Below are 56592 nucleotides of genomic sequence, written 5' to 3'. Positions count from 1 at the left end.
TAGCTCAGTCGAGCCACCGTCTGGAACGATTTCAGACGATTCGGCAGGAGAGGTATCGACCCGGTGTTTTGTGAGTGTCTGAGATTGGTCGATACCGTGCGGAGAACCACACTCAGCGCACTCGACCGTGTTAGTCCCTTTATCAGAAACAGTGAGACGGTCACCGTGTTGCCCTTCCAGATCCGAGTGTGGCGACTCATGTCTTTGGCGGCAGCGGTCAGCAATAGCCGCCCATCGAGCCGAATCAGACCGGGAAACGGTTCGGATGTTTCCGGCGGTCATTGCAGCTGCCCAGGCGATGTAGGAGGGAGATCGTTCGAACAGGTCGAGCGGGTCGATGGAAGCGTAATCTGCAACGTAGGCCGCGAGGTTCTCGACTGATTCAGGATCACGTACTGAAACGGGCGTGTCGCAGTCATCACACGCACCTTCGGCGGCGTCCCACGGATTCGGTGCTGTATCCGCGTGTTCGGGACACGGAGTATTCGTGTGTGCATCACGTCCAGCACCCTCAGTGGCGGAAACGTGGGTTTCCATAACAGGAGCGAAATCAGACTGTGAGATTTTGCCGTCGACGACAATGATCGAGTGTTCGTGAGCGTAGCACTGGTTTTGGCCGCTGCCCGGATGTGGCTCTAAAACGCGCCAGAACTGCCATTCATTGTTCTCAAAACCGAGCTTGTCGAGTACGTATCGAAGCTTCTGGTAGACCTCGCGCCATGGCTCACGGACCCTGTTTGCATGATCGACAGGACCGATCCGAGTTCCATCAGGGACAGAGGAAGCCGAGCGAGTCAGGAACGCGACAGAGGGATTATCGAACGTGGCTTCGGTTTCACCACCTGACGGGCGTGAGCCACCGGTGAGTTCGCGGAGCCAACCCTGACACTGGGCATAAAATTCGCGCTGATAATCCGGAGACCACCGATCAGACGCCGAGAAACTAAATTTCGTGTACTCAGGGTCACGGGGCCAACCGTATTGGAGGTTAATTGTAGTCTTGCGGGTCCGTTCGTGGGATTCAAGCAGGTTCTCGACTGCGACAGCCCACGGGACGCCTTCAATTTCAGTAACTCGTTCACCAGAGACGGATTTGCGAGCTACCCAAGAGTCGGCTGCATCAGCGGGTGAAAGGGAAAGTCGGTCAATCTCCTCGCCGTGGGATTCAGAAACATGACCTTCTGGGTCTTGCGTAGCGGGCATGAAAAACGATTCACAGCGTCCACAGTAGTAGAGAATGTCGGAATCCCAGGTCTCGGTAGAAAAATCAGTGTAGTCCTCTCGGATCGGAGTTCCGTCCTCGAATGCAACAGGAACATCTACAAGATCGGGACACTCCTCGATGAACGACCAGAGAACGTCGTCAGTACTTGGTAGGTCGCGTTCGTCGGGTTCGGAAGTTTGGGTTTCAGCGTCTGTCCCGGCGGTTTCACACTTATTCTGATTGGTTTGCCGAGAGCCGCTGGCCGCTGGTTGCCCCTCACTCATCGAACTTGGTAGAAGAATCGACAGCGTTCGACAGCGACCGCACAGCATCCCCACGTTCCGGGCCTTCGGCCGGGCTTTCGCGTTGGGATTGCCCCCGTCGCTCCGCTCGGGGGCGTGCGCTCTCTCGGTCGGTCGGACCCCCATGTGAGGGGGCCGCTCCCTCCGCTCGCTCGCTTGTGGCGGAGTTTAGGACTGCTTCAGGAATGTCGTTGAAGCAGGAATGGCAGAGGTCGAACCGAGCGGCTTCTGTATCGGTGTGATTGATACAGATCGCTCCGCAGTCATCGCAGGCGTAGTGAACGTAGTCCGACCAGGAGGTCACGCCTGACCACCTCCTTCGAGATCGAGGATTACAGCTGAGACTTCATCTCGAGTATGTCGATGAGCCTCGGTTAGCGCGATGGCCGAAGCCGTGGTATCGTCGCTCGTCGAAACAGAGACTAAATCGAAGCAGAGTTCGTCGACGCAAACCCAGTCAGTCATCGGGATCACCATCCTGCACCGAAGCCTCCTGAAACCGAGTCGCGCAAATTAGCTCACGGGGAATCTCGAAATCTTGGTCAGAACTAACGGCTAGCCTGTACTTTCCACGACGAACTTTTTCGACTACACCAGCTGCTTGTAGCGATTTGAGGTGTTTACAAACCGTTTCGCGAGTGATATCCGTATTTTCAGCAATCACTGCCGGCGAGAGGATTAAGCCACTTGCGAGAATGGCGATGATTTTGTGATCAGAACTAGTGACCCAATCAGGCTGATCAGGCCCAAAGCAGTCAGAAATATCAGTCATCGAGAACCACCGTCCTCGATCTGCTCGATTGCTCGACGAACTTCGTCGTCGGTTGCCTCTATGAGACGGGACGCACGAACGAACTCGTTTGGAGGGAACGGCCAGTCCTCAGGAGCGGGGGAACTCAAGAATCAACACCCCGCTCACGTCCCGGAACAATGGAAATCGACAGCAGGCGAAGGGGGCCGTTCAACTGCTGAACGAACTCCAAAATCCGAGTTTCAACTGAGAATTGTAACCGGCCCAGAGACGACCTGAACCGTGTTATATCGGTATTTGAGCGTAGAAGCTCGAAACCGACGATTTCGGGACGGGCACGGTGGGATTCGAACCCACGACCGTCGGATATCTTCCCCCGATGGCAGCGCCAGCGGAGATAGAAGTCCGACGCTCTATCCGGACTGAGCTACGTGCCCTCGCTGTCGTGTACTTCCGGTAGTGACAAAAGAAATGCGGAACGCGATCGCCGGTCAGTCACCGTGGTCGAGGTCTTCTTCGACGTCATCAGCCGTCGTAATGGCGTTGACGTTCCCGGTCTGAATCGCGGTCAGCCCGTCCAGCTCACAGAGGGCGTCGATTTCGTCCTGCGTGGTCGAGACCAGCAGGTCGTCGAACTGGAGGTGGCGCTCGACGGTCGCGCCGGCGGCCGCCACGGCCGCGGCGACACGGTCGGGGTCAGCATCCTCAGCCGTTTCGAGAAGCAACTCGACGGGCTCGCCTTCGATTGGGTCCGCACGCAGGCTCTCGACGGCACGGGAGACGTACATCACTCGGACGAGGGACCGCCGGGGCCTTGATTGTGCTGTTCGGGGTGGTCGAAGCGGGCCTCCGCGACGGCGAAGGCCAGCGTGCTGACCAGACCAAGCAGGGTCCCGCCGGTGAGCATCACCGCAAGGTACTCCAGATCCCGAATCCCGAGGAAGAAGGCGCTGACGGCGTGCAACACGGCGGCAATCGACAGGACGTAGAAGGGGGCGTTGAGATACCGCCAGCGGAAGCTCCCGTCGAGGTACTCGTCGGTCACGCGGCCGAGGCTGGAGGTGATGCCGGCGGCGGCGAACCACTGGATCGCTCCCGAAACCAGCGACGCGATGACTTCCAGAGCGTCGGGGTCGGTCTGGCGTTCGAGTTCCTGAACGCCGCTGACGCCGCCGATAGCGAGCAGCGCGGCCGCGACGACGTAGGTGATGATCGTCACGCGCCCGGCGTACAGTCCGGACGTCGTCCGCTCGACCGCTTCGTCCAGTATCTTCTCAGCGCCGAGGCCCCGGGCGAGGATGTAGAGCCCAAGCAGGCCGGAAATGACACCAAGCGCGGAGCCGGGGTAGCCCAGCGCCTCGATGGCGATTGTCAGCGGGTAGATGAGCAGGAGTATGCCAAGCGGGACCAGAATTGTGCCGCGGGTCTCCGGGTCGTCGAGCACCTGCTTGATGGTGTAGTACATCGATTCGAGGTTCTGGGCCTGGCGGACGACGACGCGGCGGACGCCGTCGATACGGACCCGCGAGCGGATGACAGGGACCACCGATTCGTCCTGTGCGCCGTCGGTGACGATGAGCGCCCGCACGTCCTCGCTGGCCGCCAGCGACGCGAGAACGGTATCGACCTCCTCGCCGACCGCCCGGTTGGCGGCCACGTCGCTCCCGTCGACACCGGTGACGGCCGCGACTTCGACCGGTTCGTCGGTGATGTCGTCGTAGATGTGGACGCCCTCGAAGAGGACGTTCACGTCGGAGTCCTCCGGGTCGTTCGAGGCCAGCGCCACCGCTGCATCTACGACGGCATCGCGCCCGATGACTGGCGTCTCGATGCCGGTCTTACGGCCGAGGTCGTCGTCGAGGTCGATACACAGCACCAGCAGCATCTACCGGCGCTACGCCGTCTGTGTTTAACTTCTTTCGGGACCGCCTCACCCTGATTCAGGCAGCGTCCCCCGGGTCCGCCGCTCGACGAGCAACAGCGCGGCGAGCCCCAGAATGATGAGCGTGTACGCCGCTGCGGCGGTGAGCGCGGCCTGTTCGGAGCTGTACTCACCGGTGCGGAAGATGATAGCCTTCCGGACCATCGCGATGACGCCCGTGTAGATCACCAGACGGACGATGCGGCGCGTCTCGCTTTCCTGCGTGTACGCAACGACGGTCTGGTACACCTCGACGATAATAAAGAGGAGCAGGGCCGTGTCGATGAAGCCGACGACGACCAGCGGATCGGTGATGTCGCCGCGGAGCGCGCTTTGGAATATCTGGAGGGTCAGGTCGAAGACGCCGATGGCAAAGAGCAGGACCAGCACCAGCGCTGCGACGACCTCGACGTATCGGATGAGCGACTCGCTAACCCCAAGCACCCTGTCGTCGAACGACTCCGCTGCCGGCAGTGGCCCGCCCACGGGGTCGGACTCCTCGTCATCCATACGGACGAGAGGGCCCCCAGCCGATTCAACTTTATCCAGTGGAGTCCCCGTCCTCAAGGAGCAACGCAACGAGCGGAGCGAGTGAGTAGCGCAGTAGGATGGGGAGGAAACGATCATCATGTTCAGAGGTTGTCCGAAGCAGCGTGGCACTCGGAGTGGGCGTTCGACCGACTGTGCGAGTACGTCGAGTACAAGGCCGAAGCCGAAAGGTTGTTCGTGGATACGACGAATCCAAAGAACACGAGCAAGCGGTGCGCCGAGTGTGGGTTCATCCACGACGAGAATCGCCCGTCACGCGATACGTTCGAGTGCCAGAAGTGTGGGAATCAGAATCACGCTGACTACAACGCTGCCAAGAACGTGGCAGATGTGTATCTCCGACGCGAGCAACAGTCCTCGCGTGGGAGGGGCGTCAGTCAATACGCCCTGAAGTCCGGGACAGTGACGCCAAGTCGGGGATACACCCCGTACCCTGACGGGTTCGAGGCAGAGTCCACGGACAAACCCCACCCTCAATGAGCGAACCCGTCAAGGTGAGCGAAGTAGGGTAGAGTCGTTGACAGCAGTCCCTATCTAGCGTGGCCCGGGTCCGCCGGCCGCGGCTCGAATGATTCCGGGGGTGTGCCCAGCCTGGCGACGAGCCACAGGACCGGGAGCAACAGTACGCTCCCGACGACGAAGGGCGACCAGTAGCCGACGGCGAAGTACAGTCCCCCCATGACCGGCGGGCCGACGGTCCGGGCGAGACTGCCAGCGCCCTGCGTGATGCCGAAAGCGCTTCCCTGGAGGGCCGCGCTGGCCTGCTGGGAGACCAGCGCTGTCAGCGTCACCGAGAGGATGCCGTTGCCGAGCGGTAACAGCGTCAACACGAGCAAGAGGCCGAGCAGGTCGGCAGTGAGGAACGGGGCAAGTGCGGTCAAGTCAGGGAGAACCGACCCGATGGCCCGCGAAGCCGGGATCGCGCCGACACCGACGACGAGCAGCGCGGTCCCGAACAGCGAGAGCCGGACCGGGCTGTAGCGGGCCGAAAGGCGGCCGACGAGGACCCCCTGCGTGATGACTGCGACGACGCCGATATATGTCAACAGGAGCGCGCTCTGGGCGGCCGTGTAGCCGTAGATATCAGCGACGTAGGGAACGAACATCACCTGCACGCCGGAGAAGGCAAACGAGACGAGGAAGAAGGCCGCGAGCAGCGGCCGGAGACCTGGGGTCGCCACCGCCGCGCGGAGCTGGGTAATCGACGAGGTACGCTCTGTCGCGGTCGCGGCCGCGGATTCGGCGACGGTCCTGGACTCAGGGAGAAAGAACAGTGCGACGAACACACCGGCAAGACTAGCGGCCGCGGCGGCGAAGCTCGGGAGCGAGAACCGAGAGATGGGCACAGCCGCCGGCAAGAGACCGTCGACGGCGGCGACCGTGGCGTCGAAGCTCAACACCGCGCCGATGCCGGGGCCGAAGATGAACCCGAGGCCGAACGCGGCCCCGATGAAACCCAAGGCGGCGGCCCGGCGCTCCGGCGGCGTCACGTCGGCGACGTAGGCCTGCGCCGTCGAGAGGTTGCCGCCCATCGCACCGGCCAGCATCCGGGACAGAAACAGGAGCCACAGCGCGTCGGCCAGCCCGAACACAGTCCAAGCGACGACGGACCCACACAGCGATACCACCAGCACCGGGCGGCGGCCGACGCGGTCCGACAGCGAGCCAAGCAGCGGCGCGAAGACGAACTGCATCGCGGAGTACGAAGCCGCAAGCAGTCCGATGACGAACTCCGTCCCGCCCGGGAACGTGCGCGTGTAGTACGGGAGGATGGGGATGATGATGCCGAAGCCCAGCAGGTCCAGAAAGACGACGAAGAAGACGACCGCGAGGCCGCGACGGCGGCGGGACCCGGTGATTCCGGTCCCGGTGTCTGTCATACAACCCTCTGCGTCGGGAAGCCGGATAAGGGCGCTGGGGAACGTGCGCACCGTTCGGACCACGTCCATGCCGTCCCGTCCCACGCCAGGCCCGATGCGCACGCTTTTTCCCGCTGGGAGCGGTGGCTAGAGACAATGATTTCCGAGGGCTGCGAACAGTGCGCCAAAGGCGGCAAGATGGTGCTGTTCGTCTACGGCTACTGCGACCAGCGAGACTGCTTCTACTGTCCCCTCGGGGAAAACCGCAAGAACGTCACCCAGATGTACGCCAACGAGCGTCCCGTCGAGGACGACTCGGACGTCATCGAGGAGGCCAAGCGCATGAGCGCGCTGGGGACTTCCATCACGGGCGGCGAACCCCAGGAAGTACTTGACCGGACCTGTCACTATCTGGAACTGCTGAAAGACGAATTCGGCGAGGACCACCACACGCACCTCTACACCGGTATCCCCGGCGGCCGCGAGAACATGCGCCGCCTCTCGGAAGCCGGCCTCGACGAGATCCGCTTCCACCCGCCTCTAGAGCAGTGGGGCGACCTCCACGGGACCGAGTGGGAGGACATCCTCTACATCGCCCGCGAGGAGGGGCTGACACCCGCCTTCGAGATTCCCGGTATCCGCGCCGAGGAGGAGTTCCTCGAGTTCCTCGACGAGGGCGCGGCCGACTTCTGTAACATCAACGAGTTCGAGATGTCCGACGGGAACTACCGCCGGATGCAGGAGGAGGGCTTCGAACTGAAAGAGGACCACATGAGCGCCGTCGAGGGGTCCCACGACATCCTGGAGAAGATGGGCGACCACGAGAAGGTGTACTTCTGTACGAGCGTGTTCAAAGACGCCGCCCAGCACCGCTCGCGGCTCAAGCGGATGGCCCGCAACATCCGCCGGCCGTTCGACGACGTGACCGACGACGGGACGCTCGTCTACGGGAAGGCGTGGACCTCCGAGGCTCGGCTTGAAACCCTCGGCGTCCCCGAAGAGTACTACACCGTCAAATCCGAGCACGTCGAACTCGCCTGGTGGCTGCTGGAGGAGATGGTCGAGGAAGGTGACGTCGAGAAGGGCGAAATCGTCGAGCAGTACCCGACCTACGACGGGACGGTCGTCGAGCGGACGCCGCTGTCCAACGGTGCTGACGCTGGACGGGCAACGGCTGACGACTGAGACCAGGGTTCTGTTTTTCTGTCCGGTTTCTGCATCACACAGGCCTGTGCTGTCCAGCCGTGGCTTTATCTATCAGCTAAGAGAAATGCCGGTGACCCTCCATGCGCCTGGCTATCGACAGCGGGAAACTCCTGTACACACTCGGTATTCTGTTCGCCGCGGCGGCGCTCCTGTATTTCGTCCGGGACGTCGTGTTTGATCTCTCGATAACGGTGAAAGCGGCGCTGCTGTTGCTGGGCTTTGTTGCGCTGTTCGTTGCGGGCGTGGCCCTCGAACGGGACGTGCTTGACGTCGTAGCCTTCGCTCTCAGTGGCGTGACCTACGTCGTGTTCGCCGGCTACGTCGTTGTTCGGTATTCGCCGGGTGAAACTGGCACGTTCCTGTTGCTCGCCGCGTCGGCGGGACTGTTCGTCGGGCTCGGCTACGCGCTCCGGGCAGGGATTCCGACACCGTCGCGCCGAACGGCGACGGTCGCGCTCGGCGGCCTGCTCGTCGTGAGCGGGGTGCTCGTGGGAGCCGACGCGCTCAGTGGCGGGGTGACCTACGATGTGCAGACAAACGAGTCCGTCACCGTGTCGGTCCCGGAGCCGGAGACCCCGGACAGGTACCCGTACATCGAGGCGGAAATCGGAGCCGTTACCGCATCGAACCCGTCACCGTTCCTGCGAGCGCTAGACCTCCCCTCGCTTTCGGGCTGTCTGGTCGGGCCGACAGACCACCCGCAGGACAGCGTGTACGTAGACACCGATATCCAGTGGGACGAGGACACCATCGGCGCTTCGACGACGAAGTCCTACGCCGTCACCGCCGAGTTGCCGATTGACCCGAACCGGACGGAGCCAAAAACGTACGCCATCGAGCGGGACATCGACTGTAGCGCCGAGCGGCCCGAGCCGACGATAGCGATTCAGGTCGGCGAAAGCGACAGATTAGACTGACTACTCCAGTTCTGTGAGACACTCCTGACAGTAGGAGGCGTCTTGCATGTTCGGCGTACCGCAGGTGCCACAGGTCACGACCGACATATTGGTCTCCGACAGCGGTGACGCCTCGTCGTCGGTGAGCGTGTCGACTGGCCAGTCGGCTCTGGTAGGCGACTGGTCCCGCATCTCGGCGCGCTGGTGGACCTGCTGGATGAGCTCGTCGTCACGCATCGCTTCGAGGCCGCGCCACAGCCCCAGAAACAGCAGCGTCGGCGCGACGATAACGAACAGGCCAGCGATGACGCGCAACGCCAGTTCCACCTGGCCGAGCGACATACGGTAACAATGGGCTGGAACGTCGAGTATCCTTCGCCGCATCCGTCGGCTTGCGGGCCGTCAGGCCGCGTCGACGCCTTCTTGTCCCGTCTCGCTGAAGACAGGCTGTGAGTGACCCTATCGTGGCAATCGGTGGCGGGCTCGCCGTGGTCTTGCTCCTCGGGTTGAGCGCGTTCTTTTCGAGCTCGGAAATCGCGGTGTTCTCGCTACAGAAGGACTGGATAGCACAACAGGCGGCGACGGGCGACCGACAGGCCAAGGTGCTGGAGGAACTGTACGACAACCCACACCGCCTGTTGGTGACGCTGCTAGTCGGCAACAACATCGTCAACATCGCGATTTCGAGCATCATCACCGTCCTCGTCGCGAGCTATCTCTCCCCGGGGCCGGCGGTCGTTGCAACCACGGTCGTCACCAGCTTCCTCATCCTGATCTTCGGCGAGATCGTGCCGAAGGCGTTCGGCCTCGGCAACGCACAGAAATGGGCACTGACTGTCGCATCGCCGGTCCGGATCGTCGAGCGCGTGCTCTCCCCGCTTATCACGTTGTTCGATGGCATTACCAGTCGCATAAACGCCCTCATTCCCGTCGAAACCGACATCGAGAAGCCGTACCTGGACTGACCGTCAGTACTGGTACAGAGAGACGACGAACGGCAGTTTGTTGTACATCCAGATCGCCAGCGGGAGACCGATGATCGTCACCGATAGCGCGTACGCGACGCCGGTCCAGACGCCGCTGGCCCACCAGCCGACGAAGACGAACCAGACCGCGCGGACGAGCAGCGAGTGTTGCGAGCCACCTTCGGTCTCTGTGACGAGTCGGTCGCGTCGCTTGAGCGTCAGCACGAGCGGTACCCTGTTTATCATCTTGATGCCCAGCGGGATGCCGATGATCGTGACGTTCAGTAGCCACGCGACCGAGAGCCAGATGCCAGTGACCCACCAGCCGACGAGCAGAAACCACACCGCCCGAACGAGGAGGGACCGCTGTTCACTCATACCTGGAACCTACCCCGGCCGGCATCATAAGCTTCCTGTCCGGTGTGTGAGGACAGAAACCGAGCCAGCCACACAGTGTGGGTCCGGCGTTACGCTTCGAACCCGTCTTCGAAGACGAACGTCCCGTTCCGCTGCACGACTTGCACCGACCTTTTTCGGCGTCGGGTCGCCGCTGGCGACCGCTCCTTGAAAAACGTCGTCCTCGTGAGCGGAGCGAACGAGGGCTCGGGAGAGCGTGCTCTCCCGGCGATGAAAAAAGCCGCTCACTCCGTTCGCGGTCAGTACTCAGACCTCGAACCCGTCTTCGAAGACGAACGTCCCGTTCCGCTGCACGACTTCGCCGTCGACTTCGATGAACGAGTCCTCGCTCATGTCGACGATCATGTCGACGTGGACGGCCGATTCGTTTTGCTCGTTGTCCTCGCCAACCGTCTCGTCGTAGGCTCGCCCTACCGCCATATGAACGGTGTCACCCATCTTTTCATCGAACAGCATATTGTAGGAGAACTGGTCGATATCCCGGTTCATTCCGATACCCAGTTCGCCGAGTCGGCTCGCACCGTCATCAGTCGACAACACCTCTGTCAGGAGGTCCTCGTTCTTGGCGGCGCTGTGCTCGACGACTTCGCCGTCCTCGAAGCGGAGGAAGACGTCGGTCACTTCCCTGCCCTGATGGTACAGCGGCTTGTCGAACAGCACCTCGCCCTCGACGCTGTCGGAGACTGGCGCAGTGAACACCTCACCGCCGGGCAGGTTCTTCTCGCCGTAATCGTTGAGCGTCTCGTTGCCGGCGATAGACATCGTCACGTCGGTCGTCTCTCCCGAGACAATGCGTACCTCCTCGGCGGGGTCGAGTATCTCGACCATCTGTGCCTGGTGCTCGCGAACGGCGTCCCAGTCTTTGAGGACGGCGTCCCAGACGAAGTTCTCGTACCCCTCTGTGGAGGTCTGGGCGAGCTGGGCGTTCGCGGGCGCGGGGTACTGGGTGAGACACCAGGTCTTCGAGAGCCGCTCGTTCAAGAGTGGCTGCTGGGACTGCTGGTAGGCGGCTGTCGTTTCGGGGTCGACATCGCTGGTCTCGGTGACGTTGTCGCTGCCCTTGATAGCGATGTACGCGTCCATCTCCTCGTACAGCGCCTCGATGTGGCTCGGCGTCTCGAACTCGTCCCGGTTGCGGAGGTAGGCGCGCCGGAACCGCTCGCCGAGGCGGTTCTGCACAACGAGCGGGTTCGCGCCGCGGTCAGCGGCGAACTCGTGTAGCGCGGTGACGAGGTCCGAAGCCTGCGGGTGGGCGTCGATAACGAGGTTGTCGCCTTCGCTCAGGTCGATAGAGTGGTCGACGATGACTTCCGCGTGTTCGCGAATACGTGGGTCCATACAGATAGGCACCACCGACGGCCCCTAACCGTTACCCTCCCGGCTACTTCTTCTTGCTCTGCTGGAACCCTTCTTTGAATCCCTGGAAGGTCCGCCGGAGCATCAGATACATAAAGAAGAAAAACAGGAGCACAGCAGCGAGGAGCGCGTAGGTGAGCAGGTCAGCCATACCGGCGGTTGTCGAGCCGACATGAAAGTCCTTTCGGGAGACCCGACTTCGGGCGTCTACCGGTCGATATCGGAGGGTAAAATACGGGTTTGACCGATAGCTACAACGATCACTGTGCTTTGGCAAAGACTCATAATCCCATAGAACATACAGATAGTCATGTCGTTGCTGCCCTCTCGGGACCCGGCGACCCCGGACGCCGAACCCCGAGTAATCGGTGTCGACAGTGATGATGCGGACGACGTGCTGTCGGCACTCTCGGCAGAGACCGCGCGCAACTTACTGTCAGAGCTAAACAAGGAGCCAGCACCGCCGTCGGAGCTGGCTGACCGGGTCGATACGTCGCTGCAAAACGCACAGTACCATCTGAAGAAGCTCAAAAACGCCGGTGCGGTCGAGGTCGTCGATACGGCCTACTCCGAGAAGGGGCGCGAGATGGACGTGTTCGCGCCGGCCAACCAGCCGCTCGTTATCTGTGCCGGCGATGAACAGGAGACGTCGGGGCTGCGGGCGGCGCTAGCGAACATTATCGGCGGGCTCGCGATCATCGGCTTCGCCAGTCTGCTGGTCCAGCAGGTGTTCGGGAGCGGACTTGGGTCGCTGTTCGGTGGCCCGACAGTGTCCTCCGGGAGTGCGGACACTGACCCCCGGAATCCGAGTCTCTACGCCGAGAACGCTACCGTGACGGACGGCGGCTTCGAGGCCACTGCGGGTGCGCTCGACACCGCCGCACAGGGCGGCGCTGAAGCCGCCGCTGCTGTGATTCCGCCGGGACTGGCGTTCTTCGCCGGCGGCGCGTTCGTCATTGCAGGCATGGCGGCGCTGTGGTACATGCGCCAGTAGCCGCCGATTCGGTTCACTGTGACGCGAGCTTTTGACGGAAAGTTACCGTGTAACTGTCTCACCGTTCGACGATAGTCGTCGATATCGGCGTGCCATCCGGGGAGCGGAGACGGACGCGAACGTCACCGGCCATCACATCCAGTTCCGCGTGGGCCGGCTGATAGCGCCGCGGGTCCGCATAACTGCCCGGGTTGACCAGCGTCCAGCCGCCGAAATCAGTCAGTACGGGTTTGTGCGAGTGTCCGACGACGACGATATCGGCGTTTTCCTGCCGAGCCAGCATCCCGAGGGCGGTTTCGGTGTGCTCGTGGCCGTGGACAACGACGATGGTCAGCCCCTCCCAGGAGACGGTCGCAACGTCGGGGAGGCGGGCGCGGACCGCCGGTCTATCGTTGTTCCCGACGACGCCGGTCAGTTCGTCGCATTCGGCGTCGATAGCATCGAGGACCCGCTCGGTCATGAAATCGCCCGCGTGGAGAACGTGGTCGGCCTCGCGGACAGCATCAAGCGTCCGACCTGACAGTCGATGGTCGTCCGTCCCGTGCGTATCTGAGATGACAGTGAGCATACCGCCGGTAACGGAGCCAGGTATAAATCCAGAAGCATTTTGCGTGATGGATGTGACGGAAAAATAATGGCAGGGAGCAAATCAGTCGTCATCGCCGCACTGATAGCCAACGGCGCGATTGCGATTCTGAAGTTCTTCGGCTTCCTCCTTACCGGGAGTGCCGCGATGCTGTCGGAAACGTACCACAGCATCTCAGACACCGGAAACCAGGTGTTCTTGCTCATCGGGATTCGGTTCAGCGAGCGGGAGCGGGACCGTCGCCACCCCTTTGGCTACGGCAAGGCGCAGTTCTTCTACAGTTTTCTCGTCTCCGTGTTCCTGTTCGGCATCGCCGGCTGGGAGAGCGCGAAACACGGCTACAACCAACTGACCGCCGGCGGGCACGGCGGCGGTGGACACGCCGGGGAGGCAGTCGAGTTCCTATTCATCTCCTTCCAGCCGCCGGCGTGGCTGGACCCGCTGTGGGTCAACTACACCGTCCTCCTCGGCGCGTTCGTGTTCGAGACGTACGCGCTGATAAAGGCCCGCGCCGAAATGAAACGCCAGATCGACCGGAACGACTGGTCGGGCTACCGCGAGGCGTTCCGCAAGACCAGCGACGTGACGACGCTGACCGCGCTCACTGAGGACACCATCGCGCTGGCAGGCATCGTCATCGCGCTGGTCGGCCTGTTCCTCGAACAGCAGACCGGCAACCCGTTTTTCGACCGGATCTCCGCGCTGCTCATCGGGATTATGCTGATGGGCTTCGCCCTGGCCCTGGCCTGGGAGAACAAGCGCCTCCTCCTGGGGGAAAGCCTCCCGACGGACGAGGAACAGCGACTCCGTGACGTCATCATGCAGAACGAGAACGTGACGGAGATCATCGGCTTCCGGACGGTCTACTTCGGGCCGAACGAGGTCATCGTCTTCGCGGACCTACAGTTCGACCCGGCACTCGATACTGAGTCGATGGACGACGAGATAACGACCCTCGAATCAGCGATGCAGGACACTAACGGCGACATCAGGAAAGTCTACATCGAGCCGGAGTCGTAGGGGTCGCTGTCTTCGAGCCACCACGGAATCGGGACGCGCTCGGTGTCGGTCGTGACCGTCACTGTCGTATCGATGTCCGGCCGGTCCGGTCGACGTTCGGTGTGTTCGACGTATCTGATTACCCCCTGTCGGTCGACGTACAGCCGCGACCGCCCGATTTCGGACTCGTTCTCGCCAATCGGCGTCTCGACCGTATCCGTCGCGGCCAGAACAGCGACCGGTCGTCCGTTCCACTGGACGGAGTCCACCTGCCGATACTCGGTATTCGACAGGAGTTGTCGGAGCAGATTACTCCCGGCTGTCGAGGTGACCAGCGAGGTGTTCGGTGTCGCGGGCGTGGTGGCGTACGGCGTATCAGGATCGTCTCGGACGTTGGTGTACACCGTCCCGTTGGCGAGGATCACATCGTCCGATATCGGACCGAACCGACGTCTGACGCGCTGGACCTCTCGCCCACGGTCTATCCAGACGTCGAGCGTGTTCTGTGGCCCCGCCTGTTCGACGTGGCGGTGGAAGCTCCGGGTCGAAAGCGCCTGCTGGTGACGGTCCAGTAGTCGGCCCACGTCGACGGTTCCGTTGCTAGTCGGGACTGTCACTGTCGCGTCCGGCGAGCTAGTGGGGACGGGCGCTGGCGTCACCGGGTCGCCGCCGTCCGCTGTCGACCCGGCCGAAAAGAGGCCGGAACAGCCCGCGAGAAGCGCGATGGCGACAGTGAGCGTGACACGCCACATACGTTTCAGGAAGGGCGCTCGCGGCAAGTAGCTGTGGGGCCGAACCCTTTTGCCGGTGAACGGCCAATCGAGAGTACGTGGCAACGACGGACGACGGCTACATGCGGTTTTTCCCCTTCGAGGAGCCGTACGACCATCAGCAGGAGGCGATGGGAACGATATACGACGCCCTCGACGAGGGCCGGGATGTGCTGTTCGAAGGGGCCTGCGGGACCGGCAAGACGCTCGCCTCGCTGGTCCCCGCGCTGGAACACGCCCGCGAGACGGGCAAGACCGTCGTCATCACGACGAACGTCCATCAGCAGATGCGCCAGTTCGTCGAGGACGCCAGAGCGATTACCGACCAGGAGCGACTGCGAGCGGTCGTCTTCCGAGGAAAAGGGTCGATGTGTCACATTGACGTGGACTACGAGGAGTGTCAGGCGCTGCGGGACACGACCCGTGACCTGGTCGAAGTCGAGAGCGACATCGCCGAGCTGGAACAGCGCGAGGGGGAACTGCTCTCGGACGGCCAGGCGGGCAGCAGCGAGGCGATGGAGGCCCGCAACGCCGTCGTCGAGGAGCTCCGGGACCTGCAAGACGAGCGCGAGGAGATCGAAACCGAGCGGTCGACCTGCGACCACTACTACCGGAACCTCACTGTCGACACCAGCGAGTTCTACGCGTGGCTGTTCGACGACGTTCGGACGCCCGACGATGTGTACGAGTACGCCCACCAGCAGGGGCTGTGTGGCTACGAACTGCTGAAAGAGGGGATGGACGGCGTCGACCTCGTCGTCTGTAACTACCACCACCTGCTGGACCCGACCATCCGCGAGCAGTTCTTCAACTGGATCGGCCGCGACCCCGAAGACATTATCGCCGTCTTCGACGAGGCCCACAACGTCGAGTCGGCTGCCCGCGACCACGCCCGGCGGACGCTCACCGAGAACACGCTCGACCAGGCGCTGGAAGAACTCGACAGCGAGGAGGACGCCCGAACGGACGCCGCGGCCAACGTCATCGAAACGTTCCGGGACGCGCTCGTCGAGGCCTACGAGGACTCCTTCGAGTTCGGCGCACGCGCGGCCGTCGACGAGCACTGGGACGACATCACCATCGCCAACGACGACCGGAAGGACGACCTGACGCTTGCCTTCCTCCAGGGGTACACCGGCCCCGGCTTCCACGAGGAACTGGACCGCGCGCTGGAACTCGGTCGAGACCTCGACGCGCGCTACCAGAAGGCATTCAAAGAAGGTGAGCTGGACACCAGAAAGGAGTGCCAGACCCTGCAGGCCGCCGGCTTCATCGCCGACTGGCTCGACGAATCCGACGAGACCGGCCAGTACCCCGTGGTCAGCGTCCGCCGCGACGAGTCGACCGACGACGTGTACGGCCGCGCGGAGCTGTACACCTGCATCCCCGAAGAAGTCACCCGCGACCTGTTCGAGGACCTGCACGCGGCGGTGCTGATGAGCGCCACGCTCCGCCCCTTCGACGTGACCGAGAACGTCGTCGGCGTCGACGACCCGGTGACGATGGCCTACGGCGCGCAGTTCCCCGAGGACCGCCGCCGAACCTACGCCGTCGACGGCCCCGCGCTGTTTTCCAGCGAGCGGGACGACCCACAGACCCAGCAACGCATCGCCCGCACACTCGAAGACATTGTCCGGTTCACGCCCGGCAACACACTCGTGTTCTGTCCCTCCTACAGCGAGGCCGAGCGCTACCACGACATGACCGCCGTGAGCGCGACCCGGTACCTGGACGAACCGGGCACGCAGGCGCGTGACCTCCGAGAGGCCTTTACCGACGGCGACAACGGCGTCCTCTACACCTCGCTGTGGGGGACGCTCGGCGAGGGCGTGAGCTACGACGGCGACGACGCCCGGACGGTCGTGGTCGTCGGCGTTCCCTACCCCCATCTCGACGACCGCATGGACGCCGTGCAGGACGCCTACGACACGACCTTCGGCGATGGCGAGGACGATGCCGGCTGGCGCTACGCCGTCGAAATTCCGACCGTCCGCAAGACCAGACAGGCCCTCGGTCGCGTGGTCCGCTCGCCGGACGACTTCGGCGCGCGCATCCTGCTGGACAAGCGCTACACCGAAGCCGCCGAGATGGAGATGCACGACTACGCCGTTCGCGGAACCTTCCCCCCGGAGGAACGCCGCGAGATGGTCGATATCGGCCCCGAGAAGCTCAAGTTCGCGATGCTGAACTTCTATCAGGACATGGACGCCTACGACGGACCACCCCCGAAGCCGTAGAACTGCTCTGTGACGGCTTCCCGTGAGTCCGTCTCCAGCAGGCTTCAGACAGAGGAGTCTGCCCCAGTCGCTGTGTTCATCACGGGATAATTTTAGATTTGACATCATTTTAAACATAAAGTTGTCGATACGTCGGATCGTTTGCAGGGTTTGGAAAACTACTCGTGGCTTTATTCTCCGGTGTTTTGAACCGGCCATCCCGAGAGAGCGCGATGAAACCAACGACAGACATCTCACGTCGCGAGTTCGTCACGGTGGCCGGCGCAGTCACTGCCAGTGCGCTAGCGGGCTGTTCCGGGAGTTCTATTGACACCGCCGAATCAACGACTGAGACCGCTAATGGGAGCACAACAGGCGCGAATACGACCGGTGACGGAGCAACAGAGACAAACGACCTCGTCAGGGCTATCGATAGCCAAGCAGTTCCGTTCGAGCCGACAGCCCCGTCCAGTGGCCTCGACGATATCGCCACCCGACTCGCTGAGACGCCTATCGTCGGGATCGGAGAGAGTTCACACGGGGTGAAGGAGTTCAAAACAATTCCTCGACAACTCGTTCAGCGACTGGTCAGCGACCACGGCTACCGTCTGGTGGCGATAGAAGGGACGCTCGGGGACTTCGCTTCCGTGAACGCGTACGTTACTGGCGGGGAGGGTGACCTCGACGCGGCGCTGTCGTCACTCGAATTCTACTTCTGGCAGACCGACGAGATCCGCCGGCTGTTCCAGTGGCTACGGGAGTTCAACGACGGGCGACCCAGTGCGGACCAGGCTGTTGTGCGGGGGTACGATGCCCAGTTCTATCACATCAACGCGAGGGCCATCCGGTCGTACCTCGATAGCGTGGATTCGGAGTATCTGGCGGAGATCGAGGACTCGCTCGAACCGTTGACGACGCGGTTTCAGGCGACCGATCCCTCCACGGTCGCGACCGATTCCCAGATGGCACTGATCGAGGATCTCGAAGAGCGGCTGCGGACCCACGAGAGTCGCTACGTGGAACAGCGTTCGGAGACCGAGTTCCGGCTTATGCAGCGGCACGTCTGGACGCTCGAACGAGGGGTACGGTTCGTGGAGAAACTCGCCGCCGAGGAGTACACACAGGGTAAAACGATCCGTGACACGGCGATGGCCGACAACGTCGCGTGGCTCCGTGAGTGGACGGGTTCGGAGCGCGCCATCGTGATGGGGAACGCCAACCACACGATGAGAAACGTCGGGGACGCGTCGGAGGACGGAGCGCGAATGGGGCAGCACCTGACTGAACGGTTTGGCTCGGACTACTACTCGCTCGGGCTGCTGTTCGGGTCGGGTTCGTTCGCAGTGCCGGCAAACCACGAGAGAACCGAGTTCGAGACGTTCGACCTCGGTGGCCCAGTCGGCAAGACGCTGGAAGCGACGCTGGCGGAGGCGTCACACCCACAGTTTTTCCTTGATTTCGAAGACGTACGGGAGCGGGACTCGATCGACCGCTCGGTCGCGAATACATCGAAGATGCAGGTGACGGCCCCGAAGGCACCCGAAAAAGGTGCGATGGCGATTCCGGAACCCCCCGGTGAACTGATGGATGGCATCGTTTTCATCCGCGATGTCTCGCCCGCAACGTTCTCCGGGTCAGCGTAGCCACAGCGAAGTTGTCTTTTTACAAACCGGTCACGACGGCTGGTTCAGGTTCGCGTCAGTATGTCCCGTATTCGCGGCGGCTGCTGGTGCTCCCAAATCAGGACCCGAGAGAGGCGCTGTGAGACCGGTCCGGCGAGATGGAGAGCCCACTGCGGATCGTCGGATACCCGCTCGGCGTTGTCGGCTGACCAGCCGAAACCGGATGTTTTGAAACCCTCCACGCGAAACTCGCGGGCAATGCTAGTCGCTTTCGACTTCGACGGGACGCTCTCCGATTCGGAGATGACGGTCCTGCTGGGAAGCCAGAACGGGACGGCCGAGGACATGGCCGACATCACCGAGCGCGCGATGAACAACGAAATCGAGTACGCCGAAAGTCTCCGCCAGCGGTGTGCGCTCCTCGAAGGCCTCTCCGAGGAGAAGGCACAGGACGCCTTCGACGAGGTCGCCCTGCGCCCCGGCGCGGCAGAGATCATCGAAGCTCTGCGGGACGCCGGCGTCTACGTCGCTATCCTCACCGGCGGGTTCGAGCGCGGCGTCGAGGCTGCACTCGAAACGGAGGGGGTCGAAGTCGACGCTATCGTCGCCAATCGGCTGGTTATGACAGACGGAGAACTCACCGGTGAGGTCCGCGGCCCGCTCATCTCCGGGACCAAAGACGATGCGATGGAGGTTGTGACCGCTGTCACCGGCGAGGACCGGGACACGACCGTCGCGGTCGGGGACGGAGCTAACGACCTGCCGATGCTCGAAGTCGCGAACCTGGCTATCGGCTTCGACCCGAAACCGGCCGTCGCACCGTCGTGTGACACGTCGGTCGAGACGATGGACGAACTGTACGACCTGCTGGAAGCCGAAGACGTCCTGTAGCGCAGTTTCCGCGCTCGCGCTCCGGATTGTGCATTGAAGCCGTTCTCGCCGCTGACCAGTATCGGATGAGAGATTGAAGCAGGGAGAGGCACGCTCCCCACGGACGCGAGCGTTCGTTGTCGGACCAATGACAGAGTATGGTTGAGCGTGAACCGACGCGTGCTCGCTACCGGCGACGGTTCATTGAATACATTATCCTCTCTCGTAATAAACCTAGTGAACAGGTGAATTCTTGCGCCACTTTGGTACGGGTGTCCAGATATTGTCTCTAAAATACTGTATCTTCAGTTAGTTGGTTGCCTGACCGATAGCCTGGTCGAGGTCGGCTTTGATATCCTCGACGGATTCGGTGCCGACGGAGAGTCGGACCATGTCATCAGTGACGCCGGCTGCGGCCTTCTCCTCGTCAGTGAGCTGCTGGTGGGTGGTCGAGGCAGGGTGGATGATGAGCGTCTTCGCATCGCCGACGTTTGCCAGCAGGGAGGCGATCTCCGTCGATTCGACGGTCGTTCGGGCGGCGTCGTACCCCGCGTCGAGGCCGAACGTTATCATGCCGCCGTAGCCGCCGTCGAGGTACTCGCTGGCGGTGTCGTGCGTTTCGTGGTCTTCGAGGCCGGGGTAGGTGACCCACGAGACCTCGGGGTGGTCGGCGAGGAACTCGGCGACGCCCATGGCGTTGTCGCAGTGGCGGTCCATCCGCGCGGGCAGCGTCTCCAGGCCCTGCATCGTCTGCCAGGCGTCGAAGGGTGACTGCTGGCAGCCCAGGTCGCGGAGGCCGCGGGCGATGGCGGCGTAGGTGAAGGCCGCGTCGTCGAACCGCTCCCGGAAGTTGACGCCGTGGTACGCGGGGTTGTCGCCGGCGATTTCGGGGTATTTATCGGCGTGTTCCTCCCACGGGAAGGAGCCACCGTCGACGAGAACGCCGCCGACGGTGGTGCCGTGGCCGTGAATCCACTTCGTCGTGGAGTTCCAGACGAGGTCGGCCCCGTGTTCGATTGGGTTGCAGAGGTACGGCGTCGCGAAGGTGTTGTCGACGAAGAAGGGGACGCCGTGGTCGTGGGCGATTTCGGCGAGGCGCTCGAAGTCCGGTGTGACCAGCGACGGGTTGCCGATGGTCTCACAGTGGACGTAGGCGGTGTTCTCGTCGATAGCCTCGGCGTAGGCGTCGTAGTCGAGCGTATCGACGAAGCGGGTCTCGACGCCGTTTCGCGGCGCGGTGTGGGTGTAGTAGGTGTAGGTCCCGCCGTACAGCGACGACGCCGTGACGACGTTGTCGCCGACGTCTGCGAGCAGGAAGGTGGCGAGATTCAGCGACGCCATGCCGGAGGCGGTGGCGACCGCGCCGACGCCGCCTTCCAGCGCCGCCAGCCGTTCCTGTAGCATGCCGACGGTGGGGTTCATTAGCCGCGAGTAGATGTGGCCCGGCTTCTCCAGCGCGAACTGCTTTGCGGCGTCCTCGGCGTCCTCGAAGACGTAGGATGTTGTCTGGTACAGCGGTGGCGCGCGCGAGCGGGTCTCGGCGTCCGGCTCTTCCTGCCCGACGTGCAGCGCGTCGGTTTCGAATCCGTGGTCTTGGTCGTCACTCATACACCCCGCTTCCACCGGACGGGTCTTAATAACAGCCACACCGGTCAGCCCCGCCACTGCTACGAGATACCGGTGATTCTTCGCACTAATGCCGAATAGGTTCGGCCATGGGTCGACAGGGTACAATCTGGGCGGTGCTGTCGAGACAACGTACAAACAGGCGGACGGCCGGGAGCGAGTGGTGCGACAACTGTCGCACCCGAAGCGACCCGGGGAAGGGCAGGCCTGCGGTCGTGCCGGGCGGTTAGCATACCGGTCGCCTGGCGACCGGTTTCACCGGACGCGAACGGAGTGAGCGTCCGGCCTTTTTCGCCCACGTTTTTGTACGGGGGTTGAGCGCTCGGCCCCGGCGAGCGCGAGGCCCCCGTGGAAAAAGGTGGTTAGGTAAACTTCCGGACCGTCATCGAAAGCGTATCCAGATCTAGAATCGGCGCGAAGCCGGCGTCCGGGTCGATGTTGACGCTCTTCTGGAACTCGGTCTGGGCCTGCCAGCACCCGGAGTTCAGCGCAACGACGTTGTGATACTCGCCCCAGCCGAGCTTGTGGACGTGGCCGGTGTGGAACACGTCCGGGACCTCCTCCATGACCAGATAGTCGCGGTCCTCGGGGGCAAGCCGGGTGTGGCCCCCGTACTGCGGCGCGACGTGGCGCTTTTTCAGGAGCTGATACATCGCCTTGTGTGGCTCCTCGTAGCTCGCTTCCTCGTCGGGGAGTTCGGCGATGACCTCGTCCAGCGAAACGCCGTGGTACATCAACACTGTGACGCCCTCGACGGTGACCAGCGAGGGATTAGAGTGGACCTGAGCGTCGTGAGCAGTCATGATGTCTCTGAGTTCCTCGTCGAAGCCGGGCTGGGGCTCAGCCAGCCGAACGGCGTCGTGGTTGCCCGGAATCATCCGAATCTCCATGTCGCCCGGGACTTCCTTGAGGTACTCCGAGAACGCGCGGTACTGGTCGTAGATGTCGATGATGTCCAGTTCCTCGTCCTGCTCTGGATAGATACCGACGCCCTCCACCATGTCGCCAGCGATGAGCAGGTACTCGACGTTCTCGGCTTCGGAGGTGTGGAGCCAGTCGGTGAAGCGGTGCCAGGCGTCCTCCATGAACTCCTGGCTCCCGACGTGGACGTCGGATATGAGCGCCGCCTGAACGTGCCGGTCGGCGGTCGAAGGACTGTGCGTTCGGGGCACGTCCGGGAAGTACAGCGAGTCCACGAATAGAATGCCGGCGTCGTCGGCCAGCGTCCCCTCGACGGCGATGACCTCGTCCATAAGCAACTGCTGGACCAGATCGGCGATAGGCCGGTCTTTCATCACGAGGCAGGGGAAGGTCCCGTTCGTGTCCTCCAGTTCGACGAGCCAGTGCCCGCTAGCGGTCGAGCGGATGTCCGAGACCATCCCGATCAGCGCAGCGTCGCTGCCGCCACCCATGTTCTCGATGGCGTCAGTCGGTCGGTGGTTCACTCTGCCGCGCAGTTTGCTCGCTAGTTTCTCGTAGCGGTCCCGGAACACCGAGACGAAGTCCGAGTACTCGCCGGTCCCGGTAGACTGGCCGGTCATGTCGTTCGCGACTTCGATTGCCCGGAGGGATGTGTCCACGTCCCGTGACCCCCCCGTTTCAGGTGGAACGGACCCACCCGGTTCGGTCGACGTGGCTGCACCTGTTCCAGTCGAAACGGAGGGGTGTGAATTGGGTGGAGTGCCGGTAGTTTCGTTTCCGGGGTTTGGTTCGGTATTCGGCGATCCCCCGGTGGCTTCTGTCGCTTCAATCACGGAGTCGACGTGGTCTGTTGTCAGCTTCAGCGCGTCGTCGGGGAGGGTTTCGAGTGCACGTTCCAGCGTCGCCGATGGGTCCGATGTGTCGGCGATCCGAGTCACTGCCTCGCGCTCCGCGTTGTAGCCGCGGCTCGCGAGTTCGCTGACGATTCGTGCCGGCGTCTCCAGAGGCACGTTCCACACTCAGTGTCTGCGGCCAAAAGGATAGCGAACCAACGGCCGTCACAAGATTGATACCCCGCTGTCGGCAATCCGAGATAGGATGGGCCGGGACGAATCGACCAGTAGCACGCCTCCAGACGGGACAGAGGAGTCTGTGGAGGCCAGCCCTGCGTTTCGTCTCGCGCTATACGTCCGTGACATCGGTACGAGCGTCGGGGCAGTGGTGCTCGTCGGCGCGTTCCTGTTTGCTGTCAGCGGGGTGTGGCCGCCACTGGTCGCCATCGAAAGCGGGAGCATGGAGCCACACATCGACACCGGCGATATGGTGTTCGTCATGGACGCGGAGCGCTTCTCGGGACAGGCGGCCCGTCACGGCGTTGTAACGGCAGCGGCCGGGACAGAGACCGGCTATCGGACCTTTCAGCAGCCCGGGGACGTCATCGTCTTCGAACCCAACGGTAACGAGCAGCGAACGCCGATCATCCACCGGTCGATGCTGTGGGTCGATGCCGGCGAGAACTGGTACGACCGCGCGAACCAGACGTATGTCGGGAGCGCGGACAGTTGCGACGAACTACAGAACTGTCCGGCGCCGCATGCTGGGTTTATTACGAAAGGTGACAACAAAGTAACCAATACTAGATACGATCAGGTCACCGGGGCAAGCACCGTTGTCCGCCCGGAGTGGGTCATTGGAACCGGGACCTTCCGAATCCCTCGTCTCGGATACGTCCGAGTCCAACCGTCTCAGCTATGGCACACGTCGGTGTCGATACCGGTCGGAGGAGCTACAGCACCAGCGGCAGCCTGAGCAAATCGGAAGATAGCGTTCGGTCCAACAACAGAAAGTTGATTGGCCGCCTCCGAGTATTCGTGGTACGAATGGCCGGGTCAGACCGTCGGTCGTCGGATGGAGACGAAACCGAGAGGCCGGGAGGGATGATGTACGTGGCCGATATCGTCAGTAGCGCCGGCTCAGTCCTGCTCGTCGGGGTGTTGCTGTTCGCCGTCAGCGGCGTGTGGCCTCCGCTCGTCGCTATCGAAAGCCCGAGCATGGACCCCCATATCAAGGAAGGCGACCTCGTGTTCGTGATGGAAGAGGAGCGGTTCTCCGGCCCGGGTGATCACGGGGGTGTCGTCACCGCAGCGAACGACGACAGCTACCGGACGTTCCAGCGTCCGGGCGACGTTATCGTATACGAGCCCGACGGCAACAGTCGGCAGACTCCGATCATCCACCGAGCGATGCTGTGGGTTGAGGAGGACGAGAACTGGTACGACCGCGCGAACAAGGACTACATCGGCAGTGCGGACAGTTGCGACGACCTCAGCTCCTGTCCGGCCGACCACGCCGGCTTCATCACCAAGGGCGACAAAAACGGCCGATACGATCAGGTCGGCTCTCCCCCCATCAGCGAACCGGTCAAACCCGGGTGGGTCGTCGGTACGGCAGAGATACGGGTCCCGTTGCTGGGACAGGTCCGACTCCAGTGGAACAAGGCCGGAACGGCTGGTGAAGTAACAGACGAGACGGAGCCGACGATGACGAACGAGACAGGACTCACAGCGGTGAACGGAACCGCGGCCGGGTAGCCGTATCACTCGAAGGGGATTTTTTCACTTGGAACGGCCGAGCTGTCGAGCGCGAATACAGTTCGCAGGTCAGTTGTCGAACCGGGCCTGGACGAACGGCTGGACGTCGTCGATATCGCCGAGTCTCGAATCCGACAGGAGCACCGCCTCCGTCTCTTCGGTTGGAACCGAGAGGGAGATCTCTTTCGTGCGCCCGTAGCGGCCCTTCGAGACGACGACGGCGTTGACGATGCCGAGCATATCCAGCTCCGAGATGAGGTCGGTGACGCGGCGCTGTGTCAGGATGTCGGCGTCGATCTCCTCACAGAGGTTCTTGTAGATGTTGAACACCTCGCCGGTGTTGATGTTGTGGACGCCGTTCTTTTCCAGCAAGATGATGGCAAAGAGGACAATCTTCGACTGCGTGGGGAGCGTCCGGACGACCTCGACGACGCGGTCGAGTTCGATCTTCTCCTGAGCCTGCCGGACGTGGTCTTCAAGGACGTTGTCCGTCTGGTCACGCTCGGCGAGTTCGCCGGCCGTCCGGAGGAGGTCGAGCGCCCGGCGTGCGTCCCCGTGTTCCTGTGCGGCGAAGGCCGCACACAGCGGGATGACGTCCTCAGTGAGCGCGTCGCCTTTGAACGCCACGTCCGAGCGTGCCTGGAGGATGTCCCGAAGCTGATTCGCGTCGTAGGGGGGGAAGACGATTTCCTCTTCACCAAGGCTGGACTTGACCCGTGGATCGAGGAAGTCGGTGAATTTCAGGTCGTTCGAGATGCCCATAATCGAGACGCGGGAGTTCTCCAGTTCGGAGTTCATCCGGGAGAGGTTGTACAGCGTGTCGTCGCCGCTTTTCTCGACGAGCTTGTCGATCTCGTCGAGCATGATGACGACCACGCGCTCGTGGTAGTCGACGGCATCGAAAAATGAGCTGTACACCCGGTCCGTCGGCCACCCCGTCATCGGGACTTCCTCGAACTCCGCCTTGTCGGCTTCCAGCGATTCGATTTCGGTTTCGATGTCGTCGAGGGAATCGAACGCCGTCTCTTCGAGTGCAGCCGCGTTCTCGCGTGCACGCGATCGGAGATCTTCGAGTTCGGCGATGCGGTCGTCGATGAGCTGGGCGTTCTTGTCGATGAACTTGTTCGCGAGCTGGGCCAGCACGCGGTACTGGGTGTCGGTCACCTCGCAGTTGATGTACTCCACTTCACAGGGAACCTCGTACTTCTGTGAGGTCGTTTCGAGTTCCTCGCTGACGAACTTCGCGGACGCGGTTTTCCCCGTTCCAGTCTTGCCATAGATGAGGATGTTCGACGGCGTATCGCCGCGCAAGGCGGTGACGAGAATCGTCGCCATGTTGTTGATCTGCTCCTCGCGGTGGGGGAGTTTGTGCGGCGTGTAGGAGGGGCGGAGGACCTCCTTGTTCTCGAAAATGGGTTCCCCTTCGAGAAGGTCGTCGAACAGGCCGCGGGACGCCTCGTCTGAGGGATCGTCGGATCCGGCATCGAGATTGTCGAGAATAACGTCGTCGAGATCGGACGGCCCGGTCGATGCCCCGGAGTCCGTTTCGACATCGAGTTGCTCGTCGGACCCGTCGGCGTCGTTCGACGTCTCTGTCGTCGACGGGTCGGATGCCGGGGCCGAGTTGTCGCTTTCGTCAGTCATAGTCGAGAGAGTCCCCTTCGTTTCGTGTGGAGAGAGTTGGAGACACCGGAACAGAGGGAGCGAGGAGTGCGTCAGTACCGTCGTTAGTGAGCATCATCGCTCTCCGGTGCGTCCAGTTGAACCACATGAACCGTACCGTGAGTCGATATTAAATATTTCGGTACACCACCCATGAAACATATATGTTGGCATATTTATGAGTGCTCCCGCATGGGTTCCGTTGTCGTAAAGAGGACTATAGCTTCAGTTTCACTGGGTTAGACGGGCATGGTACGGCAGGGGAATGAGTGGAAGGGAAGGGGAGCCATGGAGTGGTTCCGGGAGCTGGTACGCTGTGTGAACACGAGTGGTGGTACCACGGAAGGACGGGACCTGTAGGACAAAGCGACCGTAACGGGCCAACCCCCCCACCCCTTCGTTTCCGGTGGAACGGGAAACAGGCCCGGGGGGAGGGGGTGAGGGTGACGAAAATGTCCTCTAGTAAGAGGAAAGATTTAATACACTGCCTCATAAACCAAAGCCGCACTAGATAAAACAAATCCCTAGTAGAGGGTAGTATACAGTTTTCTAGTGTCTAGGCCGTTCTAACTAGCGGTATGGCGAGTCGCGCCGATTTGAACAGCTGGTCCGCTCCCGATTTGATCGGTAATTCTCCACCCCCTCCCCAGGGATGTCTGTCGTTCCACCTGAAACAAAGGGGTGGGGGGCTAGGATGGTCCACCCCTAATCCGAATCGCTGGGTTTCGGATGACCGGACTCCACCCGAACAGTTCCCGTCCCGATTGCATCCGCGGAAACGCGCACACGCTGATCTGTGCTATGCCTCCCCATGTCAGAAAAAGGACTAATGTCTGACGTAGGCTTAAGTGAATTCGCCTATCTTTTACGGGCAGAGCCGCCATACCGGACGACTCCGGGCGGCGGGAGGATAGGATGGGATTGTTAACAAACCTCAAAGATAGCATCTCACGCGCGGCATCGACGCTGTTCTCCGAAGAGGATCCGAAGCGGATCGGTATCTACGGCCCGCCGAACGCCGGCAAGACGACGCTGGCGAACCGCATCGCACGGGACTGGACTGGCGACGCCGTCGGTCCGGAGAGTCACGTTCCACACGAGACTCGCCGTGCGCGCCGAAAGGAGAACGTCGAGATCGAACGCGACGGGAAGAAAGTGACAATCGACATCGTCGACACGCCCGGCGTGACGACGAAGGTCGATTACACCGAATTCCTCGAACACGACATGGAGAAAGACGACGCCGTCCGTCGCTCCCGCGAAGCGACCGAGGGCGTCGCCGAAGCGATGCACTGGCTCCGCGAGGACGTCGACGGCGTCATTTACGTGCTTGACTCCGCGACTGATCCGTTCACGCAGGTCAACACCATGCTCATCGGCATCATCGAGAGTCAGGACCTGCCGGTGTTGATTCTTGCAAACAAGATCGATCTGGAGGAGTCCTCCGTCCAGCGCATCCGAAACGCCTACCCCCAGCACGAGACGATTCCGCTCTCGGCGCTCGAGGGAGACAACATGGACGAAGTCTACGACAAAATCGCGGAGTACTTCGGGTGATATAATGGCAGAAGTCAAAGACCCAGACGACGGCGTCCAAATCGACCTCATCAGCGGCGAACGCATGGCCGGACTGGCCTCGATGGAGAAGATCCGAATGATTCTCGACGGGGTTCGTGACGGCAACATCGTCATTCTCGAAGAGGGACTCTCCCCCGACGAGGAGTCCCGCCTGATCGAAGTCACGATGACGGAGATCAGCCCCGACGAGTTCAACGGCATCGAAATCGAGACCTACCCCAAGTCCGAGGCCGCCGACGCCAGCATCCTCGACCGGCTGATGGGCAAACAGTCGACCCAGAAGCTGACAGTCATCGGGCCGGCGAACCAGATAGAGACGCTCCACAAGGACGAAACGCTCATCAGCGCCCTCGTCTCCCGGAAATAATGCCCCACCAGTGTACGGACTGTGGCCGTGGCTTCGACGACGGGTCGAAGGAGATGCTCTCGGGCTGTCCCAACTGCGGCGGGAACAAGTTCCAGTATCAGCCCGAGGGGGCCGACATCTCCGAAATGCCGGATGCGGAGCCACCGGAACCACCGGGACCTGACAGCACTGTCGCCCGTACCGTCGGCAAGACCGCCGCCTCGGTACGTGACTTCGTCAGTGGCTCCGCTCCGGACGGCGACCGTCCCGCCGAGCAGTCCCATCTCGACGCCGACCGGTCGGCTGACTCACAGCCGAGTGACCCATCCCACACGTCCGGCTCGCCGTCGACCGAACCCGACCGCACGTCTGCGTCCGAGGATTCAGCCCAGGCTAGTGCCCGCGGCGATATCGTCGAACCGGACGAACTTCCGTCCGACGCACCGTCGGCGTCCGAAGCAGAACACCAGTTCCGCCCTGTCGGTGCGGACCCTGACCCACCGGCGGAACCAGAGCAGGAAGACCGGCCCGACCTAGAGGAACTGCGCGCGGAACTCAACGACCAGTTCGAGTCGATCAAGGTACTGGAACCCGGCCAGTACGAACTGAACCTGATGGAACTGTACGACCGCGAGGAATACATCATTGCGCTGCAGGAAGACGGGCACTACTCGATTCAGGTTCCCGAAACCATCCGTTCCGAGTGACCGAACGGTCTTATTGCCGCTTTCATATATTCGTTAGCCCGAATTACGCCGTAGAACGGCTGCACACTCCATTGAGTATCAACGCGGGCACAACCATTATATAATATGCCGTGGATGCTTCGGATAACGCCATGAGCCACCGAGAACTCTCGACATCGGATTCACACCTCGAAGAGTGGGCGTCACTCCTCGGTGCTGATATCGACGACGACGGGCGCGACAGCGACTTGCTTGACGACCAGGACGAACCCGCTTGACATCCTCTCCGCCCTGAAGGGCGAAGATTCCCGACTGCCGTTGGGATATTGTGGTCTACGGGACAACCTGTTCTTGTGGGCGTAATCTGCCCGTTGATTTATCGAACAGGCGCACCGATGGCTGTGCCAAACAGCCGTTACTCCTATCCTGTGACGGACTCGGAGTTACCGTCGCTCGCATATTCTCCGCCGCATTCAGATCACTGTTCGCAACCAAATCACACTCTGAACACACATACAACCCGCGCTCAACACGGTTAGAATCCGCTTCTGTGCCACACTCACAGCATGTTTTCGAGGTTTTTAATCCGCCTTCGGGAACGCGCTCTATACTGATGCCGCGTTCTTCGGCTTTGTATTCAATGTGGCTCAACAGCGTTTCAAACGCCCAATCGTGCAGCCGCTTGTTCCCGTGGCGTCCCCAATCAGAGTCGTCACGAATCTTTTTCGGATGACCTATTGCTATCGTCCCGACATTGCGAGTGGCGCATTGCTCCACAATATCTTTCGATAGTGCGTGCAAGAAATGGTCTTGCCGCCGGGACTTCTTTTGTCGAAGTCGCTGTGCCTCATTGCTCGGGCCGTTTTCACCCTCTGTGTTGTATTCTTCATGACGGAAGTAGTGAGTATCTTCTTTCAGGGCGTTGCCCGGATACAATAGCGTCTCGTCACCGATAGAGACAGCCGCCGTGTTGCAGATACCAAGATCAACACCAGCCGTCTTCTCGCCGGGACTCTCCGACGTTTCAATCTGCATTTCGCAGACGAAATGCAGTTCCCACTGGTTGCCAGTCCAGACAGAACGCACCGTCTGGACGGTTTCAACATCGGAAAGCGTCTGGTCGTCTGCTTGGATCGTGTATTCACAGAGGATGTAGTCTGCGGCGTACCGAGACTCCTTCATATTCGTGCCCTTTGAGAGACGAACGCGGTTGTACTCGGTATCCAGTTTGAAGCCCTTATTTTTCCACGTCACGGTTGAACGCGGGTGTTCGTCGCCGTGTTTGCGATAACCGGGCGGATTCGCGTCAGGATCGTCCTGCTCGTACCACGAGATGAACGCCTCACCAAGTTCTTGGAGAACTCGTTGACTGGACTGAGAATGTAGGTCCGCGTAGCGTTCGTGATTTTTGAGGTACGAGCAGAGTTCGTCGGCGCTTGGGATATGGTCGATAGCGTCCCAAACACGAGAGATTGTCCATCGCCCGATGTTCCAGAGTTTGCTGGCGGCGAAGCCATGCGAATCAAGGTCGTCAGAGACTTGCGAGTGATTAGTGACACTCGCTTTCAGTGTCCGAGTGACGACCTGATTCGACACACGTAAGCATAGTATTATTACTTATATAATTGTTCGGGTGATGTCTAATAGTGGAATATCCAGCCGTAGCTACGGGTGTAGCATGACGCCAATTTGTCGGATTCATGCCCGCCGTGAACGGCGAGGCTTTCTCCTCGTTTTCCCGTAACGATCACGGTTCGTCAGGGAGCGCCACTCACAGTTACAGCCACGTCTCTCACACCGCTGGCGAGGCGAAAAATACAGCTCGGGACGGATGCCGTCCCGAAATCCGACGGTTGCGAGCGATGCCGGGTTACGAGATTTTGTCGTACTGGTCCGAGAGCTTCTCGGCAGCGTCGGCCATCAGGTCCTGCTCGTAGTCGTCAAGATCCCACTCGACGATCTCTTCGACGCCGTTGCTCCCGAGACGGACCGGGACACCGAAGGCGGTGTCCTCGTGCCCGAACTCGCCTTCGAGCTTGACCGACGCCGGTAGCACTTCGCCGGTGTCGTGGAGGATGGCTTCGACCATGTGCGCGACGCCGCGTGCCGGCCCCCACTCGGTCGCGCCCTTGCGCTCGATGACGTCCATCGCCGATTCCTGCAGGTCGCCGAGCAGTTGCTCTTTCTCGTCGTCGCTGAACTCGGGGTCGGTGCCGTCGACGCGGACCTTCGAGAACACGGGGACCTGTGCATCGCCGTGTTCCCCGAGGATTGTCCCTTCGACGTTCTGGACCGGGGCGTCAAACTCCTCGCTCAGCACGTAGCGGAACCGCGCGGAGTCCAGGCGGCCGCCGAAGCCGATGACCTGCTCACGCGAGCGGTCGCCGGCCTCGTAGAGGTGGCGGTTGAGCAGGTCGACGGGATTGGAGGTGGTCAGCGAGACGTAGTCGTCGTTGTGCTCGTCCAGCGAGGACTGGATGTCCTCCATGATCGGCGCGTTGTCGCCGGCGAGGTCGATACGGGTCTGTCCGGGCTGGCGGGGAATCCCGGCCGTGATGACCACGACGTCCGAGCCGGCGGTGTCCTCGTAGCCGCCCTGGCGGACACGCGTGTTCGAATCGTAGGCGATGCCGTGGTTCGTGTCGGCGGCCTGCCCGACCGTGTCGTCTTCCTTGTCCGGGATGTCCACGAAAACGACTTCGTCAGCGATGTCACGGAGCGCGATGTTGTACCCTGCGGCTGCGCCGACTGTGCCGGCTGCGCCGACTACGCTTACCTTTGTCATACCATTCGGAAAGGCTCGGGCGCGAACGTTAAACGTGTCGAAACCCCGATTCCGCCGCACAGCGTTCAGCCAGTACCGACGTCTCGCACCCGTAAACTGTTTTCAGCCCCGTGACGTTGTGACTCGTATGAGTGATTTCGACAAGGAAGCCGAACGCGAGAAACTCCGCGAGAAATTCGAGCAGGAGGAGGACAACCGGGCGGCGACCGAGCAGATGAGTGAGCTCCTGTTGAAGGGCGCGACGATGACGAACGCCCACTGCAGCGAGTGTGGCGACCCCATCTTCCGCTACGACGGCCAGGAGTTCTGCCCGACCTGTCAGAAGCCAGTCGCTCGCGACGCGCAGGCCGACGGGGCGGAGACGGACGACGGCGACGAAGAGACGGCGGACAGTACGGGCGACGGGGACAACATCGAGATGGCCGACCCCAGCGACGAGGCCCGCGTCCAGTTCGGCGACGATAGCAACGAGCCGGACCAGACTGCAGCCGAAGCCGGAGCGGCGGACGGGCAGACCACACCGGACGCTGCTGCCTCCGCCCCTCAGGAACCATCCCGCTCGGACTCGTCGACGAACGCATCGCATTCTCCACCCGAAGCGGGGGGCGATAGGACCACACAACCCCGGAGCCAGCCCGATTCACCCGCCCAGAACGACCGAACCGGCGCTCCGAACCCCGCTGACCGGATCACTGAATCCGAGCGGCAGCCTGGAAACAGTTCACAGGACCCCCCCGCTTCCGCTCGACAGCCCGCGCCATCCGAAGGTGGGGCCGGTGACGTTGCGGCAAATCTGGATGCGGCGTCTGCGCTACTGGCCGAGACTGTCCACCGCTTCGCCGAGCGCGCCGCGGCGACCGAGAACCCACGCGAGGCTCGCGAGCATCTGCAGGCAGCGAGAGAAGCGGCGGAAGCGCTGGACGCGACGCGGTTCTGAGCGGAGCTACGGGTCGTAGTCGCTGGCGATGACTTCTCGAATCCGGTCGGCGGTCACGTCGCCGATGCCGGACACCTCCAGCAGGTCGTCTTTGTCGGCGGTCATCACCGCCTCGACGCTACCGAAGGCTTCCAGCAGCGTGCGCGCGGTCACCGGCCCGACTTCGGCGATTGCGGCGACGACGTACTCCTGTTGCTCCGGGAGCGTCTTCGACTGTTTCTCGCCGTGGACGCTCACCTCGCGGTCGGCCACCTCCTGCTCCCGCCCGGCGATGACTTCCAGCAGGTCGGCGGTCTCGTCCTCGTCGCTGGTCCGCAGCACGCTCGCGCCGAAATCGACCGCGAGCGACGCGAGCGCGCCCTGGATCGCCTTGTGATGGACGTTCCGCGCGCCGAAGAGGTCTTCGCCCTCGATGACGACGACGGGCCGACCGTAGTTGCGCGTGGCGTCCCCGACCTGCTCGAACATCGACCGGTCGCCGCCGGTCAGCGTGTCCATGAAGTCAGCGACGGTCTTGCGCTCGACGACCACGCGGTCCGAGAGGACGTAGTCGCCGACGGCCAGCGTTTCGAGTCGGGTCTCGATACCGTCCCGCGTCGAGAGGTCCCGGGCGATGTTCGAGTCGAGTTCCCGCTGGTCGGCGACGATTTCGACGGGGTCGTCCTCGTCGTCGCGTCCGGCGCTGGCGACCGTTCCCTCGTCGTCCCCTGTTCCGGTATTCTCCTCGTTGGCCGTGGCCGCTTCGCTGTCGACCTCGGCTGCTTCCGACGGGTCGTCTGCGAAGGCGTCCAGTCCGGCCTGACCGTCACTGCCATCGTCATCCTCGACTGACTTGTTAGCTCCGCTACCCCTTTTGTTTCGAGTGGAATCCCCGCTCCGTGTTGCGGTTTCATCCTCGCTGGTTCCACCCGAAGCGGTCCCTTCGCCGTCCTCGTACTCGTCGAGCCCGGTCTGGTCGAGGCGGGCCTCCAGTTCGCCGGCGACGCTTTTGAGTTCGTTCAGCTCGCGTTTCATCCGCTTCTGGTCGTTGCGGGCCTTCCAGAAGTACGCCTCGTCGCGGGTGTCCTCGGCCAGCAGGACGACGACCCGGCCCTCGGCCTGTCGGCCGGTTCGGCCTTTCCGCTGGATGGCCCGAATCGCGGTCGGCACCGGTTCGTAGAACAACACCAGGTCGACTTCGGGCACGTCCAGCCCTTCCTCGGCGACGGACGTCGAGACGAGCACTTCGAACTCGCCGTTGCGGAACCGGTCCAGCGTCTCCTGTTGCTGGCTCTGTGTCATCCCCTCGCTGCCGTCGGTGTCGCTCTGGCCGACGAACTTCTGGGTCGTGAAGTGGTCCGAGAGGAAGTCGACGAGCGTTTCGGCGGTGTCGCGGGACTCGGTGAAGACGATGACGCGCTCGCCGTTCTCGATGCCCAGCGTCTCGGCGAGCAGCATTCGCGTCTGGCGGAACTTCGGGTGCAGGTCGTCGTAGTCGCTGGCCTTCCGCATCGCCTCCCGTACTTTCGGCTCGCTGACGAGGCGCTGGTCGGCCTTCGACGCGCCCGAGGAGCGGGCGGCCTCCTTCAGCCGCTCGAAGTACCGCCGCAGGGACTCGACGCTCTGCGTTTCGACGTACGTGACGGCAGTCCGGAGCTTGCGGACCTCCGCGAGAAAGCTCATCCCCTGGTAGCCCTCGCTCTGGTCGTTGTTCATCAGGTCCCGAAGCTGGCCCTGAATCTGCTGGATTTCGCGCTCGGAGATGTCCGCCGAAGACTTGTTCGTGACGCCGAGTTCCCGCAGCTGGTCCAGCCGGTCCTCGATGACCTCATTGATTGCGTCACGGATCTCGACGACGATATCGGGCAGTTCGATGCGGTTCCAGTCGACGCTGGTGTCGTGGGTGTACTCGGCCACGTCGGCGTCGTTTTCGGTCATCACCGCGACCTCGTTCAGCCCGAGGTTCTCGCACACTTCGAGTATTGCCTCCTCGTCGTCGCCGGGGGAGGCGCTCATCCCCGTCACCAGCGGGTTCTCGGCGTCGGCGTGGTAGCGGTCGGCGATGTAGTTGTAGGCGTAGTCGCCGGTCGCCCGGTGGCACTCGTCGAAGGTGCAGTGGGTCACGTCGGCAAGGGAGATGCGGTTGCCCACGAGGTCGTTCTCGACGACCTGCGGCGTCGCGATGACGATGCGGGCGTCCTCCCAGAGGGCGGCCCGGTCGTCGGGTCGGACCTCGCCGGTGAACACGACCACATCTTCGTCGTCGATATCTAGGGCTTCACGGTAGAACTCGGCGTGTTGCTGGACCAGCGGCTTCGTCGGGGCCAGCATGAGCGCTTTCCCGCCGACGGCGTGCAGCCGTTCGGCGGTCACCAGTAGCGAGACGGTCGTCTTGCCCAGCCCGGTCGGGAGACAGACGAGCGTGTGGTCTCCGCTCGCCGTTTCCGCCAGTTCGGTCTGGTAGCGGCGGTTCTCCAGGAACTCCGGCGTCACCAGCGGGCGCTCGACGTGCTCGCCACCGGCGTCGGTGGTCGCCATTACCCACGCGTTCGTCCCGCCGGTGGTTAAGGGTTCAGATACCGCGGTGAAAGTGAACGGACGGCCTTAGAGGCCGAAGCCGGGCAGGTACTGGACGCCGACCCACATCGCCAGCGCCCCGAGCACCGGAATCGAGAAGTTGTCGTCGATGACGTAGCCGGCGATACGCGGCTTGACGCCGTCGGCGAACGTCGCAGCGATACCGCCAAGCACTGCGGCGGCGGGGGGAACGAACGGCGCGGCGAGTAGCGTACAGACGCCGAACATCACCAGCAGGACCCAGGCCTGTTTGACGTTGCTGGCATCAGCCGAGCCCAGCAGGCCGCTGATGGGGTCGCCGATAGCGAGCATCAACATCGCCGGGACGGCGACCGTCTCGGTCATACTCGGGAGTTCGACGGCGAAGGCGACGATGGCGATCCCGACGATGTACAGCGCGTAGCCGGCGGGGTTGTCCTGCTCGTACTCCCGGGTGAGCCGGTCGTACACCACCCAGTCCAGTCCGGTGGTCAGCCGCACCGCTTCGAGAATCAGCACCACGACCAGCGCCACAGCCAGGAATCCCTGGACGACGCGCCATGTAATCAGGTCCGGCCGGAGCAGGTGTGCGAGCGGGACCGCCGCACCGGTGACGTGGACGAGCCGCCGGGATACCTCGTCGGCCATCTACAGGTCGTCGAAGGTCAGATCGCCGGTTGCGAGCCGTTCGAGCCGGTCGGCGAGCCCGTCGATGGGGAGGCGTTTCTGCTCGGTCGTGTCTCGTTCGCGCACCGTGACCTCGCTGTCTTCCAGACTCTCATAATCCACGGTGACGCAGTAGGGCGTGCCGACCTCGTCCTGCCGGCGGTAGCGCCGGCCGATGGCACCGGAGTCGTCGTAGGTGACCGAGAGACCGGCGGCCCGGAGGTCCTCGGCGATATCGGTGGCGAGGTCAGCCATCCCGTCCTTGTCCATCAGGGGGAAGACGCCGACCGTGGTCGGGGCCTGCTCCGGCGGGAGGTCGAGGTAGGTCCGCTCCTCGCCGTCGACCTCGTCGCTCTCGTAGGAATGTGCGAGAACGGTGTAGATGATCCGGCCCACGCCGAAGGAGGGTTCGACGACGTGTGGGCGGATGTGCTCGCCGTTCTCGGTAACCTCGTCGACGCTGAAGTTCGTCTGTTCGACGGGGACGGTGTGGGACTCGCCGTCGACCTCGACGGTGACCTCGTCGTCATCGAAGGCGTCAGGATTCCGCTCGGCCAGCGCTTCGAGTGCGTCGGCGACCGCGCCGGCGTCCCCGCCGAACTCCGGCCCGAGGTAGCTCATGTCGGGATCGACGGTCGCGCGCTCGACGGTAATCGGCTCGTCGTACTGCTTGAACACTGTGTAGTCCTCGCCGGAGTGCTCGGCGTGTTTCGAGAGGTCGTAGTCGCCCCGGTAGGCGAAGCCCGTGATCTCGATCCAGTCGCTGTCGACCTCGCTCTCGGCGTCCCAGCAGTCGGAGGCGTAGTGGGCGCGCTCGCCGGCGAGGTGCTGACGGTAGCGAAAGCGGTCCATGTCGACGCCAACGCGCTCGTACCACTCTCTGGAGACGCCCAGATAGTAGGCGACCCACTCGCTCTCGACGACGCCCTCGTCGACGGCCTCGCGGACCGTGAGTTCGCGCTGGCCGCCGTCCTCGCTCTCCTGTGCTGCTGCGGAGTACAGCGGGAGCGTCACGTCCGCTACCTCGGCCAGCGGCGGCTCGTCTTCCTCGGGGTCGATGAAGTGTTCGAGTTCGGCCTGGGTGAACTCCCGGACGCGGACGAGGGATTTCCGCGGGGAGATCTCGTTCCGGTAGGCCTTCCCAATTTGTGCGACGCCGAAGGGGAGCTGATTCCGGGCGTACTCCGAGAGCTGCGGGAACTCCACGAAGATGCCCTGTGCGGTCTCCGGACGGAGATAGCCCGGCGACGACGACCCCGGCCCGATGTTGGTTTCGAACATCAGGTTGAAGTTGTCGACCGGCTGGTCGGCCAGGGACGCGTGACAGGAGGGACACTCGATGCCGTGCTCGGCGATGAGGTCCATCACTTCCTCGTTGGGGAGTGATTCGGCCTCCTCGATGTCCGTGTTGTCCTCGACGAGGTGGTCGGCGCGGTGGGTCGCGCCACACTCGCCGCACTCGACGATCATGTCGTCGAAGCCGTCGAGGTGTCCCGAGGCCTCGAAGACGGGCTCGGGCATCACGTCGGGTGCTGAGATCTCTTGATGGCCTTCCTTGACGACGTAGCGGTCCCGCCAGGCGTCTTCGATGTTCGATTTCAGCGCAGCGCCCTGTGGCCCGTAGGTCCAAAAGCCCGCCGCGCCGCCGTAGGCACTCGACGAGGGGAAGTAGAAGCCGCGACGCTTGGCCAGCTCGGTGAGGCGTTCGCCTTCGCTCATAGGCCTCGCAGCAGGTCGATGTCCCGGACGATGCCGGTGAGTTCGTCGCCCGACAGCAGCGGGATCTGTTCGATGTCGTGCTCGATCATCAGTTGGGCCGCCTCCTCGGCGGTGCGGCGCTTGTTCACCGTCACGACCTCGGCGGTCATGAACTCGCGGACGGGCTCGGCAGGGAGCTCGACGTTGCGGGTGGGCATGTACCGACCGCCGACGGCTTTGATGCCCTCCCAGGCCCAGTCGTCGTCCTGATTGGCGATGGAGTCGCCGGTGTCGTCCTCGCCCTCGACGACGCGGGCGACCGCGATGATGTCGACCTCGGTGAGCATCCCCGACATGTCGCCGTCGTCGCCGAGCACGACGCCGTATGGGACGTTCGCGTGGGAAAGCTCCCGTTCGGCGACGGTCAGCGGCGTGCCTTCGTACACGCAGTTGATGTCGCGGTTGGCGAGATCACCGACGATCTTGTCGCCGTCGACGTCGCCGTTGGCGATGGACCGAATCACGTCGGTCACTGTGATGATCCCTTTGAGCTGGCCGTCGACGATGGGGAGGCGTCGCTCGCCGTCCTCGACCATCACCTGCGCGGCGGCTTCGATAGACGTGTCCTCGCTGATCGCCGGGACTTCCTCGACGAGCAGGGCTAGCTGGTCTTCGTCGGGGCTCTCGATGAGCGCATCGCGTGAAATAATCCCTCTGAACTCCTCGCCCTCGTCGGTCTCCTTGATGACCGGGACCGACGAGAAGGCCTGCTCCTGGAGGTACTCCAGTGCGTCATCACGGGTCCCAGGAATGGTGACCGTGACGACCTCCGAGCGTGGCGTCATAGCGTCTGCGACGTTCATACTGCCAGAACTTCCTTCCCGCATCTACTAAGTCCTTAACATCCGTCCGTTTTCGGCATCCGGGTAGCACGCCGGGCGGCCATCGGCTATCGCCGGCGACCGCGCAGACGCCATCTCGGAAACCCAGGGACTGCACCGCCTCGGAAACAACTACGTCTTCTGTCACATTGATGTTCCGAATCTGGGTATGAATAGAACTGCGGAGACAGACTCTAATGGTTGAGATGTAAGGCCCTATCCGTATTGGGCCACGAACCATTTCGTCCCAGTACTGACAGGGTACGAACTATTGTCAGACAGTTGGCTCTGGATCATACTCCTGCCCTCTATGGGTTTCGCTAAGTTTTTATATGGTTGTTACATATTATCATGCATGGAGTCGGATACTGTCGCTCCGGTTGAGATGGTCGCGGACGGAGACATCATGGCATCCGTCGAAGAGGGTCCAACGGATCAGTTTATCGTCGCTGACGTGACCCGAGACGACGCCTATCTCACAACCCCGCTCGCGGATGCTGCCTCGCTCCCGGCCTGGCGATAGGCCGCTGTCTGTCGGTTCGATTTTCGCTGACGGTCCCACCAAGCAGGATACCCTATCAGCGGCGCGGGCGCTCCGTCCCGAGTGTCCGCACGCAGTCGTTCGGACGGAGAAAACAAGCGTTATGCCGCCCCAGTAAGTTCGATTCGGTATGAAGGTACTCGTCACGGATCCTATCGCTGATGCCGGTCTCACGCGGCTCCGTGAGGCAGGCCACGATGTCGAAACAGCCTACGAGGTCGAGGGCGACGCGCTCCTCGACGCGGTGGCCGACGCGAACGCGCTCATCGTCCGCTCGGGCACCGAAGTCACCGAGGAAGTGTTTGCGGCCGCGCCCGACCTCATCATCGTCGGCCGGGCCGGCATCGGCGTGGACAACATCGACATCGACGCCGCCACGGACCACGGCGTCATCGTCGCCAACGCCCCCGAGGGCAACGTCCGCGCCGCCGCAGAACACTCCGTCGCGATGGCGTTTGCCACGGCTCGCTCCATTCCACAGGCCCACGACCGCCTGAAAAGCGGCGAGTGGGCCAAAGGCGAGTTCCTCGGCACGGAAGTCAACAACAAGACGCTCGGCGTCGTCGGCTTCGGCCGCGTCGGCCAGCAGGTCGCCAAGCGACTCGGCAGCCTGGGCATGGACATCGTCACGTTCGACCCGTACATCAGCCAGGAGCGCGCTGACCAGTTCGGAGCGGAACTCGTCGACGAGCTCGACGACTGTCTCGCCAAGTCCGATTTCATCACCATCCACACGCCGCTGACCCCCGAGACGGAGAACATGATCGGCGAGGAAGAGCTCGCCGAACTCGAAGGCGGCTACGTCGTCAACTGTGCCCGCGGCGGCATCATCGACGAGCCGGCCCTGGCCGAAGCCGTCGAGGACGGCGTCCTGAAGGGCGCAGCGCTCGACGTGTTCGGTGAGGAACCCCTGCCCGAGGACAGCCCGCTGCTCGACGTCGAGGACATCATTGTCACGCCCCATCTGGGCGCGTCGACGGAGGCCGCTCAGGAGAATGTCGCCACCTCCACGGCCGACCAGATCATCGCCGCGGCCAACGGCCAGCCCGTCGCCAACGCCCTGAACGCGCCGTCGCTGGACGAGGCGACGTTCAAGCAGGTCGGGCCGTACCTCGACCTCGCCGATACTGCCGGTCGCATCGCCGTGCAGTTGTTCGGCGGTCACATGTCCGAAGTGCAGGTCACCTACGCTGGCGACATCGCCGAGGAAGACGTGGAGTACGTCACCGCCAGCGCACTGAAAGGGGTGTTCGCCCCGTCGGATCTCCAGGTCAACGCCGTCAACGCCCCGCAGATCGCCGAGGACCGGGGTATCGACGTGACCGAGTCCAAGACCCGCTCTTCCGAGGACTACCAGAGCCTCATCACCGTCACCGTCTCCGACGGCGAGGAATCCGTCTCCGTCTGTGGGACCCAGTTCGGCGGCGAGGAGCCCCGTATCGTCCGCATCGACGACCACCGCATCGAGGCCGTCCCCCACGGGCACATGCTGGTCGTCCGCAATCGCGACGAGCCCGGCACTATCGGGTTCATCGGGACCGTGCTGGGCGAGGCCGACATCAACATCGCCGGGATGTTCAACGGCCGCGAGACTATCGGCGGGGAGGCCCTGTCCGTCTACAACCTCGACGAACAGCCGCCACAGGACATCATCGAGCGACTCAACGGCGACAGTCGCATCATCGAGACCACCTACGTCGAACTCGGCGACGAGTAACGTCAGCGGAATTTTTCGAAAGCCAGTCGCAGTTTATTTGCCGTCGATAAGGCGCTCGTACCGGTCGACGACGGCCTGGCGGTGTTCGCGCTCCTGTTCGAGCGCGGTTTCGAGTGTCGCCACCTGCGAGCGCAGCAGCGCGATCTGTATCTGATAGATCGTACTGGGCGTCTGTCGGGACGATGGTGACGGGGAGCCCGACCGGTCCCCGGAGTCGAACGGCGGCGCTGAATCGCGGGACGAGGCCATACCCGTGACAGGACCGCCACGGCCAAAAACACCCGTCGGACGGCCGTCACGCGCCCGTCTGTCGGCCTGATACGTCCGGGTGACGCTATCGCTCACATGAAGTCCGCGATACCTGACTGCTTGTTGTGGTCGTTTTCGAACACCGACTCTATTTTCCGTTCCAGGATCTTGAGCCGCTGTTTCGTGTAGTCGCGGGCTCCGAACTCGTCGGCGACGCGGATGGCCGTGTCGATGTACTTGTTGACCGAGCCCTCGTGGACGGTGAGGTTGACGCGGCCGCCACACTCTCGACAGTCGCCGGTCAGGGGCGCGCGGCGGAACGACTCGCCGCAGTCCAGACAGCGAGTCTCTTGCCGGGAGAACGCCCGGAGGTTCCCGATGAGGTCCGGCAGGAAGTGGTACTCGATGATGCGCTCGGCCACGTCGCTCTCGACGACGGCCCGGAGCTTCCGGGAGATCTCAAGCTGGGCGTCCATCTTGTCCTCCATCGACCCGAGCGTCTTGTACGCCGAGAGGTCCGGCCCGGCGGCGATGTTCGCCGTGTCGTGGGTGTGGCGAAACTCGGTGTACTCGCGGTCGGTCCCCAGTGTCTCCTCGGCGATTTTCATCACGTCTTCGACCTCGGTCGGGTCTTTCATCTCGCGGGTGGCTTCGTAGACTCCCGGGGATAGCTCTCCATGATGTCCATGTTGTGGGCCTCGTCGTCGATTTCGCTGGGGTCGATGCGAGAGGACATCACCAGCGGGGCGTCCATCTGTCCGCCGCGCTGGTTCGGGAGGTAGGACTTCGAGAAGTTCAGCAGGCCGTCCATCAGGAGCATTACGCAGTCCTCGTCGCCGTCGCACTGGCCGACATAGGTTCCTTCGACGGCAACGCGGTGCGTGTCGGCGACCGTGAGACAGTAGACGTGGTCCACGTTGCTCTCGACGTACTCGACAGTCTCGACGGTGTCTGTCGGGGCTGCGCCGTCGGTTGCTGCCGTCGAGGCCTCGCCGCGTGCCGTCATCGTGGTCGTCTCGCCGCCATCGTAGGCAGGGAGTTCGTCGCCGGCAGTCAGGTCGCCCGCCGGGACTTCCTCAATCCCATCGGAGCCGGCACGGAGCATCGTGTGGTCGGGCGTAACCCTGAGGGTTCGGTCGCCGACGGAAATCTCGACGAGGTGGTCCGGCGCGGGGTGTTTCGAGACGGCGTCGACGGGCTGGCGACAGGGACCGTTCTCGCCCAGCGACGACACGGTGAGGTCGCCGTTTAGCTCCTGTACGAGCGTCCCGAAGTCGTCTTCTTCGGGGTCGTCCAGTCGGTTTTCGACCAGTTCCTCGATGGTCCCGTACTCCCAGTCGTCATTCTCGTCTTCGTACCACAGCCGCGTGTCCGGGTGGAAGCAGTTCCGGCGTTTGGCGGCGTGGAAGTACGGATGCGCGTAGCCGACGGCGGCGGAGGTGAAGCCGACCACGCGCCCGACCGTCGCCGCGCTGGTGTGGGGGGCCATCCCGAAGACGAGTTCGCCGACGAGGTCCTCGCGGTCGTCGAACTCGTAGAACCGCTCCAGCCCGTAGTACTGCTCTAAGAGGTCGTCGACGAAGCGGGCGGTCTGGAGCATGTGCTCGGCCGCGCCGTCCGAGAGGACGATGTCCTGGACCTTCAGTTCGACCAGCTGGTCGTCGTGGGTCAGCGGGTCGCCGTGGATGTCCTCCGTATAGCCCAGCCCTCGGAGCCGCTCGGCGGAGACGTCCAGTTCCGAGGCCCGAACCGCCGTCACCGGCAGGTCCGTCATGTCGTAGCGCACTGTCCCGTCCTTGAACGCCGACACGTCGTGTTTCGCTCGAAGGATACCTTTCTCCATCGGCTCCGGGACCTTCTCCTCGGAGGTGAGCCCCTTGACCGCTTTCAGTTGCTCGAAGGCTGTCTCGCGCTCGCCGACGTTCTGCAGGGCATCGCGGTAGGCCTCTTGCAGGTCGAGTACCTTGTACTGGGTCGGCGAGGCGAGCGTCTCACAGCGCGTACACTCCGCGCGGCCGGACTCGTCGCGTTCGACCTCGGCCTCGCAGTCGGGACAGACGTACACCGGTTCGGTGGTGCCGCCACAGTCGGGACAGCCCGCCTGGTGGGTCTCGGTTCCGCAGTCGGGACAGCGCCGGCGGGCGATCTCCACCTCGACGTGGCCGGGCGTGTCGCTCATCCCGTCCGCGTGCTTCGTCGCCTTGGCCACGTCCCGCTGTGCGCCGCCGGCCTCGTCGATGGGGCTGAGCGTGTGGACGGCCGGCGAGAGGTCCCGCCGCTCGGATTTCTCGGGGCGACCCATCCGGTTGCCGATGCGGGTCGGGGCTCGCTCCCGGACCTGAAACGGCGCGATTTCGTTGATTACCTCGATTGCGTTCTGGCCGTCTTCGCGTTCGGCGTCCTCGGCTACCCCGATTGCGTCGAGCGACTCGCTCTCGCCGTAGGTCCTGGCGCGCTCGGAGAGGTCCGCAGGCGTCCAGTCCCGCTCTAACGAGCGGGAGAACCCGAGTGTCCGCACCAGCGGCACCCAGTCGGTGACGGTAATCCTGTCGTCGTCTTGGGTGTGCTCGACGAGGAGGTGTTCCAGCGTCCGCTGGACGGCATCGGTGCGGGGCAGGACGAGCGCGCCGTCGTCGCTGTACGTCTCGCCCGCTGTGTCGTCAGCCTCCGCCTCTGGGTCGGCGTACGCCCCGTCGGCCTGTGCGACCTTTGCGTCCTCGACGGCGTCGGCGAGCGCGCACACCTGGTCGACGCTCACGTCGTGCCAGAGGTAGGTGTATTTCGGGTGCAACGGCACGTCGTAGTCGGTCGCCCACTCGATTGCCTCCTCGGCGCTCGGGTCGGCGAGGTCGACGTGGGGCGAGTCCTGCATCGCCTGCACGTCCGCGCCCGCGGCATTGAGGTCCTGCTCCCACCACTCGACAGTGTAAGAGGCCGGCGCGAGCGGGTGGTTGTTCTCGACGAACTCCCCGTAGTTGACCAGGTACTCGCCCAGGTCGAGTATCTTCTCGACGCCGTTGCGCACTTCCAGCGCCTCCTCGGCATCGTCGATGCGGCGCACGTCCCCGTTGGCCAGGCGGACGGTGGGTCCCTCGATGGTGTCGACCGGGACGACGCCAGCGGCTTTCCCCGGCCGCTCGGTCTTGATCTGGGTCCCGGTCGCGAGGAAGTCGTCGACGAGATGCATCGTCGCCGGATGGACGCCGGCGGTCGCGAAGCCATGGTTACGTGACCGCCCGTAACGAAGCCGGAATCCGCCCGCTTTCGACGGGTGAGAGAACACTGGCCGGCCGGCAATGAGGTCCCGGAGGTATTTGTCGGCTGGCTCGACGCGGGGCGGTCCGGCCTGCTCGTCACTCTCGTCTTCGCTGTCCTCGTTCGCTCCTTCGCTCCCGTCGTCGCTGTCCGCATCGTCCGAGCCGTCCGCCTGGTCGGCTTCGTCTTTGCCGATGGTCCCGTCGATGAGGTCCTGCAGCCACGGCCAGTCGACCTCGTCCAGGTTCCGGGTGTAGCGCTGGATCTTCGGCGCTTTCAGGGCAATCCCCTCGGCCAGTACCAGACACATCCCGCCGCGCGGCGAGTTCGAGTCGACGCGTTCGAGGTCCCGATAGCCCGAGACTTCCTCGTCGCCGGTCGCCTCGCCGTCGAGCATGATCGGCATGTGCTCGGCGATGAACTTCGTCTCCTTCTCCTTGGGCGAGTACTGCAGCCCGGTGTCCTTGTCGTAGAGATCGATCTCCTCGGCGTAGCGCCCGATCTCGTCGTCGCGGGCCTTGTACTGGTCGATGCCCAGCAGTGCGCGGGCGTAGTCGGCGACCAGCACCGACAACGCCTGCGCGGTCCCGCCAGCCGACCGAATCGGGCCGGCGTAGTAGACGTTGATGAACTCCGTCCCATCGTCGTTTTCCAGCAGTTCGACGCGGTCGATGCCCTCGATCGGTGCGGCGACGACGCCCTCGGTCAGCAGGGCAACGGCGGTCCGGACCGCGCCTTCGACTTTCCCCTCGCGGCTGTCGTAGTCGCCGACAGTCCCTTCGACGAAGTCCTCGACCAGTTCCAGCGCGGCCTCCTCGCGGGACATCTGCCCCTCCAGCTCTCGAACCCGCTCGGCAACGCCGTCGATGCCGAGGATGTTCTCGACCCGGTCTGCCATGTCGCGCGCGGTTGGAATCTCGACCTCCGGCTTCGGGTCACCGCCGCGCTCTTTGGCCCGCTCGGCGACGTCGAAGGCGGCTTCGAGCTGTGTTTCCAGCGTTTCGAAGTACTGTTCGTCGGCCTCTCGCATCTTAGATATTCCAGAGGTCCAGGTCGGTTGGCTCGTCGTGCTCCCGCTTGAGCTCTGTATCGAATCCGCGGACGTACAGTTCGCCCGCCCAGACGGTGCCGGCGTTCAGGTGGCCGGCAATCGCTTCGCCGTCGGGCCGTGAGAGAACGGCGTGGGTGTGGGCGAACCGCTCCCCGTCCAGCTGCGAGATGTTGCCCATACAGGCGGCGACTTCCAGCGGTTCGTCGAAGGTCACCGAGTCGTACTCGGTCCGGTCCTGGTCGTAGAACATGAGCTCCGCGTCTTGGACCGCCCCGAGCCCGTAGAAGAAGCCGGCGTCGATGCCCTGTTCGTCCGCGAAGGCCTCGATTTCGCCCCGCCAGTCCGCGCCGTGTGCCAGTCGGCAGACGTACTCGGACGTACTGTCGACTTCCCGGTAATCCATATACGTACTCGATGGCAGGCCGCTCCAAAAGCGTTGCTTTCGGTGCGACCGTTTATATCCGAGGCCGGGATTACCGCCGCCGTGACGTAGCCACGACCCGGCGCGCTCAGCGATTGCGCGGCACACCGCGCCGGGACCGATCCGTGCCGCCTGTTCGCCATTGTGCCGGGACAGACGACCGACCGGCGTTATCCCGGCAGCGACACCCGACTGACCGGATGGTTCCGGTCGGCGTCGTAGAACGAGAGTTCGTCGACGGTCCACCGGATCGGCTCGATGTCCCGCTCGACCAGCCGAGCGGCCGCGTCGCGGTCCCCGCCGCGGGCGACGGTTACGTGCGGGACGTACGCGTCGCCCTCCATTTCGTCGACCGGGTCGACCCGCTCGCAGAGCCGCTCGTGCAGGGCGACAAGCCCCGGGCTCTCGACGGCGAGATACACCACCGGTGATGGACCGGTCACGGCCGTCTCGAACTGCTCGACGCCCGAAATCCGCGCCTCGAACGCCGACTGGCCGCGAAGCGCCTCACGTCCCTGCGCTTCCAGCCGTGCGTAGGCCGTGTGGTCGCCGCCGCCCAGTCGCTTGGCGACCAGCGTGTGATCGCCCCGTCCCCGCCGCTGTGCGAGCGGCAGGTCCGCCGCGAGGTCGGCCGCCAGCGACGTGACTGCCGACGGGAGCGGGACGTTGATGCTGTACACAGTGGGCGCTCGTCCTCTGTGGGCAAAAAGAGCGCGGTCCTACAGCCGGTCGAGCAGCCACAGGACGATGAGGACGATCAGAATCACGCCGAGGAACGGCTGTAGTATGCCGAGCAGGCCGGTCAACAGCCCGAGCGCTGTATCGAGCACTTCGAGCCCTAGCCAGACCACAATGAGGACAAGGACAATCTTCAGCAGAGTGTCCACGTCGAGTTTGGCTCTGTCCATGCTCGATAGGATTCCCTCGCGGGGCAAACCCCTTGTGGCCATGGGGGCAGGCGATCCAGTCCAACCACCAAACTTGCCTGGGATGTAAGGCCCCTGACTATCAGTTCACACAATCGGCAATAAACGATATACCTGCTGAGGGGATAGCCGCGGTAGGATGGGCCGGAGCGCTGGAACGCTAGTAGTCGTATTCGTCGCGATAGCATTGCTTGTACCGACAGCGACCGGAGTCGGTTTCGGCAGCCTCGGCCAGCAGTCCGTCGACGCGGATGTGGTCGTGATGACGGCGGACGTGGACTCCGATGGAACGGCCGACTGGACGGTCGCCTACCGAATTCGACTCGACGACGATAACGCAACGCAGGCATTCGAGGACCTGCGGACGGATATTCAGGCCAACCCGTCGGCGTACACGGACCGCTTCGAGAACCGGATGCAGGACACTGCCGGGGCAGCCGAAAACACGACCGGCCGCGAGATGGCCATCGAGAACGTCACCGTGAGCGCGCGCGAGGAGACGTTCGGCCAGACGTACGGCGTCATCACCTATCGGTTCCAGTGGACGAACTTCGCCGGCGTCTCCGGCGACCGCATCGAAATCGGCGACGCGCTCTCGGGGCTGTTTCTGGACAGCGAGACCTCGTTGACCGTGCGCTGGCCGGCGGACTATCAGGCTGACTCCGTCGCGCCACAGGCCGACGAACGGGAGAACGCCTCTGTCACCTGGCGCGGCCAGCAGACGTTCGGGGAAAACGAGCCGCGAGTGGTCGTCAGTCCGGGGGACGCCGCTGACGGGGAGGACGAATCGAACGGACTCCTCGTCGGCGGACTCCTCGCGCTGGTCGGTATCGCCGCCGCAGCGTATGCCCTTCGCCGGTACGGCGTGCTCGGCGGCGGTAAGCCGGCCGAACCGCCGGCGTCGATGGTCGACTCGGACGAGTCTGAAGCGGAGCCGGCCGCCGTGACGGACGCCGACGCTGGCGCACCACCGGCCGAACTCCTGAGCAACGAGGAGCAGGTCCTGCAACTGCTCGAATCCAACGGCGGGCGGCTCAAACAGCAGCAGGTGGCCGGCGAACTTGACTGGACCGACGCCAAGACGAGTCAGGTCATCGGGGGCCTGCGCGACGAAGACAAAGTCGAGACGTTCCGCATCGGCCGCGAGAACGTGGTGACGCTGCCGGACACCGACGTGACTGGTGGGGAGGGTGACGGGAGCGACGGAGCCGACAGCGGCGGCGAAACCCAGTGATAAAGGAACCGACCGTTTACTGGAATCTGCCGTCTCATATCACTGCTGTCGGGCGGTTTTAATTCGGCTTAATCGGCGCTAACCCGGCATCACTGACTCCTATTTATAGGGTGTTCGGTGGTCAAGTAACGGCTATAATGAGACGAGCCACTCCGGTATTGCTGGCAGTCGTGCTCGTGGTGAGCACGCTCGCCGCGGTGCCCGCCGCGACGATGGCACAGGAGACTGAAACGGTGACCGAACAGGCCGACGAGAACGCGACGCCCCCCGGCGCACAGCTGGCGGGCGTCGTCAGCGTGCAGGAAGCCGAACTTGACGGTGAGGTCCAGTCCCGGACGTTCGGGGTCCGCATCGCGCAGGCGAACACTGACGACGCGAAGGCGTCCGTCGTCGCCGACCAGGTGAACGACTCCGAGGCCCGGCTCGCGGAACTCCAACAGCGCAAGCAGGCGCTCGCCGAGGCCCGCGAGAACGGCTCGATGAGGGAGGGCGAGTACCGGGCGAAGGCTGCACAGCTCCACGCCGAAACGAAGAACGTCCAGCGACTGGCTAACGAAACGAACGAAACCGCCAGCCAGCTCCCCGCCGAAGCCCTGGATAGGCAGGGCGTCGACGCGGCGGCAATCAAGACCCTCTCACAGCGCGCGAGCGAACTGAGTGGTCCGGACGTCGCCGCTATCGCACAGGGTATCGCCGGGCCGAACGTCGGACAGCAGGCTCGACCTGACGCTGCCAGCGACCGTGGCGGCGATGCGGTGAACCGCTCCGAGGCAGACGACCGTCCCGGGGTCGAGCGGGAACGAACTCAGGCAGGTGAACGGACAGACGATATCGATGCCACGCCGGCCAACGAGACGGCCACCGATGGCGGTGAAACTGAGCCGCCGACCGACGTCGGGTCCGACACTGTCGACGCTGGCCAATAGCACAAAAGAAGTCGAAGATACTGTTTAACCTCGTCACACAGCGGTCTGCGTGTCGCTACTGGCCGCTACGGGCGACGCGATGGCTACTGTGTCCATGTGTCTGGGGACCATACACACGCCACTGTGAACACGGAAACTATTAGTACCCGAGTCACACAGCAGAAAGTACATGAAGCGGACCTCTCGCTCCACGATGCTCGCTGCGGACAGCGAGGGGTCCCTCCGTTTCTCCCCACGACGACGACGACCGGGCCGTTTCTAGGCCCACTACTACTTACTCTTCAATTGACAGGTTCGCTTCGTCGCTAGACGCCGTCGTCGTCGGTTCGATGGGATACTCGATCCATTGTTTGATCGAGAAACCGACAGGCACACCACGGAACCAATCCAGAACACATCCATGCCAGAAGGAAACGGAACCGTCGCGCTCGCCTTCTCGGGCGGGCTCGACACGACAGTTTGCGTATCGCTGCTGAAAGAAGAGTACGGCTACGACGAGGTCATCGGCGTTACCGTCGACGTTGGCCAGCCCGACTACGAGTTCGAGGAGGCGGAGGAGACCGCCGAGGCGCTGGGCGTTGAACAGCACGTCGTCGACGCCACCGAGGAGTTCGCAGACCTCTGTATGGAAGCCGTCAAGGCTAACGCTGACTACCAGGGCTACCCGCTCGGGACCGCTCTCGCGCGCCCGGTCATCGCCAAAGCCATTCTCTCAGTCGCCGAAGAGGAGGGCTGTTCGGCCGTCGCACACGGCTGTACCGGCAAGGGCAACGACCAACTCCGCTTCGAGTCCGTCTGGCGCGACTCCGACCTCGATGTCATCGCACCGGTCCGTGAACTCGGACTGACCCGCGAATGGGAAAACGAGTACGCCGCCGAGAAGGGCCTGCCCGTCGAGGGCGGCGACGGCGGTCGCTACTCGATCGACACGAACCTCTGGAGCCGCTCCATCGAGGGCTCCGAACTCGAAGACCCGAGCACAATCCCGTCCGACGACATCTACAAGTGGACGGACAACCCCTCGGACAAGGATGCCGAACTCGTCGAGGTCGAATTTGAAGACGGCGTTCCTGTTGCCGTTGACGGCGAGGAACTCGGCGGGGTCGAACTCATCGAACAACTCAACGAGCAGGCGGGTGCCCACGGTATCGGTCGCACGGACATGATGGAGGACCGCATGCTCGGGCTGAAAGTCCGCGAGAACTACGAACACCCCGCAGCGACGGTACTTCTGACGGCCCACGAGGCGCTTGAAGGACTGGTGCTCACACAAGAAGAACGCCAGTTCAAGGCTCAGGTCGATCAGGAGTGGTCCCAGAAGGCCTATCAGGGCCTCGTCGACGCGCCGCTGACGGGCGCACTCGAAGCGTTCATCGACGACACCAACGAGCGCGTCACCGGCACTGTGACGGTGAAACTCGAAGGCGGTCACTGCCGCCCGGTCTCCCGCGAGTCCGACTACGCCGTCTACAGCGAGTCGGCGGCCTCGTTCAACGAGGAGGACGTCTCCGGCGGGATCACCCAGCAAGACGCCACCGGCGTTGCGAAGTACCACGGCTTCCAGTCCCGCCTCGCGAACAAGATCCTCGACGACGCGAAGAAGGGCGCTGCCGTAACGGACGGCAGCGGCGACCAATCTGACGCCGCGACTGAGGACACGGAGGAGTAAGCGAATGAGCGACGGCGAGGACCACGAGACGGCGGACGCGGACCACGCGGCCACAGCGGGCGACGCCGACCGAAGCGGCGAGACGGTCGTCCGCCGCGACCGCTTCGCGGGCGGGCCCGCCCGGTCGTTCCTCTCCTCGCTGTCCGACGACGAGCGCATCTTCGCGGCCGACCTGGCCGTCGACCGCGCCCACGTCGTGATGTTGGCCGAACAGGAGATCATCGACCGCGAGACGGCCGGCGACGTGCTGGCCGCGCTCGCGGACGTGGAAGACGCGGGCCACGGTGCGCTGCCCGACGGCGAGGATGTCCACGAAGCCATCGAGAGTGCGGTCATCGAGCGCGTCGGCCCGGACGGCGGGAAGATGCACACCGCTCGCTCGCGCAACGACGAGGTGGCGGCCTGCATCCGCTACCGCCTGCGCGAAGACGTTCTGGACCTCGTCGAGACCGTCGTCGGTGCCCGCGAGCAACTCATCGAGGTGGCTCGTGCCGAGCGCGAAACGGTGATGCCGGGCTACACGCATCTCCAGCCCGCTCAGCCGACGACGGTCGCCCACTGGGTGCTGTCCTACGAGCAGGCACTCCAGCGCGACACCGCGCGTCTGCTCGATGCCTACGAGCGTGTCAACCAGAACCCGCTGGGGTCGGCCGCGTTCGCCGGGACGCCCTTCGATGTGGACCGCGAGCGCACGGCCGAGTTGCTCGGGTTCGAGGGCGTCGCCGAGAATTCGATGGATGCCTCGGCGACGCGGGATTTCCTCGTCGAGACGACCAGCGCTGTCGCGACGCTGGCGACGAACCTGTCGGGGCTGTCCGAGGACGTGGTCGTGATGGCGAGCAAGGGCCACGTCACCCTCGACGACGACTACGCCTCGACCTCCTCGATCATGCCCCAGAAGAAGAACCCCGACACGCTGGAGCTGGTCCGCGGTCGGACGGGTGACGCCGTCGCCGGGCTGAACGGCCTGCTGACCAATCTGAAGGGCCAGCCCCGGGCGTACAACCGCGACCTGCAGCGCGCCGGTCGCCACGCTTGGGACGCCATCGACAGCGTCACCGAGAGCGTGGCAGTCGCCGCGGGCGCGGTCGCAACCGCTGACTGGCCTGCCGAGACGCTCGAAGCCGCAGCCACTGATGGCTTTGCGACGGCGACTGGCGTGGCGGACTTGCTGGCGATGGCCGGTGTGCCGTTCCGCACGGCCCACGAGGTCGTTGCCGAGGCCGCCGCCGGTCTGGGGTCCGAGGAAGACGTGCCCGACTACGAGGCACTGTCGGCCGTCGCCGAGGACGTGCTGGGCGAGCCTCTGTCAGCCTACGTCGACCGCGACGCGCTGGAGGACGCACTTGACCCAGCGGAAAGTGTCGCGATGCGGGACTCTCGCGGTGGCCCGGCCCCCGACGCCGTCGCCGAGCAGGTGTCGGTAGCCGAAGACGCACTCGCCGCCGACAGCGAGGCACTGACTGACCGCTGGCAAGCGGTTTCACAGGCGGCTGACCGCCGCCAGACGGAGGTGGACCGATATGTCTGACCGACCACCGTCCCCTCGCGGGACAATTATACCATACTTCTGATACACGATTCGGAAACGTGGCGGATTTGGAGCTTTGATACGATTAGAAGGCAGTATATCTTGTTAAACTATTCTGATATTTTCGAAGGCTTTAAGTGGATCCCTGTCACAGGATGAACTACAATGGCAGAATGCATCGAGTGCGGGGCGGACGTGTCCCTGCACGACAACCTCGAAGTCGGAGAGATCGTTGACTGTGCCACCTGCGGTGCCGAACTGGAAGTCGTTGGCGCCGACCCTGTCGAGCTCGACAGCGCACCCGAGCTCGAAGAGGACTGGGGTGAGTGAGGTGTTCGCGGTGGCGCGGCGCTCGGCGCCGTACGTGACCGTGGCGCTCGACGCTGCGAGCCGCGAACCCACGGAGGACTCAGTATGAAAGTCGGACTCCTCTACTCGCGCATCCGCCGGGACGAGAAGCTACTCCTGTCGGAACTGCGCGAGCGCGACCACGAGATCGAGAAAATAGACGTTCGCAAACAGCAGTTCAACATCCACGAAGCCCCCGAGGCCTTCGAGGACCTGGACCTCGTCGTCGACCGCTGTCTGGCGACCAGCCGCAGCGTGTACGCGACGAAGTTCGCGAAGGCCTACGGCGTCCCCGTGGTCAACGGCCCCGAGGTCGCCGACACCTGCGCGGACAAGGTCAACAACAGCCTCGCGCTGGAGGCCGCGGGCGTGCCGACGCCGAACACCGACGTGGCGTTCACGAAGGACGCCGCGCTGGAATCCATCGAGAAGTTCGGCTACCCCTGCGTCCTCAAGCCGGTCGTCGGCTCCTGGGGTCGCCTGATGGCGAAGATCGACTCCCGCTCGGCCGCCGAGGCCATCCTCGAACACAAGGAGACGCTCGGCCACTACGAGCACAAGATCTTCTACGTCCAGGAGTTCGTCGACAAGCCCGGCCGCGACATGCGCGTGCTGGCCGTCGACGGCGAGCCCATCGCGGCGATGGTCCGCTCCTCGGACCACTGGCTCACCAACGCCGCCAAGGGCGCTGAAACCGACGAGTTCGAACTGGACGACCGCGCACTGGAACTGGTCGAGAAGGCCTCCGACGCGGTCGGTGGCGGCCTGCTCGGTATCGACCTGATGGAGGTTGGGGTGTCGCAAAGCGACACCCAAGACGCGAGCGGCGAGAGCGAGGCGCAACGCGCCTCGAATGCGAACGGCGACAGCCGTGAGCAAGGCGAGCCGCGAGCGCGCGAGTTCGAGGACTACACGGTCCACGAGGTCAACCACACCGTCGAGTTCAAGGCCTTGAACGAGGTCACCGACGTGGACGTGCCCGCGAAGGTCGTCGACTGGCTCGAACAGAAAGCGGCGACCGAGACTGACGCCGAGGTGACAGCATGACGTACACCGCGAGTGTCGTCGGCGGCTCCGGATTCACCGGCGGGGAACTGCTTCGCATCCTCGACGGTCACCCCGAGTTCGAACTGGCACAGGCGACCAGCCGCTCGAAGGAGAACAAGACTATCGGGCACTCGCACCCGAACCTTCGCCACTCGGACCTGCGCTTCTCCTCGCCGTCGGACCTGGAGTCGGTTGACGTGCTGTTCGCCGCGACGCCCCACGGCGTCTCGATGGAACAGATCGACGCGTTCCAGGAGGCGGCCGGCACTGTCGTCGACCTCTCGGCGGACTTCCGGCTCGATTCGGAGGCCCAGTACGACGAGTGGTACGACGGCCACACACGCCCGGAACTGCTTGACCAGAGCGAGTACGCGCTACCGGAACTCAACCGCGACAACCTCGCGGGCGCGGACCTCATCGCCTCCGGCGGCTGCAACGCCACGGCGACAATCCTGGGCCTGCTCCCGCTGTTCGAGGCCGACATCCTCTCCGGTGACGAGCAGATCGTCGTCGACGTGAAGGTCGGGTCAAGCGAGGGCGGAGCCGGCGGCGGCGAGGCATCCTCGCATCCGGAGCGCTCGGGCGTCGTCCGTCCGTACGCGCCGACGGGACACCGCCACGAGGCCGAGATCCAGCAGTTCCTCGGCATCGACGTGTCCTTCACCGTCCACGCGGTGGACATGATTCGCGGCGCGAGCGCGACCTGTCACGTCTTCCCCGAGGGCCCGGTCTCGAAAGGCGACCTCTGGGGAGCCTACCGCGGCGAGTACGAGGACGAACCGTTCGTCGAACTCGTCGCGGGCGGCGGTGGCGTCTACCGCTACCCCGAACCCAAGTCGGTCGCGGGAACGAACCGCGCCGAGGTCGCTTCGAACTTGACCCCGGCAACAAGCGACTGGTCGTGTTCTCGGCCATCGACAACATGATGAAAGGGTCGGCGGGCCAGGCCGTTCACGCGGCCAACGTCGCCCTCGGCATCGAAGAGACGGCGGGGCTGGAGTTCCAGGGGCTCCACCCCGTCGGCGCACCGTAACCCCTGACCTGAGTTCTTATGACAGTCGTTATCAAAGTCGGTGGCGCTCGCGCGGTCGACCCTGCGGGGGCGCTTGCGGACGTGGCATCGTTAGTGGCCGATGGTGAGCGGGTCGTCGTGGTTCACGGCGGCTCCACCAAAGTCGACGAGACGCTCGAACGGCTCGGCGTCGAGCCCGAATACGTCGAGACGCCGTCGGGCGTCGTCGGCCGGTTCACGGACGAGACCACGATGGAGGTGTTCGAGATGGCCTTCGGGCACCTCAACACCCAGCTCGTCGCCGGCCTCCAGAGCGAGGGCGTCGACGCGGTCGGGCTCACCGGCGTCGACGGCAAACTGCTCTACGGACCGCGGAAGTCCGCAGTGCGGGTCGTCGAGGACGGCAAGAAGAAGATTCGCCGTGGCGACCACTCGGGCACGATCAAGCAGGTCAACGGCGACCTGCTGGAGACCTTGCTCGGCGATGGGTACACGCCGGTGGCTGGGCCACCCATGGCGGGAGACGATGACGGTGAGGTAATTCCAGTGAATACCGACGCCGATCGCTCGGCGGCGGCCATCGCCGGCGAACTCGATGCGCAGTTGGTGCTCCTCACTGATGTCGAGGGCGTTTACGCGGACCCCGAGGACCCGGCGACGCTCATCGAGGCCGTCGAGACGGCCGCCGACTGGGACGCCCTCGAAGACGCTGCAGAGGGATTCATGGGCCGGAAAATCATGGCCGCCGAGGAGGCGCTCGACGGCGGCGCATCGGAGGTCGTGGTGGCAGACGCCAACGCCGAGTCACCGATTCTCTCGGCGCTTGACGGCGGCGGAACCCACGTTCACGCGAGCGCACTCGAACAGGACATAGACCAGACAGCGACGGAGGAACAATGAGCGGATTCGTTTTCAACGAGAAACCTATCCAGATCGAACGTGGCGACGGTGCCTACGTCTACGACGACAGCGGCACAGAGTATCTAGACATGGGCGCGTCCTACGCCTGTGTCCCGCTGGGACACGGCCACCCGGCGGTCCAGAGCGCCGTCAGCGAGCAGCTAGAGAAGATCACGTACGTCCAGGCGTCGTACCCGAACGCCGAGCGGACGGCGCTGTACGACCTGCTCGCCGACACCGCACCGGACCCCATCGACAAGACCTGGCTCTGTAACTCCGGGACCGAGGCCAACGAGGCCGCGCTGAAGTTCGCCCGGTCGGCGACGGGGGACTCCAAGATCGTCGCGACGATGCAGGGCTTCCACGGCCGGACGATGGGCGCGCTGGCGACGACGTGGAAGAACAAGTACAAGAAGCCCTACGAACCGCTCATCGGCGACGTGGAGTTCGTTCCCTACGACGACAGCGAGGCGCTCGACGAGGCCGTCGACGAGGACACCGCCGCGTTCATCGTCGAACCCGTCCAGGGCGAGGGCGGTATCAACCCGGCCTCGGACGGCTACCTCGAAGCCGCGCGGGAGATAACCGAAGACGCTGGCGCGGCGCTCATCTTCGACGAAGTCCAGACCGGAATCGGCCGGACGGGCGCGCTGTGGAACTCCCAGCGAGCCGCCGTCGCACCCGATATGATAACCGCGGCGAAAGGGCTCGGCAACGGTCTCCCCGTTGGGGCGACGCTGTGCCGGGACTGGATCGCCGAGGACTACGGCTCCCACGCCTCGACGTTCTCCGGCGGGCCGGTCATCTCGGCGGCCGCCGGCGCGACCGTTTCGACCGTCATCGACGACGACGTTCCCGCAAACGCCGCTGCGATGGGCGATTACCTCCAGACGGAACTGGAAGCGGCCATCGGCGACGAGGTCCGGGACATCCGCGGCGAGGGCCTGATGATCGGCGTCGAGGTCGGCCGCGGCGCGAACGCGGCCCTGAAGGAACTCGCGCTGAACCACCAAGTGCTCGCGCTGCCGGCCGGCCGCACGGTCGTCCGCCTGCTTCCGCCGTTGACCATCGACGAGGACCACGCCGACGCCGTCGTCGAGGCGATGACGGAGGTGCTGGGATGAGCGAGACCGCGACCCGCGAGGCCGACACCGAGGCCCGCGACCTGCTCGAAGCCATCGTCCGCCACGCCCTCCGTCCACCCCGAGGAGGCGGCGGCGGCCGAGCGCCTGGCCGAGTTCTTCGAGGCCCACGACCGCGAGGTGTGGATCGACGAGGTCGGCAACGTCCGCGCGCCTGCAGACGACGGCGTCCTGCTCACGTCCCACATCGACACCGTCCCGGGTGACATCCCGGTCCGTGTCGAGGAG

The 56592-nt window shown here is 63.6% G+C and carries 50 protein-coding genes, 1 tRNA gene and 4 pseudogenes (1 of these 55 only partly in view); 28 read left to right on the top strand and 27 right to left on the bottom strand.

The genetic code is table 11. The annotated features are described in order from the left end of the window. The 6 genes from GJ630_RS05045 to GJ630_RS05020 all read right to left on the bottom strand — a co-directional run. On the bottom strand, positions 1–1488 hold the 5' portion of the coding sequence (locus tag GJ630_RS05045) for a hypothetical protein (RefSeq protein WP_197427619.1). It extends 654 nt beyond the left edge of the window; 1488 of the gene's 2142 nt are visible here — the first part of the coding sequence; its start codon is at positions 1486–1488; its stop codon lies off the left edge, out of view. A gap of 475 nt (positions 1489–1963) precedes the next feature. Continuing rightward, positions 1964–2278 (bottom strand): helix-turn-helix domain-containing protein, encoded by a 315-nt coding sequence (locus tag GJ630_RS05040; protein WP_191449485.1) that lies wholly within the window; start codon positions 2276–2278, stop codon positions 1964–1966. Between the two features lie 311 nt (positions 2279–2589). After that, a tRNA-Arg gene (locus tag GJ630_RS05035) sits at positions 2590–2694 on the bottom strand. Between the two features lie 54 nt (positions 2695–2748). Further along, entirely contained in the window at positions 2749–3045 is a 297-nt protein-coding gene (locus GJ630_RS05030; protein ID WP_014039060.1) for a hypothetical protein, read from the bottom strand. After that, positions 3045–4142 (bottom strand): DUF373 family protein, encoded by a 1098-nt coding sequence (locus tag GJ630_RS05025; RefSeq protein WP_014039059.1) that lies wholly within the window; start codon positions 4140–4142, stop codon positions 3045–3047. Before GJ630_RS05025 ends, GJ630_RS05030 begins: the two co-directional genes overlap by 1 nt. Before the next feature lie 45 nt (positions 4143–4187). After that, on the bottom strand, positions 4188–4688 hold the full coding sequence (locus GJ630_RS05020) for a phosphate-starvation-inducible PsiE family protein (RefSeq protein WP_014039058.1): 501 nt from the start codon (positions 4686–4688) through the stop codon (positions 4188–4190). A 126-nt stretch (positions 4689–4814) separates the two neighbouring features. Here GJ630_RS05020 and GJ630_RS05015 point away from each other — a divergent pair. Continuing rightward, a pseudogene (locus GJ630_RS05015) lies at positions 4815–5207 on the top strand (zinc ribbon domain-containing protein); the annotation flags it as partial. Positions 5208–5257: 50 nt separating this feature from the next. On the opposite strand, the gene GJ630_RS05010 reads toward GJ630_RS05015, so the two are convergent. After that, positions 5258–6607 carry an MFS transporter gene (locus tag GJ630_RS05010; protein WP_191449484.1) on the bottom strand — a complete coding sequence of 450 codons (1350 nt, stop codon included), beginning with the start codon at positions 6605–6607 and terminating at the stop codon, positions 5258–5260. A gap of 135 nt (positions 6608–6742) precedes the next feature. On the opposite strand from GJ630_RS05010, the gene GJ630_RS05005 reads away from it, so the two are divergent. Next, positions 6743–7771: a radical SAM protein gene (locus tag GJ630_RS05005; RefSeq protein WP_050037293.1), complete on the top strand. Its 1029-nt coding sequence runs from the start codon at positions 6743–6745 to the stop codon at positions 7769–7771. Between the two features lie 101 nt (positions 7772–7872). Then, a complete protein-coding gene (locus GJ630_RS05000) occupies positions 7873–8709 on the top strand; it encodes a DUF1109 domain-containing protein (protein WP_191449483.1) in 837 nt (278 codons plus the stop codon). Here GJ630_RS05000 and GJ630_RS04995 read toward each other — a convergent pair whose 3' ends face one another. After that, positions 8710–9030, bottom strand: a complete 321-nt coding sequence (locus GJ630_RS04995; protein WP_050007182.1) for a zinc ribbon domain-containing protein — start codon at positions 9028–9030, stop codon at positions 8710–8712. A 107-nt stretch (positions 9031–9137) separates the two neighbouring features. Between GJ630_RS04995 and GJ630_RS04990 the strand changes: the two genes are divergently transcribed. After that, positions 9138–9653 carry a CNNM domain-containing protein gene (locus GJ630_RS04990; RefSeq protein ID WP_014039053.1) on the top strand — a complete coding sequence of 172 codons (516 nt, stop codon included), beginning with the start codon at positions 9138–9140 and terminating at the stop codon, positions 9651–9653. Between the two features lie 3 nt (positions 9654–9656). On the opposite strand, the gene GJ630_RS04985 is transcribed toward GJ630_RS04990, so the two are convergent. The 3 genes from GJ630_RS04985 to GJ630_RS20285 form a co-directional block, all read right to left on the bottom strand. Continuing rightward, positions 9657–10031: a YccF domain-containing protein gene (locus tag GJ630_RS04985; RefSeq protein WP_191449482.1), complete on the bottom strand. Its 375-nt coding sequence runs from the start codon at positions 10029–10031 to the stop codon at positions 9657–9659. A gap of 285 nt (positions 10032–10316) precedes the next feature. Further along, positions 10317–11408: an aminopeptidase gene (locus tag GJ630_RS04980; RefSeq protein ID WP_064288536.1), complete on the bottom strand. Its 1092-nt coding sequence runs from the start codon at positions 11406–11408 to the stop codon at positions 10317–10319. A 43-nt stretch (positions 11409–11451) separates the two neighbouring features. Beyond that, positions 11452–11577 carry a hypothetical protein gene (locus tag GJ630_RS20285; protein ID WP_004959992.1) on the bottom strand — a complete coding sequence of 42 codons (126 nt, stop codon included), beginning with the start codon at positions 11575–11577 and terminating at the stop codon, positions 11452–11454. A gap of 159 nt (positions 11578–11736) precedes the next feature. On the opposite strand from GJ630_RS20285, the gene GJ630_RS04975 reads away from it, so the two are divergent. Continuing rightward, positions 11737–12420 carry a helix-turn-helix domain-containing protein gene (locus tag GJ630_RS04975; RefSeq protein WP_050037291.1) on the top strand — a complete coding sequence of 228 codons (684 nt, stop codon included), beginning with the start codon at positions 11737–11739 and terminating at the stop codon, positions 12418–12420. A 58-nt stretch (positions 12421–12478) separates the two neighbouring features. Here GJ630_RS04975 and GJ630_RS04970 read toward each other — a convergent pair whose 3' ends face one another. Further along, a complete protein-coding gene (locus tag GJ630_RS04970; protein WP_014039050.1) occupies positions 12479–12988 on the bottom strand; it encodes a metallophosphoesterase in 510 nt (169 codons plus the stop codon). A 66-nt stretch (positions 12989–13054) separates the two neighbouring features. Between GJ630_RS04970 and GJ630_RS04965 the strand changes: the two genes are divergently transcribed. Beyond that, complete coding sequence (locus GJ630_RS04965) at positions 13055–14026, top strand: cation diffusion facilitator family transporter (protein WP_014039049.1); 972 nt, start codon at positions 13055–13057, stop codon at positions 14024–14026. On the opposite strand, the gene GJ630_RS04960 is transcribed toward GJ630_RS04965, so the two are convergent. After that, positions 14005–14757, bottom strand: coding sequence for a hypothetical protein (locus GJ630_RS04960; protein WP_191449481.1), 753 nt, complete (start codon positions 14755–14757; stop codon positions 14005–14007). The two genes, GJ630_RS04965 and GJ630_RS04960, sit on opposite strands and share 22 nt — an antisense overlap. Before the next feature lie 77 nt (positions 14758–14834). Between GJ630_RS04960 and GJ630_RS04955 the strand changes: the two genes are divergently transcribed. The 3 genes from GJ630_RS04955 to serB all read left to right on the top strand — a co-directional run bounded on the left by GJ630_RS04955 (position 14835) and on the right by serB (position 19504). Continuing rightward, the gene (locus GJ630_RS04955) at positions 14835–17012 is read left to right on the top strand and encodes an ATP-dependent DNA helicase (protein WP_050007179.1); all 2178 of its coding nucleotides are present in this window, start codon (positions 14835–14837) and stop codon (positions 17010–17012) included. Between the two features lie 212 nt (positions 17013–17224). Continuing rightward, a complete protein-coding gene (locus tag GJ630_RS04950; protein WP_191449480.1) occupies positions 17225–18634 on the top strand; it encodes an erythromycin esterase family protein in 1410 nt (469 codons plus the stop codon). 207 nt (positions 18635–18841) lie between these two features. Then, positions 18842–19504 carry a phosphoserine phosphatase SerB gene (serB, locus tag GJ630_RS04945; protein ID WP_255355556.1) on the top strand — a complete coding sequence of 221 codons (663 nt, stop codon included), beginning with the start codon at positions 18842–18844 and terminating at the stop codon, positions 19502–19504. Positions 19505–19792: 288 nt separating this feature from the next. On the opposite strand, the gene GJ630_RS04940 is transcribed toward serB, so the two are convergent. Next, positions 19793–21091, bottom strand: a complete 1299-nt coding sequence (locus GJ630_RS04940) for an O-acetylhomoserine aminocarboxypropyltransferase/cysteine synthase family protein (protein ID WP_050037287.1) — start codon at positions 21089–21091, stop codon at positions 19793–19795. Positions 21092–21471: 380 nt separating this feature from the next. Then, positions 21472–23040, bottom strand: coding sequence for a DNA-directed DNA polymerase II small subunit (locus tag GJ630_RS04935; RefSeq protein ID WP_146417689.1), 1569 nt, complete (start codon positions 23038–23040; stop codon positions 21472–21474). Between the two features lie 88 nt (positions 23041–23128). Between GJ630_RS04935 and GJ630_RS04930 the strand changes: the two genes are divergently transcribed. Then, positions 23129–23839 carry a S26 family signal peptidase gene (locus tag GJ630_RS04930; protein ID WP_146417688.1) on the top strand — a complete coding sequence of 237 codons (711 nt, stop codon included), beginning with the start codon at positions 23129–23131 and terminating at the stop codon, positions 23837–23839. 128 nt (positions 23840–23967) lie between these two features. Continuing rightward, entirely contained in the window at positions 23968–24621 is a 654-nt protein-coding gene (locus GJ630_RS04925) for a S26 family signal peptidase (RefSeq protein WP_014039041.1), read from the top strand. A 69-nt stretch (positions 24622–24690) separates the two neighbouring features. Here the strand turns inward: GJ630_RS04925 and GJ630_RS04920 are convergent, their stop codons facing one another. Further along, positions 24691–26265, bottom strand: a complete 1575-nt coding sequence (locus GJ630_RS04920) for a Cdc6/Cdc18 family protein (RefSeq protein ID WP_050037284.1) — start codon at positions 26263–26265, stop codon at positions 24691–24693. A 933-nt stretch (positions 26266–27198) separates the two neighbouring features. Between GJ630_RS04920 and GJ630_RS04915 the strand changes: the two genes are divergently transcribed. The 4 genes from GJ630_RS04915 (at position 27199) to GJ630_RS20280 (ending at position 29171) form a co-directional block, all read left to right on the top strand. Continuing rightward, the gene (locus GJ630_RS04915) at positions 27199–27840 is read left to right on the top strand and encodes an Era-like GTP-binding protein (protein ID WP_004590329.1); all 642 of its coding nucleotides are present in this window, start codon (positions 27199–27201) and stop codon (positions 27838–27840) included. A 4-nt stretch (positions 27841–27844) separates the two neighbouring features. Then, positions 27845–28228 (top strand): DUF2073 domain-containing protein, encoded by a 384-nt coding sequence (locus GJ630_RS04910; RefSeq protein WP_004517591.1) that lies wholly within the window; start codon positions 27845–27847, stop codon positions 28226–28228. Continuing rightward, positions 28228–28914, top strand: coding sequence for a Zn-ribbon containing protein (locus tag GJ630_RS04905; protein ID WP_146417687.1), 687 nt, complete (start codon positions 28228–28230; stop codon positions 28912–28914). Before GJ630_RS04910 ends, GJ630_RS04905 begins: the two co-directional genes overlap by 1 nt. Before the next feature lie 131 nt (positions 28915–29045). Next, positions 29046–29171 (top strand): hypothetical protein, encoded by a 126-nt coding sequence (locus GJ630_RS20280; protein WP_255359479.1) that lies wholly within the window; start codon positions 29046–29048, stop codon positions 29169–29171. A 55-nt stretch (positions 29172–29226) separates the two neighbouring features. On the opposite strand, the gene GJ630_RS04900 is transcribed toward GJ630_RS20280, so the two are convergent. Continuing rightward, positions 29227–30489, bottom strand: coding sequence for an RNA-guided endonuclease InsQ/TnpB family protein (locus GJ630_RS04900; protein ID WP_371726989.1), 1263 nt, complete (start codon positions 30487–30489; stop codon positions 29227–29229). A gap of 274 nt (positions 30490–30763) precedes the next feature. Then, a complete protein-coding gene (gene mdh / locus GJ630_RS04895) occupies positions 30764–31678 on the bottom strand; it encodes a malate dehydrogenase (RefSeq protein ID WP_014041705.1) in 915 nt (304 codons plus the stop codon). 127 nt (positions 31679–31805) lie between these two features. Here mdh and GJ630_RS04890 point away from each other — a divergent pair, with 127 nt between their 5' ends. Next, complete coding sequence (locus tag GJ630_RS04890; RefSeq protein WP_191449479.1) at positions 31806–32615, top strand: Sjogren's syndrome/scleroderma autoantigen 1 family protein; 810 nt, start codon at positions 31806–31808, stop codon at positions 32613–32615. 6 nt (positions 32616–32621) lie between these two features. Here GJ630_RS04890 and GJ630_RS04885 read toward each other — a convergent pair whose 3' ends face one another. The 4 genes from GJ630_RS04885 to GJ630_RS04870 form a co-directional block, all read right to left on the bottom strand. Beyond that, the gene (locus GJ630_RS04885; RefSeq protein ID WP_191449478.1) at positions 32622–35132 is read right to left on the bottom strand and encodes a DEAD/DEAH box helicase; all 2511 of its coding nucleotides are present in this window, start codon (positions 35130–35132) and stop codon (positions 32622–32624) included. Between the two features lie 66 nt (positions 35133–35198). Next, positions 35199–35798, bottom strand: coding sequence for a dolichol kinase (locus GJ630_RS04880; protein WP_014041702.1), 600 nt, complete (start codon positions 35796–35798; stop codon positions 35199–35201). Beyond that, positions 35799–37535, bottom strand: coding sequence for a glycine--tRNA ligase (gene glyS, locus GJ630_RS04875; RefSeq protein ID WP_191449477.1), 1737 nt, complete (start codon positions 37533–37535; stop codon positions 35799–35801). It lies immediately after the preceding gene. After that, a complete protein-coding gene (locus tag GJ630_RS04870) occupies positions 37532–38377 on the bottom strand; it encodes a CBS domain-containing protein (protein ID WP_014041700.1) in 846 nt (281 codons plus the stop codon). The genes glyS and GJ630_RS04870 overlap by 4 nt, the downstream gene beginning before the upstream one ends. 373 nt (positions 38378–38750) lie before the next feature. Between GJ630_RS04870 and GJ630_RS19440 the strand changes: the two genes are divergently transcribed. Next, on the top strand, positions 38751–38918 hold the full coding sequence (locus GJ630_RS19440; protein ID WP_014041699.1) for a hypothetical protein: 168 nt from the start codon (positions 38751–38753) through the stop codon (positions 38916–38918). Positions 38919–39066: 148 nt separating this feature from the next. Next, entirely contained in the window at positions 39067–40653 is a 1587-nt protein-coding gene (gene serA / locus GJ630_RS04865) for a phosphoglycerate dehydrogenase (RefSeq protein WP_151102696.1), read from the top strand. A 33-nt stretch (positions 40654–40686) separates the two neighbouring features. Here serA and GJ630_RS04860 read toward each other — a convergent pair whose 3' ends face one another. From GJ630_RS04860 to GJ630_RS04840, 5 genes and pseudogenes are all read right to left on the bottom strand, one after another. Then, complete coding sequence (locus tag GJ630_RS04860) at positions 40687–40902, bottom strand: hypothetical protein (protein WP_014041697.1); 216 nt, start codon at positions 40900–40902, stop codon at positions 40687–40689. Between the two features lie 92 nt (positions 40903–40994). Beyond that, positions 40995–45187, bottom strand: a pseudogene (locus tag GJ630_RS04855) (DNA-directed DNA polymerase II large subunit). Between the two features lies 1 nt (position 45188). Next, positions 45189–45611, bottom strand: coding sequence for a PPC domain-containing DNA-binding protein (locus GJ630_RS04850; RefSeq protein WP_014041695.1), 423 nt, complete (start codon positions 45609–45611; stop codon positions 45189–45191). 188 nt (positions 45612–45799) lie between these two features. Then, positions 45800–46309: a 2'-5' RNA ligase family protein gene (locus tag GJ630_RS04845; RefSeq protein ID WP_371726985.1), complete on the bottom strand. Its 510-nt coding sequence runs from the start codon at positions 46307–46309 to the stop codon at positions 45800–45802. Positions 46310–46348: 39 nt separating this feature from the next. Then, the gene (locus tag GJ630_RS04840; protein ID WP_014041693.1) at positions 46349–46537 is read right to left on the bottom strand and encodes a hypothetical protein; all 189 of its coding nucleotides are present in this window, start codon (positions 46535–46537) and stop codon (positions 46349–46351) included. Between the two features lie 157 nt (positions 46538–46694). Here GJ630_RS04840 and GJ630_RS04835 point away from each other — a divergent pair, with 157 nt between their 5' ends. From GJ630_RS04835 to GJ630_RS19890, 10 genes and pseudogenes are all read left to right on the top strand, one after another. Beyond that, entirely contained in the window at positions 46695–47789 is a 1095-nt protein-coding gene (locus tag GJ630_RS04835; RefSeq protein WP_064288548.1) for a hypothetical protein, read from the top strand. A gap of 137 nt (positions 47790–47926) precedes the next feature. Next, positions 47927–48715 (top strand): hypothetical protein, encoded by a 789-nt coding sequence (locus tag GJ630_RS04830; protein WP_191907461.1) that lies wholly within the window; start codon positions 47927–47929, stop codon positions 48713–48715. Between the two features lie 400 nt (positions 48716–49115). Next, positions 49116–50384, top strand: a complete 1269-nt coding sequence (locus GJ630_RS04825; protein WP_191449476.1) for an argininosuccinate synthase — start codon at positions 49116–49118, stop codon at positions 50382–50384. Between the two features lie 4 nt (positions 50385–50388). Continuing rightward, a complete protein-coding gene (argH, locus tag GJ630_RS04820; protein ID WP_191449475.1) occupies positions 50389–51915 on the top strand; it encodes an argininosuccinate lyase in 1527 nt (508 codons plus the stop codon). Positions 51916–52080: 165 nt separating this feature from the next. After that, positions 52081–52245: a lysine biosynthesis protein LysW gene (lysW, locus tag GJ630_RS04815; RefSeq protein ID WP_004959888.1), complete on the top strand. Its 165-nt coding sequence runs from the start codon at positions 52081–52083 to the stop codon at positions 52243–52245. A gap of 84 nt (positions 52246–52329) precedes the next feature. Continuing rightward, a complete protein-coding gene (locus GJ630_RS04810) occupies positions 52330–53310 on the top strand; it encodes a RimK family alpha-L-glutamate ligase (RefSeq protein WP_191449474.1) in 981 nt (326 codons plus the stop codon). After that, positions 53307–54343, top strand: a pseudogene (argC, locus tag GJ630_RS04805) (N-acetyl-gamma-glutamyl-phosphate reductase). Before GJ630_RS04810 ends, argC begins: the two are co-directional and overlap by 4 nt. Before the next feature lie 18 nt (positions 54344–54361). Continuing rightward, positions 54362–55222 carry an acetylglutamate/acetylaminoadipate kinase gene (locus GJ630_RS04800; RefSeq protein ID WP_191449473.1) on the top strand — a complete coding sequence of 287 codons (861 nt, stop codon included), beginning with the start codon at positions 54362–54364 and terminating at the stop codon, positions 55220–55222. Next, on the top strand, positions 55219–56346 hold the full coding sequence (locus GJ630_RS04795) for an aspartate aminotransferase family protein (RefSeq protein ID WP_191449472.1): 1128 nt from the start codon (positions 55219–55221) through the stop codon (positions 56344–56346). The genes GJ630_RS04800 and GJ630_RS04795 overlap by 4 nt, the downstream gene beginning before the upstream one ends. Before the next feature lie 60 nt (positions 56347–56406). Beyond that, a pseudogene (locus GJ630_RS19890) lies at positions 56407–56592 on the top strand (acetyl-lysine deacetylase); the annotation flags it as partial.

It is taken from the genome of Haloarcula sp. CBA1122, from assembly GCF_009741785.1.
GTDB classification, from domain to species: Archaea; Halobacteriota; Halobacteria; order Halobacteriales; family Haloarculaceae; genus Haloarcula; species Haloarcula hispanica.
The sequence above is the reverse complement of the archived record's forward strand: the minus strand, read 5'-3'. Positions and strand labels throughout refer to the sequence as shown.

What these genes read in the sequence shown, in the direction of transcription:
- GJ630_RS05040 (WP_191449485.1), bottom strand. Translation starts at nt 2,278, where the DNA reads ATGACTGATATTTCTGACTGCTTTGGGCCTGATCAGCCTGATTGGGTC.
- GJ630_RS05030 (WP_014039060.1), bottom strand. Translation starts at nt 3,045, where the DNA reads ATGTACGTCTCCCGTGCCGTCGAGAGCCTGCGTGCGGACCCAATCGAA.
- GJ630_RS05025 (WP_014039059.1), bottom strand. Translation starts at nt 4,142, where the DNA reads ATGCTGCTGGTGCTGTGTATCGACCTCGACGACGACCTCGGCCGTAAG.
- GJ630_RS05020 (WP_014039058.1), bottom strand. Translation starts at nt 4,688, where the DNA reads ATGGATGACGAGGAGTCCGACCCCGTGGGCGGGCCACTGCCGGCAGCG.
- GJ630_RS05010 (WP_191449484.1), bottom strand. Translation starts at nt 6,607, where the DNA reads ATGACAGACACCGGGACCGGAATCACCGGGTCCCGCCGCCGTCGCGGC.
- GJ630_RS05005 (WP_050037293.1), top strand. Translation starts at nt 6,743, where the DNA reads ATGATTTCCGAGGGCTGCGAACAGTGCGCCAAAGGCGGCAAGATGGTG.
- GJ630_RS05000 (WP_191449483.1), top strand. Translation starts at nt 7,873, where the DNA reads ATGCGCCTGGCTATCGACAGCGGGAAACTCCTGTACACACTCGGTATT.
- GJ630_RS04995 (WP_050007182.1), bottom strand. Translation starts at nt 9,030, where the DNA reads ATGTCGCTCGGCCAGGTGGAACTGGCGTTGCGCGTCATCGCTGGCCTG.
- GJ630_RS04985 (WP_191449482.1), bottom strand. Translation starts at nt 10,031, where the DNA reads ATGAGTGAACAGCGGTCCCTCCTCGTTCGGGCGGTGTGGTTTCTGCTC.
- GJ630_RS04980 (WP_064288536.1), bottom strand. Translation starts at nt 11,408, where the DNA reads ATGGACCCACGTATTCGCGAACACGCGGAAGTCATCGTCGACCACTCT.
- GJ630_RS20285 (WP_004959992.1), bottom strand. Translation starts at nt 11,577, where the DNA reads ATGGCTGACCTGCTCACCTACGCGCTCCTCGCTGCTGTGCTCCTGTTT.
- GJ630_RS04975 (WP_050037291.1), top strand. Translation starts at nt 11,737, where the DNA reads ATGTCGTTGCTGCCCTCTCGGGACCCGGCGACCCCGGACGCCGAACCC.
- GJ630_RS04970 (WP_014039050.1), bottom strand. Translation starts at nt 12,988, where the DNA reads ATGCTCACTGTCATCTCAGATACGCACGGGACGGACGACCATCGACTG.
- GJ630_RS04965 (WP_014039049.1), top strand. Translation starts at nt 13,055, where the DNA reads ATGGCAGGGAGCAAATCAGTCGTCATCGCCGCACTGATAGCCAACGGC.
- GJ630_RS04960 (WP_191449481.1), bottom strand. Translation starts at nt 14,757, where the DNA reads ATGTGGCGTGTCACGCTCACTGTCGCCATCGCGCTTCTCGCGGGCTGT.
- GJ630_RS04950 (WP_191449480.1), top strand. Translation starts at nt 17,225, where the DNA reads ATGAAACCAACGACAGACATCTCACGTCGCGAGTTCGTCACGGTGGCC.
- GJ630_RS04940 (WP_050037287.1), bottom strand. Translation starts at nt 21,091, where the DNA reads ATGAGTGACGACCAAGACCACGGATTCGAAACCGACGCGCTGCACGTC.
- GJ630_RS04930 (WP_146417688.1), top strand. Translation starts at nt 23,129, where the DNA reads ATGGGCCGGGACGAATCGACCAGTAGCACGCCTCCAGACGGGACAGAG.
- GJ630_RS04925 (WP_014039041.1), top strand. Translation starts at nt 23,968, where the DNA reads ATGATGTACGTGGCCGATATCGTCAGTAGCGCCGGCTCAGTCCTGCTC.
- GJ630_RS04920 (WP_050037284.1), bottom strand. Translation starts at nt 26,265, where the DNA reads ATGACTGACGAAAGCGACAACTCGGCCCCGGCATCCGACCCGTCGACG.
- GJ630_RS04915 (WP_004590329.1), top strand. Translation starts at nt 27,199, where the DNA reads ATGGGATTGTTAACAAACCTCAAAGATAGCATCTCACGCGCGGCATCG.
- GJ630_RS04910 (WP_004517591.1), top strand. Translation starts at nt 27,845, where the DNA reads ATGGCAGAAGTCAAAGACCCAGACGACGGCGTCCAAATCGACCTCATC.
- GJ630_RS04905 (WP_146417687.1), top strand. Translation starts at nt 28,228, where the DNA reads ATGCCCCACCAGTGTACGGACTGTGGCCGTGGCTTCGACGACGGGTCG.
- GJ630_RS20280 (WP_255359479.1), top strand. Translation starts at nt 29,046, where the DNA reads ATGAGCCACCGAGAACTCTCGACATCGGATTCACACCTCGAAGAGTGG.
- mdh (WP_014041705.1), bottom strand. Translation starts at nt 31,678, where the DNA reads ATGACAAAGGTAAGCGTAGTCGGCGCAGCCGGCACAGTCGGCGCAGCC.
- GJ630_RS04890 (WP_191449479.1), top strand. Translation starts at nt 31,806, where the DNA reads ATGAGTGATTTCGACAAGGAAGCCGAACGCGAGAAACTCCGCGAGAAA.
- GJ630_RS04885 (WP_191449478.1), bottom strand. Translation starts at nt 35,132, where the DNA reads ATGGCGACCACCGACGCCGGTGGCGAGCACGTCGAGCGCCCGCTGGTG.
- GJ630_RS04880 (WP_014041702.1), bottom strand. Translation starts at nt 35,798, where the DNA reads ATGGCCGACGAGGTATCCCGGCGGCTCGTCCACGTCACCGGTGCGGCG.
- glyS (WP_191449477.1), bottom strand. Translation starts at nt 37,535, where the DNA reads ATGAGCGAAGGCGAACGCCTCACCGAGCTGGCCAAGCGTCGCGGCTTC.
- GJ630_RS04870 (WP_014041700.1), bottom strand. Translation starts at nt 38,377, where the DNA reads ATGAACGTCGCAGACGCTATGACGCCACGCTCGGAGGTCGTCACGGTC.
- GJ630_RS19440 (WP_014041699.1), top strand. Translation starts at nt 38,751, where the DNA reads ATGGAGTCGGATACTGTCGCTCCGGTTGAGATGGTCGCGGACGGAGAC.
- serA (WP_151102696.1), top strand. Translation starts at nt 39,067, where the DNA reads ATGAAGGTACTCGTCACGGATCCTATCGCTGATGCCGGTCTCACGCGG.
- GJ630_RS04860 (WP_014041697.1), bottom strand. Translation starts at nt 40,902, where the DNA reads ATGGCCTCGTCCCGCGATTCAGCGCCGCCGTTCGACTCCGGGGACCGG.
- GJ630_RS04850 (WP_014041695.1), bottom strand. Translation starts at nt 45,611, where the DNA reads ATGGATTACCGGGAAGTCGACAGTACGTCCGAGTACGTCTGCCGACTG.
- GJ630_RS04840 (WP_014041693.1), bottom strand. Translation starts at nt 46,537, where the DNA reads ATGGACAGAGCCAAACTCGACGTGGACACTCTGCTGAAGATTGTCCTT.
- GJ630_RS04835 (WP_064288548.1), top strand. Translation starts at nt 46,695, where the DNA reads ATGGGCCGGAGCGCTGGAACGCTAGTAGTCGTATTCGTCGCGATAGCA.
- GJ630_RS04830 (WP_191907461.1), top strand. Translation starts at nt 47,927, where the DNA reads ATGAGACGAGCCACTCCGGTATTGCTGGCAGTCGTGCTCGTGGTGAGC.
- GJ630_RS04825 (WP_191449476.1), top strand. Translation starts at nt 49,116, where the DNA reads ATGCCAGAAGGAAACGGAACCGTCGCGCTCGCCTTCTCGGGCGGGCTC.
- argH (WP_191449475.1), top strand. Translation starts at nt 50,389, where the DNA reads ATGAGCGACGGCGAGGACCACGAGACGGCGGACGCGGACCACGCGGCC.
- lysW (WP_004959888.1), top strand. Translation starts at nt 52,081, where the DNA reads ATGGCAGAATGCATCGAGTGCGGGGCGGACGTGTCCCTGCACGACAAC.
- GJ630_RS04810 (WP_191449474.1), top strand. Translation starts at nt 52,330, where the DNA reads ATGAAAGTCGGACTCCTCTACTCGCGCATCCGCCGGGACGAGAAGCTA.
- GJ630_RS04800 (WP_191449473.1), top strand. Translation starts at nt 54,362, where the DNA reads ATGACAGTCGTTATCAAAGTCGGTGGCGCTCGCGCGGTCGACCCTGCG.
- GJ630_RS04795 (WP_191449472.1), top strand. Translation starts at nt 55,219, where the DNA reads ATGAGCGGATTCGTTTTCAACGAGAAACCTATCCAGATCGAACGTGGC.